Source organism: Terribacillus halophilus (genome assembly GCF_900162685.1).
Taxonomy (GTDB): domain Bacteria; phylum Bacillota; class Bacilli; order Bacillales; family Amphibacillaceae; genus Terribacillus; species Terribacillus halophilus_A.
This window is the reverse complement of sequence record NZ_LT727828.1, coordinates 1,397,774-1,455,444: the sequence shown is the minus strand read 5'-3', so window position 1 is coordinate 1,455,444 and position 57,671 is coordinate 1,397,774. Positions and strand designations below refer to the sequence as shown.

The 57,671-nt window shown below is 43.5% G+C and carries 59 protein-coding genes, 1 other RNA gene, 2 pseudogenes and 3 other annotated features (1 of these 65 cut by a window edge); of the genes and pseudogenes, 8 read left to right on the top strand and 54 right to left on the bottom strand.

Annotated elements, in window-relative coordinates; translation table 11 throughout:
- The 13 genes from B1K52_RS11870 to cymR form a co-directional block, all read right to left on the bottom strand.
- A protein-coding gene (locus tag B1K52_RS11870; protein ID WP_077308496.1) for an O-methyltransferase crosses the window boundary here: on the bottom strand, positions 1 to 496 show its 5' portion. The gene continues 143 nt to the left of window position 1, outside the view; the window shows 496 of its 639 coding nt (coding positions 1-496); its start codon is at positions 494 to 496; its stop codon lies beyond the left edge, outside the window.
- A 22-nt stretch (positions 497 to 518) separates the two neighbouring features.
- Entirely contained in the window at positions 519 to 1,646 is a 1,128-nt protein-coding gene (mltG, locus tag B1K52_RS11865) for an endolytic transglycosylase MltG (RefSeq protein ID WP_077308494.1), read from the bottom strand.
- 138 nt (positions 1,647 to 1,784) lie between these two features.
- The gene (locus tag B1K52_RS11860; protein ID WP_077308492.1) at positions 1,785 to 2,072 is read right to left on the bottom strand and encodes a DUF1292 domain-containing protein; all 288 of its coding nucleotides are present in this window, start codon (positions 2,070 to 2,072) and stop codon (positions 1,785 to 1,787) included.
- Between the two features lie 13 nt (positions 2,073 to 2,085).
- Positions 2,086 to 2,514, bottom strand: coding sequence for a Holliday junction resolvase RuvX (ruvX, locus tag B1K52_RS11855; protein ID WP_077308490.1), 429 nt, complete (start codon positions 2,512 to 2,514; stop codon positions 2,086 to 2,088).
- Positions 2,507 to 2,773 carry an IreB family regulatory phosphoprotein gene (locus B1K52_RS11850; RefSeq protein ID WP_077308488.1) on the bottom strand — a complete coding sequence of 89 codons (267 nt, stop codon included), beginning with the start codon at positions 2,771 to 2,773 and terminating at the stop codon, positions 2,507 to 2,509. Before B1K52_RS11850 ends, ruvX begins: the two co-directional genes overlap by 8 nt.
- A gap of 66 nt (positions 2,774 to 2,839) precedes the next feature.
- Positions 2,840 to 5,476: an alanine--tRNA ligase gene (gene alaS, locus B1K52_RS11845; protein WP_077308486.1), complete on the bottom strand. Its 2,637-nt coding sequence runs from the start codon at positions 5,474 to 5,476 to the stop codon at positions 2,840 to 2,842.
- Positions 5,477 to 5,526: 50 nt separating this feature from the next.
- Positions 5,527 to 5,738: a binding site (T-box leader), on the bottom strand.
- A gap of 42 nt (positions 5,739 to 5,780) precedes the next feature.
- Positions 5,781 to 6,881 (bottom strand): AI-2E family transporter, encoded by a 1,101-nt coding sequence (locus B1K52_RS11840; RefSeq protein WP_077308484.1) that lies wholly within the window; start codon positions 6,879 to 6,881, stop codon positions 5,781 to 5,783.
- Positions 6,847 to 7,047, bottom strand: coding sequence for a hypothetical protein (locus B1K52_RS11835; protein WP_077308482.1), 201 nt, complete (start codon positions 7,045 to 7,047; stop codon positions 6,847 to 6,849). Before B1K52_RS11835 ends, B1K52_RS11840 begins: the two co-directional genes overlap by 35 nt.
- Before the next feature lie 59 nt (positions 7,048 to 7,106).
- Complete coding sequence (gene recD2, locus B1K52_RS11830; protein ID WP_077308480.1) at positions 7,107 to 9,443, bottom strand: SF1B family DNA helicase RecD2; 2,337 nt, start codon at positions 9,441 to 9,443, stop codon at positions 7,107 to 7,109.
- Between the two features lie 13 nt (positions 9,444 to 9,456).
- On the bottom strand, positions 9,457 to 10,131 hold the full coding sequence (locus B1K52_RS11825) for a tetratricopeptide repeat protein (RefSeq protein WP_077308478.1): 675 nt from the start codon (positions 10,129 to 10,131) through the stop codon (positions 9,457 to 9,459).
- Positions 10,132 to 10,185: 54 nt separating this feature from the next.
- Entirely contained in the window at positions 10,186 to 11,298 is a 1,113-nt protein-coding gene (mnmA, locus tag B1K52_RS11820; RefSeq protein WP_077308476.1) for a tRNA 2-thiouridine(34) synthase MnmA, read from the bottom strand.
- A gap of 5 nt (positions 11,299 to 11,303) precedes the next feature.
- Positions 11,304 to 12,452 (bottom strand): cysteine desulfurase family protein, encoded by a 1,149-nt coding sequence (locus B1K52_RS11815; protein WP_077308474.1) that lies wholly within the window; start codon positions 12,450 to 12,452, stop codon positions 11,304 to 11,306.
- A gap of 15 nt (positions 12,453 to 12,467) precedes the next feature.
- Complete coding sequence (cymR, locus tag B1K52_RS11810) at positions 12,468 to 12,887, bottom strand: cysteine metabolism transcriptional regulator CymR (RefSeq protein WP_077308472.1); 420 nt, start codon at positions 12,885 to 12,887, stop codon at positions 12,468 to 12,470.
- A 158-nt stretch (positions 12,888 to 13,045) separates the two neighbouring features.
- On the opposite strand from cymR, the gene B1K52_RS11805 reads away from it, so the two are divergent.
- A complete protein-coding gene (locus B1K52_RS11805; protein WP_077308470.1) occupies positions 13,046 to 14,314 on the top strand; it encodes a replication-associated recombination protein A in 1,269 nt (422 codons plus the stop codon).
- A 106-nt stretch (positions 14,315 to 14,420) separates the two neighbouring features.
- Positions 14,421 to 15,182: an RsfA family transcriptional regulator gene (locus B1K52_RS11800; protein WP_077308468.1), complete on the top strand. Its 762-nt coding sequence runs from the start codon at positions 14,421 to 14,423 to the stop codon at positions 15,180 to 15,182.
- Between the two features lie 55 nt (positions 15,183 to 15,237).
- Here B1K52_RS11800 and ssrS read toward each other — a convergent pair.
- From ssrS to B1K52_RS11745, 12 genes are all read right to left on the bottom strand, one after another.
- Positions 15,238 to 15,416, bottom strand: a non-coding RNA gene (ssrS, locus tag B1K52_RS11795) — 6S RNA.
- Between the two features lie 55 nt (positions 15,417 to 15,471).
- On the bottom strand, positions 15,472 to 17,256 hold the full coding sequence (gene aspS, locus B1K52_RS11790; RefSeq protein WP_077308466.1) for an aspartate--tRNA ligase: 1,785 nt from the start codon (positions 17,254 to 17,256) through the stop codon (positions 15,472 to 15,474).
- On the bottom strand, positions 17,249 to 18,541 hold the full coding sequence (hisS, locus tag B1K52_RS11785) for a histidine--tRNA ligase (protein WP_143588879.1): 1,293 nt from the start codon (positions 18,539 to 18,541) through the stop codon (positions 17,249 to 17,251). Before hisS ends, aspS begins: the two co-directional genes overlap by 8 nt.
- A 74-nt stretch (positions 18,542 to 18,615) precedes the next feature.
- Positions 18,616 to 18,832: a binding site (T-box leader), on the bottom strand.
- Positions 18,833 to 18,878: 46 nt separating this feature from the next.
- Positions 18,879 to 19,049: a hypothetical protein gene (locus B1K52_RS17995; protein ID WP_179106538.1), complete on the bottom strand. Its 171-nt coding sequence runs from the start codon at positions 19,047 to 19,049 to the stop codon at positions 18,879 to 18,881.
- An 80-nt stretch (positions 19,050 to 19,129) separates the two neighbouring features.
- Positions 19,130 to 19,540 (bottom strand): D-aminoacyl-tRNA deacylase, encoded by a 411-nt coding sequence (gene dtd, locus B1K52_RS11780; protein ID WP_143588931.1) that lies wholly within the window; start codon positions 19,538 to 19,540, stop codon positions 19,130 to 19,132.
- Positions 19,541 to 19,607: 67 nt separating this feature from the next.
- Positions 19,608 to 20,867 (bottom strand): single-stranded-DNA-specific exonuclease C-terminal domain-containing protein, encoded by a 1,260-nt coding sequence (locus B1K52_RS11775; RefSeq protein ID WP_077308460.1) that lies wholly within the window; start codon positions 20,865 to 20,867, stop codon positions 19,608 to 19,610.
- A gap of 30 nt (positions 20,868 to 20,897) precedes the next feature.
- A complete protein-coding gene (locus tag B1K52_RS11770) occupies positions 20,898 to 23,114 on the bottom strand; it encodes a RelA/SpoT family protein (protein WP_077308458.1) in 2,217 nt (738 codons plus the stop codon).
- 169 nt (positions 23,115 to 23,283) lie between these two features.
- The gene (locus tag B1K52_RS11765; protein WP_077308456.1) at positions 23,284 to 23,799 is read right to left on the bottom strand and encodes an adenine phosphoribosyltransferase; all 516 of its coding nucleotides are present in this window, start codon (positions 23,797 to 23,799) and stop codon (positions 23,284 to 23,286) included.
- The gene (recJ, locus tag B1K52_RS11760) at positions 23,789 to 26,131 is read right to left on the bottom strand and encodes a single-stranded-DNA-specific exonuclease RecJ (protein ID WP_077308454.1); all 2,343 of its coding nucleotides are present in this window, start codon (positions 26,129 to 26,131) and stop codon (positions 23,789 to 23,791) included. The genes B1K52_RS11765 and recJ overlap by 11 nt, the downstream gene beginning before the upstream one ends.
- Positions 26,132 to 26,187: 56 nt before the next feature.
- Entirely contained in the window at positions 26,188 to 26,571 is a 384-nt protein-coding gene (locus B1K52_RS11755) for a LapA family protein (RefSeq protein ID WP_077308452.1), read from the bottom strand.
- 86 nt (positions 26,572 to 26,657) lie between these two features.
- Entirely contained in the window at positions 26,658 to 28,916 is a 2,259-nt protein-coding gene (gene secDF, locus B1K52_RS11750; RefSeq protein ID WP_077308450.1) for a protein translocase subunit SecDF, read from the bottom strand.
- Positions 28,917 to 29,071: 155 nt separating this feature from the next.
- Entirely contained in the window at positions 29,072 to 29,368 is a 297-nt protein-coding gene (locus tag B1K52_RS11745) for a post-transcriptional regulator (protein WP_143588878.1), read from the bottom strand.
- Positions 29,369 to 29,482: 114 nt separating this feature from the next.
- Between B1K52_RS11745 and spoVB the strand changes: the two genes are divergently transcribed.
- Positions 29,483 to 31,036, top strand: a complete 1,554-nt coding sequence (spoVB, locus tag B1K52_RS11740; RefSeq protein ID WP_306278125.1) for a stage V sporulation protein B — start codon at positions 29,483 to 29,485, stop codon at positions 31,034 to 31,036.
- Here the strand turns inward: spoVB and B1K52_RS11735 are convergent, their stop codons facing one another.
- The gene (locus tag B1K52_RS11735) at positions 31,037 to 31,696 is read right to left on the bottom strand and encodes a DUF421 domain-containing protein (protein WP_077308448.1); all 660 of its coding nucleotides are present in this window, start codon (positions 31,694 to 31,696) and stop codon (positions 31,037 to 31,039) included.
- Positions 31,697 to 31,808: 112 nt separating this feature from the next.
- Between B1K52_RS11735 and B1K52_RS11730 the strand changes: the two genes are divergently transcribed.
- Complete coding sequence (locus tag B1K52_RS11730; protein WP_077308446.1) at positions 31,809 to 32,183, top strand: TIGR04086 family membrane protein; 375 nt, start codon at positions 31,809 to 31,811, stop codon at positions 32,181 to 32,183.
- Positions 32,184 to 32,219: 36 nt separating this feature from the next.
- Here B1K52_RS11730 and yajC read toward each other — a convergent pair whose 3' ends face one another.
- The 7 genes from yajC to B1K52_RS11695 form a co-directional block, all read right to left on the bottom strand.
- Positions 32,220 to 32,483 (bottom strand): preprotein translocase subunit YajC, encoded by a 264-nt coding sequence (gene yajC, locus B1K52_RS11725; protein WP_077308444.1) that lies wholly within the window; start codon positions 32,481 to 32,483, stop codon positions 32,220 to 32,222.
- A gap of 16 nt (positions 32,484 to 32,499) precedes the next feature.
- Positions 32,500 to 33,636, bottom strand: coding sequence for a tRNA guanosine(34) transglycosylase Tgt (gene tgt, locus B1K52_RS11720; protein WP_077308442.1), 1,137 nt, complete (start codon positions 33,634 to 33,636; stop codon positions 32,500 to 32,502).
- A 29-nt stretch (positions 33,637 to 33,665) separates the two neighbouring features.
- Positions 33,666 to 34,694 carry a tRNA preQ1(34) S-adenosylmethionine ribosyltransferase-isomerase QueA gene (gene queA, locus B1K52_RS11715; protein ID WP_077308440.1) on the bottom strand — a complete coding sequence of 343 codons (1,029 nt, stop codon included), beginning with the start codon at positions 34,692 to 34,694 and terminating at the stop codon, positions 33,666 to 33,668.
- A gap of 22 nt (positions 34,695 to 34,716) precedes the next feature.
- Positions 34,717 to 34,917: a DUF2905 domain-containing protein gene (locus B1K52_RS11710; RefSeq protein ID WP_077308438.1), complete on the bottom strand. Its 201-nt coding sequence runs from the start codon at positions 34,915 to 34,917 to the stop codon at positions 34,717 to 34,719.
- The gene (ruvB, locus tag B1K52_RS11705) at positions 34,914 to 35,915 is read right to left on the bottom strand and encodes a Holliday junction branch migration DNA helicase RuvB (protein WP_077308436.1); all 1,002 of its coding nucleotides are present in this window, start codon (positions 35,913 to 35,915) and stop codon (positions 34,914 to 34,916) included. The genes B1K52_RS11710 and ruvB overlap by 4 nt, the downstream gene beginning before the upstream one ends.
- A 12-nt stretch (positions 35,916 to 35,927) precedes the next feature.
- Complete coding sequence (ruvA, locus tag B1K52_RS11700) at positions 35,928 to 36,542, bottom strand: Holliday junction branch migration protein RuvA (protein ID WP_077308434.1); 615 nt, start codon at positions 36,540 to 36,542, stop codon at positions 35,928 to 35,930.
- A gap of 334 nt (positions 36,543 to 36,876) precedes the next feature.
- Positions 36,877 to 37,362 carry a BofC C-terminal domain-containing protein gene (locus B1K52_RS11695; RefSeq protein WP_077308432.1) on the bottom strand — a complete coding sequence of 162 codons (486 nt, stop codon included), beginning with the start codon at positions 37,360 to 37,362 and terminating at the stop codon, positions 36,877 to 36,879.
- 163 nt (positions 37,363 to 37,525) lie between these two features.
- Here B1K52_RS11695 and B1K52_RS11690 point away from each other — a divergent pair, with 163 nt between their 5' ends.
- Positions 37,526 to 37,735 carry a hypothetical protein gene (locus B1K52_RS11690; RefSeq protein ID WP_143588877.1) on the top strand — a complete coding sequence of 70 codons (210 nt, stop codon included), beginning with the start codon at positions 37,526 to 37,528 and terminating at the stop codon, positions 37,733 to 37,735.
- 40 nt (positions 37,736 to 37,775) lie between these two features.
- On the opposite strand, the gene B1K52_RS11685 is transcribed toward B1K52_RS11690, so the two are convergent.
- The 19 genes and pseudogenes from B1K52_RS11685 to B1K52_RS11595 form a co-directional block, all read right to left on the bottom strand.
- Positions 37,776 to 38,954, bottom strand: coding sequence for a LysM peptidoglycan-binding domain-containing protein (locus B1K52_RS11685; RefSeq protein ID WP_077308428.1), 1,179 nt, complete (start codon positions 38,952 to 38,954; stop codon positions 37,776 to 37,778).
- A gap of 84 nt (positions 38,955 to 39,038) precedes the next feature.
- On the bottom strand, positions 39,039 to 39,905 hold the full coding sequence (gene pheA, locus B1K52_RS11680) for a prephenate dehydratase (protein WP_306278124.1): 867 nt from the start codon (positions 39,903 to 39,905) through the stop codon (positions 39,039 to 39,041).
- Positions 39,906 to 39,923: 18 nt separating this feature from the next.
- Positions 39,924 to 40,373 (bottom strand): ACT domain-containing protein, encoded by a 450-nt coding sequence (locus B1K52_RS11675; RefSeq protein WP_077308423.1) that lies wholly within the window; start codon positions 40,371 to 40,373, stop codon positions 39,924 to 39,926.
- A 29-nt stretch (positions 40,374 to 40,402) separates the two neighbouring features.
- Positions 40,403 to 41,683 (bottom strand): GTPase ObgE, encoded by a 1,281-nt coding sequence (gene obgE / locus B1K52_RS11670; RefSeq protein WP_077308421.1) that lies wholly within the window; start codon positions 41,681 to 41,683, stop codon positions 40,403 to 40,405.
- Between the two features lie 12 nt (positions 41,684 to 41,695).
- The gene (locus B1K52_RS11665) at positions 41,696 to 42,226 is read right to left on the bottom strand and encodes a Spo0B domain-containing protein (RefSeq protein ID WP_077308419.1); all 531 of its coding nucleotides are present in this window, start codon (positions 42,224 to 42,226) and stop codon (positions 41,696 to 41,698) included.
- A 129-nt stretch (positions 42,227 to 42,355) separates the two neighbouring features.
- Positions 42,356 to 42,646, bottom strand: a complete 291-nt coding sequence (rpmA, locus tag B1K52_RS11660; protein WP_077308417.1) for a 50S ribosomal protein L27 — start codon at positions 42,644 to 42,646, stop codon at positions 42,356 to 42,358.
- 14 nt (positions 42,647 to 42,660) lie between these two features.
- Entirely contained in the window at positions 42,661 to 42,990 is a 330-nt protein-coding gene (locus B1K52_RS11655) for a ribosomal-processing cysteine protease Prp (protein WP_077308415.1), read from the bottom strand.
- Positions 42,991 to 42,998: 8 nt separating this feature from the next.
- The gene (gene rplU / locus B1K52_RS11650) at positions 42,999 to 43,307 is read right to left on the bottom strand and encodes a 50S ribosomal protein L21 (RefSeq protein WP_077308413.1); all 309 of its coding nucleotides are present in this window, start codon (positions 43,305 to 43,307) and stop codon (positions 42,999 to 43,001) included.
- Positions 43,308 to 43,319: 12 nt separating this feature from the next.
- Positions 43,320 to 43,397, bottom strand: a sequence feature (ribosomal protein L21 leader region).
- A 35-nt stretch (positions 43,398 to 43,432) separates the two neighbouring features.
- The gene (locus B1K52_RS11645) at positions 43,433 to 44,845 is read right to left on the bottom strand and encodes a ribonuclease E/G (RefSeq protein ID WP_077308411.1); all 1,413 of its coding nucleotides are present in this window, start codon (positions 44,843 to 44,845) and stop codon (positions 43,433 to 43,435) included.
- 8 nt (positions 44,846 to 44,853) lie between these two features.
- Positions 44,854 to 45,708, bottom strand: coding sequence for a site-2 protease family protein (locus tag B1K52_RS11640; RefSeq protein ID WP_077308409.1), 855 nt, complete (start codon positions 45,706 to 45,708; stop codon positions 44,854 to 44,856).
- Entirely contained in the window at positions 45,695 to 46,459 is a 765-nt protein-coding gene (locus B1K52_RS11635; protein WP_077308407.1) for a M23 family metallopeptidase, read from the bottom strand. Before B1K52_RS11635 ends, B1K52_RS11640 begins: the two co-directional genes overlap by 14 nt.
- Before the next feature lie 97 nt (positions 46,460 to 46,556).
- Positions 46,557 to 47,306, bottom strand: a complete 750-nt coding sequence (locus B1K52_RS11630) for a class I SAM-dependent methyltransferase (protein ID WP_077308405.1) — start codon at positions 47,304 to 47,306, stop codon at positions 46,557 to 46,559.
- A 147-nt stretch (positions 47,307 to 47,453) separates the two neighbouring features.
- Positions 47,454 to 48,059, bottom strand: coding sequence for a trimeric intracellular cation channel family protein (locus B1K52_RS11625; protein WP_077308403.1), 606 nt, complete (start codon positions 48,057 to 48,059; stop codon positions 47,454 to 47,456).
- A gap of 76 nt (positions 48,060 to 48,135) precedes the next feature.
- The gene (gene minD, locus B1K52_RS11620) at positions 48,136 to 48,933 is read right to left on the bottom strand and encodes a septum site-determining protein MinD (protein WP_077308401.1); all 798 of its coding nucleotides are present in this window, start codon (positions 48,931 to 48,933) and stop codon (positions 48,136 to 48,138) included.
- Positions 48,926 to 49,612 (bottom strand): septum site-determining protein MinC, encoded by a 687-nt coding sequence (gene minC, locus B1K52_RS11615; protein WP_077308399.1) that lies wholly within the window; start codon positions 49,610 to 49,612, stop codon positions 48,926 to 48,928. Before minC ends, minD begins: the two co-directional genes overlap by 8 nt.
- Positions 49,613 to 49,647: 35 nt before the next feature.
- Positions 49,648 to 50,187, bottom strand: a complete 540-nt coding sequence (gene mreD / locus B1K52_RS11610) for a rod shape-determining protein MreD (protein WP_077308396.1) — start codon at positions 50,185 to 50,187, stop codon at positions 49,648 to 49,650.
- Positions 50,187 to 51,083, bottom strand: coding sequence for a rod shape-determining protein MreC (gene mreC, locus B1K52_RS11605; protein WP_077308394.1), 897 nt, complete (start codon positions 51,081 to 51,083; stop codon positions 50,187 to 50,189). The genes mreD and mreC overlap by 1 nt, the downstream gene beginning before the upstream one ends.
- Before the next feature lie 12 nt (positions 51,084 to 51,095).
- Positions 51,096 to 52,136: a rod shape-determining protein gene (locus B1K52_RS11600; protein ID WP_077308392.1), complete on the bottom strand. Its 1,041-nt coding sequence runs from the start codon at positions 52,134 to 52,136 to the stop codon at positions 51,096 to 51,098.
- Positions 52,137 to 52,382: 246 nt separating this feature from the next.
- A pseudogene (locus tag B1K52_RS11595) lies at positions 52,383 to 52,610 on the bottom strand (JAB domain-containing protein); the annotation flags it as partial.
- A 101-nt stretch (positions 52,611 to 52,711) separates the two neighbouring features.
- Here B1K52_RS11595 and B1K52_RS11590 point away from each other — a divergent pair.
- Together B1K52_RS11590 and B1K52_RS11585 are read left to right on the top strand one after the other, a co-directional pair.
- Positions 52,712 to 54,166 carry a recombinase family protein gene (locus B1K52_RS11590; RefSeq protein ID WP_077308390.1) on the top strand — a complete coding sequence of 485 codons (1,455 nt, stop codon included), beginning with the start codon at positions 52,712 to 52,714 and terminating at the stop codon, positions 54,164 to 54,166.
- A gap of 703 nt (positions 54,167 to 54,869) precedes the next feature.
- Positions 54,870 to 55,748 (top strand): helix-turn-helix domain-containing protein, encoded by an 879-nt coding sequence (locus tag B1K52_RS11585; RefSeq protein ID WP_077308388.1) that lies wholly within the window; start codon positions 54,870 to 54,872, stop codon positions 55,746 to 55,748.
- Here B1K52_RS11585 and B1K52_RS11580 read toward each other — a convergent pair.
- Both B1K52_RS11580 and B1K52_RS11575 read right to left on the bottom strand, forming a co-directional pair.
- Positions 55,745 to 56,497, bottom strand: a complete 753-nt coding sequence (locus B1K52_RS11580; protein ID WP_077308386.1) for an HNH endonuclease — start codon at positions 56,495 to 56,497, stop codon at positions 55,745 to 55,747. The two genes, B1K52_RS11585 and B1K52_RS11580, sit on opposite strands and share 4 nt — an antisense overlap.
- Before the next feature lie 556 nt (positions 56,498 to 57,053).
- Complete coding sequence (locus B1K52_RS11575) at positions 57,054 to 57,323, bottom strand: type II toxin-antitoxin system HicB family antitoxin (protein ID WP_077308384.1); 270 nt, start codon at positions 57,321 to 57,323, stop codon at positions 57,054 to 57,056.
- A gap of 139 nt (positions 57,324 to 57,462) precedes the next feature.
- On the opposite strand from B1K52_RS11575, the pseudogene B1K52_RS17990 reads away from it, so the two are divergent.
- A pseudogene (locus tag B1K52_RS17990) lies at positions 57,463 to 57,671 on the top strand (DUF4263 domain-containing protein); the annotation flags it as partial.

Genomic DNA, 57,671 nt, shown 5'->3' with positions numbered 1-57,671 from the left:
CAGCTACATAGCCTTTGAAAAGGACATTGTCGCTGACAATCACACCGCGATCACTTAGCATGCTACTATAAGCTTCGAAAAACCGCTGATACTGACCTTTGGCTGCATCGATAAATACAAAATCATATGGTCCGTGCGCCTTGATTGTTTCTTCTAAATCAAACGCATCCCCTTTAAGCGTCACGATATCATCCTGTGCACCTTGCTCTTGAATATGTGCGACCGCTTGATTGTAACGTATCTCATCTCTTTCAACAGTCACGATGCTGACATCCGGTTTGGCGTGCCGCATCATAAGTGCGGAATAACCGATAGCTGTTCCAATCTCCAAAATTCTTTTCGGCTGCTGCAGCCGGATGACTTGCATTAAGAACTGGATGCCAAGCGGCTCCATAATCGGCACTTGATCTGCTGCAGCCAACTCTTCCAATTTAACTGCCCACTCCGGAGAAGGCTCAACGTGCTCCTCCAGATATTCCATTATTGCTTGTAACATATCATTTCCTCACTTTGCCTGCTTACTCATTCACATGCATATGCTTCTCAATCAGCTCTTGGTGCTCATCGTAGGTTCTAGCGTAATAAATCTGTCCGTTGTCTCCCGCCAGGAAATATAAATAGTCGGAGGTCTTCGGATTCACGACTGATTGCAGCGAGCTCTCCGAGAAATTACTAATTGGCCCAACTGGCAGCCCATTAATTCTATATGTATTATAAGGAGAATCTACTTCCAGATCCTTGTAATACACGCGGGGCTTATGCTCGCCTAGCGCATATAAGACAGTCGGGTCCGTCTGCAGCCTCATATCATCAGCCAGTCGATTATAAAAAATACCGGCAATCATGTTACGTTCATCTTCATTCCTTGCTTCATTTTCAACGAGCGAGGCAAAAGTGACTGCTTCGTGAACGGTCAAATCTCTTTGCTTGAAGTCGTCCAAGTAAGGCGTGATAATGTCCTGTGACTTGTCGAGCATCATATGCACAATCTTATCTATAGATAAATTGTCTTCAGATATAAAGTTATACGTTGCCGCAAACAAATACCCTTCGAGCGGATAACGGATATCTTCTTGCAGAATGTCCTCTGTCAGTATATCTGGATATTCGTTGATTAATTGCCTGATATAAGCTTCATCCTTCATTTTATCCAGAAAATCCTGTTGGTTTATTCCTAGTGTTTCAGACAAGATGCTGCTAATTTCCTCGATATCAGAACCTTCCGGAACTGCAGCCGACGCAGAGGGGGTACTCCCCGCCTCTGGATCGTTCAGTTTGTCGACGATCTGCTGCATGGACATGGAAGGGGATAGCTCAAAGTTTCCCGCACGGAAATTGGCTTCACCAGAAATTTTTACATAAAGCCGGAAAATGAAAGCATTTTTTATCAGACCTTGTTCTTCCAGAGATGAAGCGATTGAAGATGCCGTCGCTCCCATAGGAACTTCAACTACCTGTGTAGTATCGTTATCTGAATCAACTGCTTTCATACTGGCATTCACGTAAATAAAGGTTCCTAGTGCTCCAATTAGCAGAAGTACAATTATTGCAGATATGGTCATTAGTACTATTTTCCGCACGATGCTTGCTTCCTCCATTCTTCTGTCCCGATTCTGTTGATAAATATCATCATTCGAGGCAGTCAAGCTATCTTTCCTCCTTTATCCGCCTTATTATACAATAAACGTCAAGCATATCTCCAGCGGCTTGACAATAAATACGGATAAAAGGCAAGAAAAAATCCTCTCTGCCTTATCGGAAAGAGAGGACTGCCTATTACAAGATTAGATGCCGTCTTCCTCATCAGTTAGTGTATTCAGCATTTCTTCGACCATTTCCCATTCTTCTTCTGATTCAATCTGGAATAATGTCAAATCTTTTTCATCGCCTGTTTCCTCGTAACGGAAAGCGAATACTTCTACTTCATCTTCTGACTCAGCTTGTTCAGCTGGGACAACTGCAATGTAGGAATGACCTGTTTCATCAACGTCAAAGTTGAATAATACTTCAAACAAATGCTCTTCACCGTTTTCATCCGGGATAACGATACGTTCTTTTTCTTCTAATGCCATGCGGCTTCACTCCTTATTGTTTTGAATCAAGATAACCTTGCAGAATCATGGACGCTGCCATCTTATCGATTACTTTTTTCCGTTTCTTCCGACTCACATCAGCTTCCAATAATACACGTTCTGCTGCCATCGTCGTCAGACGCTCGTCCCAAAGTACTGTCTCGATACCAAATTGTTCCTCAATCCATTGGGAGAAAGCAAGAGATGCTTCTCCCCTCGGACCAATTGTACCATTCATGTTCTTAGGCATGCCAATGACAGCTTTTGCGACTTCATGCGTCTTGATAATCTGTTCTAATTCCTGCCTTGCTGTTTCATAATCTTCTTCGTTCCATTTGATGGTAGTCAGACCTTGTGCAGTCCAGCCAAGTCCATCACTGACTGCTACGCCAATCGTCTTGGATCCGACATCCAAGCCAATTGTCTTTAGTATGTCAGTCATTGTGGTTCTGTTCCAAATAAAATTTTACCAGCTGTTCCACAATCTCATCACGTTCCATACGGCGGATGAGGTTGCGGGCATCATTATGCCGCGGGATATATGCCGGATCTCCTGACAAAAGATAGCCAACAATCTGATTGATCGGATTATATCCTTTTTCACGCAATGCCTCATAAACGGACATTAGCACTTCCCGGACATTTTCGTCCATCGGCTCTTCCGGGAAATTAAATTTCATTGTGTTATCCATCGAACTCAACGAAGCCACCTCACTTAATTTGCCAATCTTTTCTTCAGTATATACTTTTCTGTCGGATTTGAAAAATTAAAGCTGTTCTTCGACATATATTGTTGCATATGCGAGTGCTTCTGGTACTTGTTCGGGATTCTTACCGCCGGCCTGTGCCATATCAGGTCGACCGCCTCCGCCGCCTCCGCAGCGTTTTGCTGTTTCTTTGATTAAGTTGCCGGCATGCAGGCCTCGGCCAATGAGATCCTTCGATACACCTGCAGCCAACTGAACTTTTCCTTCAGCAGTAGCTGCCAGCAAGATTACTCCGCTGTCAAGCTTCTGTTTCAAGTCATCCACCATGCCGCGCAGCTGATTCATATCAGCTACATCTACCTGCTCTGCAAGTACGTGAACGCCTTTTACTTCTTTGACTTTGTCGAGAATGCTGCCAGCCTCCAGCTGTGACAATTTGGCACGCAAACTGTCGCGTTCTCGCTGTACTTCTTTTAGGTCTGCAAATACTGCTTCAATTCGAGCAGGAACTTGCTCATTCGTTGTCTTCAATTCAGCTGCTGCTTGCGCAAGCGTCTGCTGCTGTTCCTGTGTATAACGATAAGCTTCTTTAGATGTAACTGCTTCAATTCGTCGTGTGCCAGCACCGATTCCGCTTTCTGATACGATCTTAAACAAACCAATTTGGGAAGTGTTTTGAATATGTACACCACCGCAAAGTTCTAAACTATAATCGCCAACCTGCACAACACGTACAACGTCTCCGTATTTTTCACCGAATAAAGCCATTGCTCCCATTTCTTTCGCATCACTCAAGCTCTGGTAAGACGTGCTGACGGAAAGTTCATCCCAGATTTTCTGATTGACGATCTCTTCGATTTGTCCCATCTCTTCTTTTGTTACTGCATTGAAATGAGAGAAGTCAAATCGAAGTCTGTCTGGCGCTACCAAGGACCCAGCCTGGTTAACATGCGTCCCTAAAACATCTTTCAATGCTTGATGAAGCAAATGCGTTGCTGTATGGTTCTTAACGATATGCTGACGTCTCTTTGTATCTACTTTTGCATGGACATTTTCTTTTACTTGAATTTGTCCTTGCTTTACGATTCCTTGATGCAGGTTTTGGCCTTTTGGAGCTTTCTTGACCGCTTGAACAAACACAGTCGCTGTTTCCGTTGTTATCCAGCCTTCATCCGCTACTTGGCCGCCGCTTTCCGCATAGAAAGGTGTTTCATCCAAGATGAAGAAAATTTCGTCGCCCTCGACCGCTACATCAGCAAGCTGCTTATCTTTCACGATAGCGGCAATCACAGATTCCGTTTCGGTCCGATCATAGCCAACATACGTGCTCTCTGCTTCTACTTCTTGCAGTACACTATCTTGTACGTGCATGCTGTTCACTTTTTGACGAGCATCACGCGCACGTTCCCGCTGTTGTTTCATTTCTTGTTCGAAGCCTGCTTCATCAATGATGAACCCTTCTTCGCTAACATATTCCTCGGTCAGCTCTTTCGGGAATCCGTATGTATCATACAAACGGAATACTTCCGTACCAGGGAAGACGTTGCTGCCTTTTTCCTTTTCTTCTGCCACAATACGGTTCAAGATGGCAAGACCGTCAGCAAGTGTTTCATGGAAACGTTCTTCTTCTGTTTGAATAACTGTTTCAATGAAATCACGTTTCTCCATGATTTGCGGGTAAAAGGCATCCATGATTTCGCCTACAACGGGTACTAGCTCTTTCATAAATGGCTTTTCAATTCCAATATTTTTCGCATAACGCACAGCTCGGCGAATCAAACGGCGTAGCACATAACCACGACCTTCATTCGATGGAAGTGCACCATCGCTGATTGCGAACGAAACGGTACGAATATGGTCAGCAATTACTTTGAACGCTGTATCATCGGCAGTGTTTTTTCCGTACACTGCATTAGCGAATTGTGCTGTTTTTTCAATGATTGGCATAAATAAATCTGTTTCGAAGTTCGTCTTCGTATCTTGAATAACACAAACCATTCGCTCTAAACCCATACCTGTATCAATGTTCTGCTTCGGAAGCGGTGTATACGTGTGGTCCGGGTTATGGTTAAACTGACTGAATACTAAGTTCCAGATTTCTAAATAACGTTCATTTTCTCCGCCTGGGTACAGCTCAGGATCTTTAGGATCGTTGCCGAATTCCTCGCCGCGATCATAGAAAATCTCCGAGTTCGGGCCACTTGGGCCTTCTCCGATGTCCCAGAAGTTTTCTTCTGTGCGAATAATGCGTTCTTCTGGAAGACCGACAAGATCACGCCACATTTGGAATGCTTCTTCATCTTCTGGATGAACCGTAACAGATAGACGTTCGGGATTAAATCCGATCCACTTTTTGTCTGTTAGGAATTCCCAAGCCCATATAATGGCTTCTTTTTTGAAATAGTCACCGATTGAGAAGTTTCCGAGCATCTCGAAAAATGTATGGTGACGGGCAGTGAAGCCAACGTTCTCAATATCATTTGTTCGAATACTTTTCTGTGCATTTACAATGCGCGGATTTTCCGGTACAACTCGTCCATCAAAATACTTTTTCAATGTAGCTACACCGCTGTTGATCCATAATAGTGTTGGATCTTCTACTGGAACAAGCGACGCACTAGGCTCGACGCTATGCCCTTTCTCCTTGAAGAAATCAAGGAATTTCTGTCTTACTTGAGCAGACGTTAAATTTTCCATAAATAAGCCTCCTTTAGTATGTAAACACAAAAAACTCCCGTTCCTGCAACAGCAGGGACGAGAGTATGGTCGCGGTACCACCCTGATTATAGGCTGAAATCAGCCTATCACCTTTAAGCGCAGATAACGGTGCGCAGCCGATAAGGATTAACTCAGAGCTCCGGTATAGCTTTCCATCACACTTTTATGGAGACTCTTCCAGCCAAGGAATCTCCTCTCTTAATAAAAGGACGTCATGTACTTGTACCTTCATTGCTTTTTGTTATAAATCTAAGCGTTAGTATAGAGAAAAAAGCGGTTTTTGTCAAACATCCGTATCTTTTGCTGTATCCACACACGCTTTGATAATTGTCAGGACAGGTACAGCTGCAATCATCCCGATAATCCCCCCAAGCTCTCCTCCTACGAGTAAAGCAAAGATGATCAAAAGCGGGTGAATATGAATACTTTTGCCGACAATATAAGGAGACAAAAGATTCCCTTCAATCAGCTGAATGATGAAAACAGCAACCCCAGCAAGAATCGCTGTTTTGGGACTGATTGTAATGCCGACTAGTATAGCTGGAATGACCCCAATAATTGGACCAAAATAGGGAATGATATTGGTGCTTCCCACCACAAGTGCTAGCACTAAGGAATATGGCAGTCGAATGAGCGTAAATGCTGTCCATGTCAGCAAACTTACGATACAGCTGACGAGCAGCACACCGCGAATATAGCGACCGAGATTATCATCAATTCGCAACACAAGGCTTTTTACCTTGCTTCTGTACTTGCGCGGCAGCAACAGCAATCCGGCATGCCCAATTTTATCTGCATCTTTCAGCATATAAAATACGATCACAGGCGTCACGACGAGAAATATAATTAGCTGTGGCAGCTTATTCCACAAGTGAAGCAGTTTTGTAAGGAAGTTTTCAGCGCGATTTTCCAAGTTATGCAGTACTTGATCCATCTTGTCATGCACTGTCTCTGGCAAAAAAGCTGTTCTTTGATACATATATTGCACATAATGATCGTAGCGTTGTGTCAGCTCCGGAAGATTATGGCTGAAATCCTTTACCTGATTGATCAGGGCTGGGATACCTTTGTACAATAAGAAACCACTAAAACCAAAGAATAGCACATAAATGATCAGGATCGAAAGCCAGCGAGGCAGACGCCAAGCAGCGAGTCGGTCAATGACAGGATGCAGCAAATAGGCAATCAGGCCAGCGATAATGAAAGGGAGGAATAACCCGCCTAAAAATAGCAAAAACGAACGATAGAAAGGATAGAGTTTGATTAATAGAAAACAGAGCAGCAGCGCGACGACAACCGTCACCATCCATAAAAGCACACGATACAGACGGGATACCTCTTTCATGTGACTAGAATGATGCGCCGTCGCATTTCCGTTCTTCATCAGTGAACAAGTCGTCTAGCGAACTAAGTGAACCATCTTCTTCTACTTGATGCAGCGAAAGCATCTCATCCTTATACGACAATTCAATAAAACAGCTCCAGCAATAATACTGCTCGGGACCAATCTTTCCGATATCTTTGCTCGTGCAGTTTGGACATTTTAACATATTGGATCACTCCAAATCCTTTTTACATGTTAGAATGTCCAATTATTACCGGGTATATACTACATAAAGTCGTAAGGAGAGAGATCTTCCTGTTCTGCTTCCGCTTCCTTCAGCATTCGGTCGATGAGGTCACCTGCTTCTGAAACGCCAAGATGTTCCAACAAAGACGTGTAGCGCTGGTTCGTATCTTCCGTTTGAATGCCTTGCAGAAATGCCTGTTTTTCCCCGACTAGAATTAAAGACTTTTGCGCTCTCGTAATACCAGTATAAAGAAGGTTTTTCCGCAGCATACGCCGGTAGCCGGGTACAACTGGCAAAATGACGATTGGAAATTCACTTCCCTGTGATTTATGAATAGAAATACAGTAAGCATGCATCAAATTTGATAAATCCTTGCTTTCATAAACAACTTCTTTTTCCTCAAAAGCAACGACAAGCTGCTCTTTTTGCTCAACATTTTCTTCTTCACGGAATATCGCAACTACTTCCCCAATATCGCCATTGAAAACGCCCTCTTCCGGGTCATTAACTAGCTGGATCACTTTATCGCCTTTTCGGAAGACCGTATCTTTTGTTTTCATTTCCCGCTTTTGCCTATCTTTCGGATTGACGAGCTGCTGCAGCTGTTTGTTTAGTTCATGGATTCCTGCTTGTGAACGATACATAGGAGCAAGCAGCTGGACATCACGTAAATCCCAGCCCTTATCGACCGCTTTCCCGACAATCTGTGTTATCACATCGACCACTTGATGCTCTCGGCACGGAATGAAATTGAAGTCCTTGTCCTTCTCCAACTCACTCTCCGTAAGAGAAGCATTTTTAATCGCATGAGCGATGGTGATGATTTTCGACCCTTCTTTCTGCCGATACACATCCTTCAGCATGACACGCGGAACCGCCTCCGAACGAAGCAAATCAGATAAAACCTGGCCAGGTCCGACAGAAGGCAGCTGGTCTTCATCGCCAACGAGCAGCACTTGCATATCATCTGGAATTGCTTTGAACAAACGGTTTGCCAGCCAAATATCAACCATAGAAAACTCATCAACAATGAGAAGCTTCCCAGCAAGCGGATTATCTTCGTCACGTTCAAAAGATTCCGTACCATCCCAGCCTAGCAGCCGGTGAATTGTCTTGGCAGGCACTCCCGTTGATTCTTGCATTCGCTTTGCTGCCCTTCCCGTCGGAGCCGTCAAAACGAAAGGATAAGTTTCATCTTTATCTTTATAATCTTGTGGATCAAGCGAGAGTTCGTGCAGCTCTGCATACGATTTAATGAAGCCTTTGATGACGGTTGTTTTTCCCGTACCAGGTCCCCCGGTTAAAATCATCACTTTTGATTGGAGCGCTTGTTCAATTGCTTCGAACTGTTCCTTGCCATAGCTGATTGTTTCCGCTTCCTCCAGCTTTCCGATGATCTTGAGCAGTTCTGCTTGCACGATTTCTGTCTCAGTTTCTTTTTCTGCTATTCGCTGCAAAGAACTGCAGAAGCCTGTTTCAGCGTAGTAAAGCATGGGATGATAAATTCTGTCTTCTTGTTTGACAAGTTTCTTCTCCACATGCAGCACACCTAGCTGCTCCTCCACTTGTTCCGGGCTAATACCAAATTGGGGGCTGCGCAGCAAAACGCCGGCTTGCTTTAGTACTTCTTCATTTGGCAAGTACACATGGCCTGCTTGCATACTATCTTGCAGTACCATCATGCAAGCTGCCTGCAGCCGGCTGTCATGGTCCATTGGCAGGTTATTCTTACGGGCCGCTTCATCCGCCCGGTGAAAGCCGAAGCCATCAATATCAAATACATATTGATACGGATCATTTTCCAATACAGCAACTGCTTCGTCCCGGTATGCTTTGTAAATCTTTTGTGCGAGCTTCAAGCCAATTCCATACTTCGACAAATGCACCATTACGTGATCAAAGCCTTGGTGAGAGCGTAAATCATGGAGGAAACGTTCCTTTTTCTCGTCGTTCAATCCTTGGATGCCGTCCAATAAGTCAGGATTTGACAGGACATCAGCAATCGCGTTTTCTCCCAATTTCGTTACAATCCGTTCGGCTATTCGTTTGCCGATGCCATAAAACAGATCGCTGGAAAGGTATTGAATCAGACCATCCTTCGTCTCCGGAACATAACGTTTATATTCTGTGACTTCGTATTGGTCACCAAAACGCTTATGACTTACCATCGAGCCGAAAAACATGTATGGCTCACCTTGATCGAGCTCACCAATATATCCTTTGATCACAATATCCTTTTCCTCGATTTTTTCGTTCGTTTCCAATACCTTGATGCGCACGATAGAAAACTGTTCTTCTTCTTTCCTAAAAATCGTATGCAGCAATTCACCTTTGACGAAACCTTTTGGGCTTTCGGCTGTCTCCCCATATTCCATACGCCTGTGCTCCTTACTCTTCGTTCTCGATTTGCTCCTTAATCAGTTCAATCTGTGCTTTACCGTGAATCGCCATCTCATGATTCGGCTGTACTTCAATTGCCTTCTCCATGTACGCATGCGCTTTGTCGAGCTGCTGCTGATACAGATAAGCAACGCCAACATTATAAAGGGCATCACTATGCTGTGGACTCCATTCCAGTAAATCAAGCAGCACTTGCTGCGCCGTATCGACTTCTCCTGCATTCGCTAATGCTAAACCGTATTGAAATACAATTGCTGCATCCCTGTTTTCTAGTTCTGCCGCCCGCTGCAAGTAAGGCAGTGCCAGCTTTTCCTTGCCTGTCTGCTGTAGGGACATACCTAAAAGAAAATGCACATCGCCTTCTTCCAACCCAAGCTTTGCTGCTTCCATCAGCTGCTTAACCGCTTTTTCATACTGCTCAGCCGTATAATACAAGCTGCCCAACCCGTAGTAAGCAGTAGCTGCTTTGCTGTCCAGTTCAATGGCGCGTTGAAAGAAGCGCTCCGCTTTTTCCAAGTCATTCATACGCATTAGCAGATTACCAAAATTAACGTATCCAACAGGGTCATTTGGTTTTTCTTCAATAGCTGCATTAAAATGCTTTGCCGCTCCTTCTAAATCCTGCTTTTGCAGACAGTCTATTCCTTCTTTAATATGATCCATTGTTACACTCCTCTATGTAAGGGAAACCCTTGCCTAATGACAAGGGTTTCTAAATTAACCGACGTATTCTAATTGTTGTTCATTTTTTATAATTTCATCAATCGTTCCGCCGCCCAGGCAAACATCGCCATCATAAAAGACAACAGCTTGTCCTGGTGTAATTGCACGCTGCGCTTCGTGGAAGTCAACACGTACTTTGTTATCACTTAATGGGGTAACAGTTACGCCGCTGTCTTTTTGACGGTAACGGAATTTCGCTGTTACGGTGATTGGAGCAGTTAGTTCTGTTTCAGAAACCCAGCTCATATCACTGGCAATTAACGCCTCCGAATACAAGCTGTCGTGCTCGAAGCCTTGCTCTACGTACAGAATGTTTTCTTTCAAGTTCTTCCCAACAACAAACCATGGCTCGCCTTCTCCGCCGATTCGCAGACCTTGACGCTGTCCGATTGTATAATACATCAAGCCATCATGCTGGCCTTTTACGACGCCATCAAGTGTTGACATGACACCTGGCTGTGCAGGCAGATATTCGCTTAGGAAGCTCTTGAAGTTACGCTCTCCGATGAAACAAATTCCAGTCGAGTCTTTCTTTGTTGCTGTAGCAAGGTTGTGCTCTGCTGCAATGCGACGCACTTCTTTCTTGTCCATTCCGCCGAGCGGGAACATAACTTTGGAAAGCGTGGATTCAGTCAGCTGGTTCAAGAAGTACGTTTGGTCCTTATTCTCATCCAATCCGCGCAGCATAACAGTCTTGCCGTCGCGCTCCGCTACTTGTGCATAGTGACCTGTTGCCAAATAATCCGCTCCCAGGCTCATGGCATGATCCATGAAAGCTTTGAATTTGATTTCTTTATTACACATCACATCGGGGTTCGGTGTGCGTCCAGCTTTGTATTCATCCAAGAAATAAGTGAAAACTTTATCCCAATATTGCTTTTCGAAGTTCACCCCGTAATATGGAATGCCAATTTGGTTGGCGACTTTTTTCACATCTTCGTAATCTTCTGTAGCAGTACAGAAGCCATTTTCGTCCGTGTCATCCCAGTTTTTCATGAAGATGCCGACCACGTCGTAGCCTTGCTGTTTAAGCAATAGAGCTGCAACGGAAGAATCGACACCGCCGCTCATACCGACAACAACACGGATATCTTTATTTTCTTTCATTTCTGTCACTCCTTTCCTTTTGTCAGACGTTTTATAATAGCAGCGACTGTCTGTGCAGCCTCTGCGACAGCTTCTGCTGTATTGCCATATCCGAAACTAAAACGAATACTATTTGTGACGCGCTCATCTTCTCCATACATAGCTTTCAGTACATGTGATGGATCAACAGAACCTGCAGTACAGGCACTTCCGCTCGATACCGTAACACCTGATAAATCTAAATTCATCAACAAAGACTCCACATTCGTTCCTGGAAAACTAAGATTGACTATCCCAGCTGAACGATGACCTGTATCTCCATTAATGAAAAAGTTTGTACCTGCCGCTTCAAGCGCGGACACAAATGTATCTTGCAGCTGCTGATAAGCAGCTTTTCGTTCTGCCCGTTGGTGCATTGCTAATTCGGCCGCTTTGCCAAAGCCAGCTATGGACGCGACATTTTCTGTCCCAGCACGGCGTTTTCGCTCCTGCTCTCCGCCATAGGTTATCGGTTTAATACGGACACTATCTGCAACATACAACGCACCGATTCCTTTTGGTCCGTTGATTTTATGAGCAGAAACACTTAAAAGGTCCACGCCAAGGGAAACCACATCGATTTCCTCAGTCCCATAAGCCTGGACAGCATCTGTATGAAAATACGCAGCATGTGACTTCAGCAATTCGCCGATTGCTTGCACCGGCTGGATGATACCTGTTTCATTATTAATCATCATAATGGAAACAAGAATTGTATCCGGACGAAGCGCTGCTTGCAAATCTTCCAGTTTAACTGCACCAGTCGTATCTACAGGTAAATACGTAATTTCAAAGCCTTGGCTTTCCAAATAGTTGGCTGCATGTAGTGTAGCATGATGCTCAATGGCAGTCGTAATAATATGCTTACCTTGTTCCTTGCGAGCGATTGCTGTACCGATAAGCGCCATATTATCTGCTTCTGTTCCGCCGCTTGTGAATATAATTTGTTTATCTGATGCGCCGATACTTGCGGCAACTTTATCACGTGCAACATCGACGATATGACGCGCTTCTCTGCCATACGCGTGCACACTGGATGGATTGCCGAACGTGCCTTCCATTACTGGGATCATCGCTTGAATGACATCCGGGTGCATCGGTGACGTAGCCGCATGATCAAGATAAATTGATTTCATAACTGCTTGCCTCCATTAAATATAAAACATATAAGGATCTTTGCTTTCTTCATCACCATGCCGGCACAGATCCTCTAACGTTGTTGTATCCAAAACATCTCTAACCGCGTCACGAATACGAAGCCAAAGCTGCTGCTTCGCCGGCTCTTCTTCTTCGATTCCTTCAACAGGAGTGATTGGTCCTTCCAATGTTCGAATAATATCTCCCGCTGTAATGTCAGCAGGCGGTGACGCTAACATGTAGCCGCCTTTTGCTCCGCGGATACTTTTTACTAAACAGGCATTTCGAAGCGGAGCAGCAAGCTGCTCCAAATAATGCTCAGATAATTTATGTTCAGTCGCTATCGTCTTCAAGGAAACAGGTCCTTCTCCATACTGTTTTCCTAAAGCGATCATAATCGTTAAGCCATATCGTCCTTTAGTCGATATTTTCATCTCTAAAAACTCCTCATAACTGCTTCAATAATTCTTTAGTCCAAAAACAATACCGATTATTATACCAGAAAATATTATATCATGAATAGCAAGTGGCTTGCATTTTACCGAACTGGTGGATACGCTAAGACAAGCAGAAACAGGATGGAGGAATAAAATTGGCGAAGCAACCATTAGCATACCGTATGCGGCCGAAAGACATCAGTCAAATTATCGGACAAAAACATCTCGTTGCAGAGGGAAAAATGATTCGCCGAATGGTGGAAGCAGACCGGCTAAGCTCGATGATTCTTTATGGCCCGCCCGGCACGGGAAAAACCTCTATGGCAATCGCACTCGCTTCAAGTGTGCAGATTCGTTATAAATTATTAAATGCTGTTGTAGATAAGAAGAAAGATATGGAAATTGCTGTTGAAGAAGCAAAAATGAGCGGGCAGCTTGTGCTTATACTAGATGAAGTGCATCGGCTCGACAAAGCAAAGCAGGATTTTCTCCTGCCGCACATCGAAAGCAATTTGATTACCTTAATAGGCTGTACGACCAGCAATCCCTATCATTCTATAAATCCGGCAATCCGAAGCCGCTGTCATTTGTTTGAGTTGCATAGTCTGGAACCTAGCGATGTGAAAGAAGCTCTGCAACGGGCAGTTCATGACGGCACACAAGGATTAGGCGACATGCAGCTGGAAATAACCACAGATGCACTGGATCATTTTGCTGGGTCTTCAGGCGGCGATTTACGTTCAGCTTTGAATGGACTCGAACTAGCTGCTTATTCCACACCAGCGCATGATGGTATCGTCGAAATCGACCTGGAAGTAGCAGAAGCTTGTATGCAAAAAAAAAGCTTCTCTCACGACAAGGACGGAGATGCGCATTATGATGTGCTCAGCGCATTTCAAAAATCCATTCGGGGAAGTGATGTGGACGCAGCATTGCATTATTTGGCTCGCTTGATTGAAGCCGGTGATCTCGACAGCATCGCCCGCCGTATGATTGTATGTGCATATGAAGATATTGGTCTGGCTAACCCGCAAGCAGGGCCTCGGGCACTGGCTGCAGTGGAAGCAGCAGAACGCGTTGGTTTTCCAGAAGCTCGTATCCCTCTCGCAAATGCCCTCGTTGAGCTATGTTTGTCGCCTAAATCGAACAGTGCCTATAAAGGGATTAACGCAGCATTGTCTGACATCCGTTCCGGAAAAGTCGGCGAGGTACCTGCTCACTTAAAAGATGCACATTATGCAGGAGCCAAACAGATGGGGCGCGGTATCGGTTATCAATATCCGCATGACTATCCCGGCGCCTGGGTAGAACAGCAATACTTGCCAGATCTATTAAAGAAGCGACGCTATTACGAACCAGTCGACACTGGTAAATTTGAACAAGCACTCAAGCAAGTCTATGAACGTGTAACGAAAAGAAAATAACTTGCACATGTATAGGAGCAGCTGCTTACGGCAACAATGTGTCTAACAGTTTTTATTACTTTCTATGTTTGTAGATTAACAGATAAGAAATGGAGTGTTAGCTCATATGGTTAAAGTAAGACAGGATGCATGGAGTCATGAAGACGATTTGTTACTCGCCGAAACCGTGCTTCGGCATATAAGAGAAGGCAGCACCCAGCTGCGCGCCTTTGATGAAGTTGGAGATAAATTGAACCGTACCTCAGCTGCTTGCGGTTTCCGCTGGAATGCCGAGATTCGCAACCGCTACGAACAAGCGGTAGCAATTGCGAAACGCCAGCGCAAAGAGAAAAAGCGCGCTGAACAAAGAGCGCAGTCAAAAGCTGTTCCGGCAATGCGCACAGAACCAGTCGCACACGTTCCCGAAAGACAAGGGACTTTCCCAATTACAATGGACGAAGATACAGCTCGATTTGAAGCCGAGATAGCGCAAGAGACATTTATTGTCGGTGAACATACTGAGTATCCTAATAATGATACTGAAAAACAACCAGCTGTCAGCGAGCAGCATACTGACGAACTAAGTCTTCCCCAAGTTATTACGTTCTTACAAACATTGGAGCAAGGTTATCAAACTAGCGAAACGAACCAGCATACGATTCATCAGCTGGAGGCAGAAAATTATAATCTTCGACAAGAAAACCAACAGCTGGCTGACGAATGCGAGTCTTTAAAGAATCAGTTGAAAACGATGAAAGGGGATTATCAAGTACTCATCCAAATCATGGATCGTGCACGCAAGATGGTAATCTTCGACGATCAAGATGCATTCTCTCCAGCCGCTTTCCGGATGGACAAAAACGGCAACTTAGAACAAGTTGCCAAATAAAAAAGCAGCACATCCCATAGGGGTTGTGCTGCTTTGTTCGTTTTAAAAGGAAAATAGCAATCCCAATTGTGCCGTCCTATTGAAGTTTTGAACCCGCTCTCAGCAGGTGGGTGCCCTGATTCACACTTTATGCGTCCACTCGTTGGAGGCTTGCATGCCATGTAAAGACTTTCGGGCTCCCGTACTTCATTGTAATCGGTCAAAACATATGAAGAACGTACACATCAGGATTGCTATTTGTTTATGAACTTATCTTAGCATGGATAAATTCATATTTCAACTGGTAAGTCTATTCGTCTTTTCCAGCAGATTTCTTTTGAATATCTAAATAAAGTTCATCCAGCTGTTTCTTGCTCACAGGATCTGGAGCATCTGTTAAAGGATCGGCCGCAGAAGCTGTTTTCGGGAACAAAATTGTATCTCGAAGGTTTGTACTGCCAGACAGAAGCATAATAAAACGGTCATAACCGAGTGCAATACCGCCATGCGGAGGAGCACCAGATTCCAATGCATCCAATAAGAAACCGAATTGCTCTTGTGCTTCTTCATTCGAGAATCCTAATACTTCGAACATGCGGTTTTGCAGATCCATTTGGTAGATACGCTGAGAACCGCCGCCTAGCTCATAACCGTTAAGTACAATGTCGTAAGCTTCTGCTTTAACAGACGCAGGGTCCGTTTCAAGTTTATCGATATCTGCAGCTGCCGGCATTGTGAACGGATGGTGTGCTGCATAGTAACGACCCTCTTCTTCGTCGTATTCAAACAACGGCCAATCTGTTACCCAAAGGAAGTTGAACAGAGATTCATCGATTAAACCTAGCTCACGGCCAAGTTTGCTGCGCAGCGCACCTAAGCTGTCAAACACAACTTTCGTTTTATCCGCTACGAACACAAGCAAGTCTCCGGCTTCAGCAGAAAGAACGTCTTTCAGCTGACTTTGTGCTGTCTCGTCCAAGAATTTAGCAATTGGCCCTTTCAAAGCGCCGTCCTCTTCGACTTTTACCCATGCCAATCCTTTAGCTCCGTAAATTTTGACAAAGTCCGTTAGCGCATCAATATCTTTTCGGGAGAAGTTAGCTGCCTGTCCTTTGACATTGATGGCACTAACGCGGCCGTTATTCTGAATTGCATCCTGGAAGACTTTGAATTCTGCAGACTTCACTGCTTCTCTTACATCTACAAGTTCTAACCCAAAACGTGTATCCGGCTTATCGGATCCAAAACGTTCCATCGCTTCCGCATAAGGAAGGCGCGGGAATGGCACTTGTACGTCTACATCTTTTACTTCCTTCATCACACGCTTCATCATTCGCTCTGTCATGCTGATGATGTCTTCTGTTGTCATGAAAGAAGTCTCAATATCAATCTGTGTAAATTCCGGCTGACGGTCAGCACGTAAATCTTCGTCACGGAAACAACGAGCGATTTGATAATATTTTTCAAATCCAGAGATCATAAGCAGCTGTTTGAATAGCTGCGGTGACTGTGGAAGGGCATAAAATTCACCAGGGTGCACGCGGCTTGGCACGAGATAGTCACGAGCGCCTTCCGGTGTGCTCTTCGTCAGCATCGGTGTTTCCATTTCATAGAATTCTTCTTCGTTCAAGAAGTTGCGGATTGCTTGCGTCGCCTGATGGCGGAGACGGAATGTCTCTTGCAGCGGCTTTCTGCGCAAATCAAGGTAGCGGTATTTCAAGCGTACGTCTTCAGATGCATCAACATCATCTTCAATTTGGAACGCCGGGCTTTTCGCTTTGTTCAAGATGCTTATTTCTTCTGCTGCAATTTCAATAGCACCTGTAGCCATGTTGCCGTTTTTCGTTGCTTCTTCTCTTTCCAGCACTTTACCAGTGATACTTACAACGAATTCAGAACGGATTTGCTCAGCAGTTGCCAGTGCTTCCTTGGAAACATCCGGATTAAATACAACTTGCACAATACCTGAGCGGTCGCGAATGTCTGCAAAAATTAATCCGCCTAAGTCACGGCGCTTCTGCACCCATCCTTTAATTGTTACGATTTCACCTGCATGACTCGTTCGCAGCAAACCTGCCTTTTGTCTTTCACTCATCCGCTTTTCCTCCATCCAACTGCTGCTTAATTGTCTCTACAGCTTCCTTGATTGCCACTTCATTTTGCTGTCCGTCCTGCATGTTACGAAGAGAGATAACACCTTTTTCCAGCTCATCTTCTCCTAATACAACAACAAATTTCGCTTGCTGACGATCAGCTGATTTAAATTGGCCCTTCATCTTCTTGCCAAGATAATCCTTATCTGCTGTCACTCCTGCCAGACGCAGCTGGAATGTAAGCTTTGCAGCCTCTTTTTGAACAGCATCATCACCTAGTGCAACAACATAAACATCGGTACCTGTGTTAACAGGCAGTTCGATACCTTCTGCTTCGAGGGCAAACAAGAGTCGTTCAATACTTAATGCATAACCGATACCAGGAGTAGATGGTCCGCCCACTTCTTCGACCAAACCATTGTAGCGCCCGCCGCCTGTTAATGTTGTCAACGCGCCGAAACCTTCTGCATCGCTCATAATCTCAAATGCTGTGTGATTATAGTAATCCAATCCTCTTACTAGATTAGGATCCACTACATAAGGAATCTCCATCGCATCCAGATTCGCTTTTACTTCGTCAAAATAAGATTTTGATTCCACATTTAAATAATCGTGGATAGATGGTGCACTTTTCACTTTCGGGTGCTCCCGGTCCTTTTTACAGTCAAGGATGCGCAGCGGGTTCTTTTCCAAACGGTTTTGACAGTCACTGCACAGCTCGTCTTTTACAGGTGTGAAGTGTTCAATCAAAGCTGTCCGGTGTGCTTCACGGCTCTCTTTATCACCAAGTGTGTTAATAATCAGCTTCAACGATTTCAAGCCAAATTGCTGATAACCGCTCATCGCTAAAGAAATTACTTCCGCATCGATGGACGGATCTTCACTTCCTAAAGCTTCAACACCAAATTGTACGAATTGACGCATACGGCCTTGCTGCGGACGTTCATAGCGGAACATTGGCCCATGATAGAAAAGTTTAGTTGGCTGTTCTGGCTGACCGTAAAGCTTGTTTTGCACATACGCACGGACTACGGAAGCAGTTCCTTCCGGTCTAAGCGTTAAGCTGCGGTCGCCTTTATCTTTGAATGTGTACATTTCTTTCTGTACAATATCTGTTGTTTCTCCAACTCCGCGCAGAAATAATTCTGTGTGCTCAAAAATTGGCACCCGAATTTCTTTGTAATTGAATTTGCTTGCCAAATCCGTCAGCACTTTTTCTGCGTACTGCCATTTCTCTGATGTACCAGGTAAAATATCCTGCGTACCTCTTGGCGCTTTCATGTCCATACGATTACCTCCTCGACTAGTGACCCAATCTCCGGAAATCCCAAATAACGACAAAAAACCCCCGTCCCTTTGCATCAAGGGACGGGAGTTTTTCCCGCGTTGCCACCCTAGTTGGATACAGCTGTATCCCACTTTGGGCAGTTAACGCCTGCTACGTCATTGTCTACTGTTAGTTCGACAATGCTCCTAAGGAATGTCTTTCAGTCGAAGCTGTGCCGGGCGCTTCCAGCCTATGGCGCCTAGTCTCTGTTCACAGGGAGTTCGACTTACTGTTTCCCTCATTGGATTTCCGGATTCTTTAGATTGTAATAATAGTACCTGTTTGTAAGAAAGATTGTCAAGATTGTTTTAGTTGTTCTTGTAATTTTTTTCGTTCCAGTGCATCTGCTTCTCCGCAAAATGCAGGGATATAAGAATCACTTGTTAGAGATGCCGGATCTCTTCTCTGCTGCATACCTTCTAATCCAACTGTGCCAAATACACGATTTTGTGCTTCGCTGCTGCGCATGCTGTTCACACCTTTATCGTTTTATTCTGCTACTATCATTTCCCTATTTCCGATTCACTATACAAAAAAACAAGAAAGCATTACGCTTCCTTGTTTGGTCTATCAGCACTATCAAGCACAATGGTGACAGGTCCTTCATTAATAAGCTGGACATCCATATGCGCACCAAATTCGCCCGTTTCGACAGTAACTCCCGCTTCGGTCAGTTTTTTATTGAATTTTTCATATAACTTTTTGGCAACTTCCGGCTTAGCGGCGTCAGTGAAGCTGGGACGGCGCCCTTTCCGAGTATCTGCGTATAAAGTGAATTGCGAAACAGACAGAACTTCCCCGCCTACTTGAAGAAGTGAGTCGTTCATTTTACCGTCAGCATCTTCAAAAACACGAAGATGGATTAATTTATTCACAATATAATCCAAGTCCGCTTCTGTATCTTCATGCGTAATGCCGACTAGCAGCATAAAACCCTTGCCAATCATGCCAATAANCATCAAAGTTGTAATATCTTTGAACTTAATCCCCGGTTTTGGCCAGTCCTCTACGACTGTAATATATTTTTTATAATCCATTTACTGCTTCCTCCTCGATAACTTCCCCGCGCTCCAGCGCATGTTCCAGCCATTGTTTCAAATCGTTGTAGCCGGAATAATATAAGATCTTCTCGACTTCTATCGCTTCCTTCAATCCCTGGTAGACTTGTGAGTCCGCCAGATCTCGTTTGGAAGGACTTGGGTTGATTGAAATTTGATCCTTATCTAGTTTAACAAATTCGAGCTCAAAAAACACGTCGGAAATAAACTTGGTCCGCTGCGCACTCCAGCCACGGCTATTTTTAAGGTGATTCTCCAGCTGCTGATAAGAAATCGTCTTCTGTTTCAGCAGAATAGCGTAGAAGATCTTAAACTGTTCCCGATCCGGAAATCCTTGTAAATAAGCGTTCTCTTTCACATCATAACAAGCATAAATAAGATCTGGCTGTATATGACGTAAAGCAAACGTAAGGTCTTCCAGCCGGTGCGGCAGATCTGCGAGAACAACAGCAGTTATATTGCCTGCCGCATTCGCCAAACCTTCCGTTTCGTAATCAAGCACGCGTACCTGATCTGACAACCAGTTTAGATCCGTATCTGGTCGGAAACGAATAACAGCTGTTTCTTCTTCCTGTTTCAGCTGTACTGTTTTTTGAAGCTGCTTGCTGCCTCGGTGATCGAACAGCTGCCAAGAATGGACTGCTACATCTTCAATTAAAATTTGGGCCTTCTGCCTGCCATTCCACTCGTTAATAGACAGTTCTCCGACAGCTTCCAGTTCGTCTGCTGGCGCTAAAAACGGATAAAGGTCTCCTTTTCCGAAACAAACCCCATCAAGCTGTACATTTTCCTCCGCAAAAACAAACTTCAAGTGATTTTTATTCGCCCCGATCAGCTTCACTTCCCGCATTGGCGCAGAAAGTTTTACGAGCGGCTTCGGATTTTGCATACCGAATGGCGCCAGCTGTGACATATCTTTGATTAAATCAATCGAGACATCTTGTACGCTCACTTCTAAATCTATGGCCAATGACTGCTTAAAGTCTTCTGGACGCAGCGCATCACTGGCAGCCTTATTTAAAGCTTTTCGAAGCTGGTCTACTTGCTCAAGTTCTAATGTCATTCCCGCTGCTTGGGCATGTCCCCCAAAAGCAACAAAGTGATCCCGAACTTGCATGCAGTGGTGGAATAAATCAAAAGCATCGATGCTTCTGGCCGAGCCTTTCGCTGTACCTTTTTCAGGATGAGCTGCCAGTACTATAGCAGGGCGATCAAAAGTGCGCACCAATTTTGACGCAACGNCTTACCAGCCTCTCTTCTATTGCAGCATTCTCGTTACGGTATAAATATCTTTAATCTGCTTAATCCGCTCGACAATTTTCCGCAGATGGCCGACATTATGAATCAGTATCGTCAAATGGATGGTTGCGATCTTATTGCGATCAGACTTTCCATCAACTGCCGTAATCTGTGTACGCGTTTCATTGACAGCTTGCAAGACTTCGTTCATCAATCCATGTCTGTCAAACGCGTTAACCTCTAAGTCAACATGATATTGTTTGGCACTTGTTGCACTGTTTTCCCAGTCGACTTGCAGCTTACGTGTCTGTGCTTCTTCCGTCTGCATATTCGGACAGTCGTTACGATGAACAGAAACGCCTCTGCCTTTCGTTATATAGCCGATAATTTCATCACCAGGTACCGGATTGCAGCATTTAGACAAGCGGACCAGCATATTATCTACGCCTTCTACCCGAACGCCCGAATCACGTTTGCGGCTCGAAGCTGCGGATTTGGACGCATTCGCCATCTTGACTGTTTCGATTGTTTTGTCTATTGCTTCTTGTTTCTCGCTTTGGCGTCTGAGCGTTTCTGTCAGACGGGTCGTAATCTGTGCAGCGGTTATTCCTTGGTATCCGACTGCAGCGTACATATCTTCTTCTGAGGTAAAATTAAACTTTTCAACCGCTTTGCGTATGTTCTCTGCTGTAAACACGAGCTTTGGATCGAAGCCAGACTGCTTTACTTCTTCCTCCACGAGCTCTTTTCCTTTTGCAACATTCTCTTCTCGGCGCTGCTTTTTGAAGAATTGCTTAATCTTATTTCGCGCATGCGTTGTCTGCGCAAGCTTGACCCAGTCTTGAGAAGGGCCGTAAGAATGCTTCGATGTCATCATTTCCACGATGTCACCGTTCTTTAATTTATACTCCAGCGGCTCCATCTTTCCGTTTATCTTCGCACCGACAGTGTGGTTGCCCACTTCGGTATGCACACGGTATGCAAAATCGATCGGTACTGAGCCAGACGGAAGCTCTACGACGTCTCCTTTAGGCGTGAATACATATACCATGTCACTAAACAAATCAAGCTTGAGCGACTCCATAAACTCTTCCGCATTTTCCGACTCATTTTGGAAATCAAGAATTTCACGGAACCACGTCAGCTTTTCTTCGAATGATTTCTTCGGATTATTGGCTTGCATCTGCTTGCCTTCTTTGTATGCCCAATGCGCTGCAATTCCGTATTCTGCAATTTCATGCATTTCTTCTGTTCGTATTTGCACCTCAAGCGGATCGCCTTTTGGTCCAATCACAGTTGTATGCAGCGATTGATAAAGATTCAGCTTTGGCATCGCAATATAGTCCTTAAAGCGGCCCGGCATCGGTTTCCAGCACGTATGAATGACACCTAACACGGCATAACAGTCTTTAATGCTTTTCACAATCACACGTACTGCCAGCAGATCATAGATTTCATTGAACTGCTTATGCTGATGTTCCATTTTACGGTAAATACTATACAGATGCTTCGGCCGGCCGAATATATCTGCGTCAATATGAATATCATGAAGCTGACTGCGAATTTCGCCCATTACGTCTCCGATGTAGCTTTCCCGTTCCTCGCGCTTTTGCTTCATCAAATGGACAATCCGATAATATTGCTGCGGATTCATATAGCGGAGTGCAGTATCCTCCAGCTCCCATTTAATCGTGCTAATACCAAGTCGATGTGCCAGCGGTGCGAATATCTCTAATGTCTCATTAGAAATACGTCGCTGCTTTTCAGGAGACAGATGCTTGAGTGTCCGCATATTATGCAAACGATCCGCCAGTTTGATTAGAATGACACGCATATCCTTCGCCATTGCTACAAACATTTTCCGGTGATTCTCTGCCTGCTGGACTTGCTTCGATTTATATTTGATTTTGCCTAGCTTGGTAACCCCGTCGACAAGCATTGCCACTTCGGCATTAAACGCGGCTTCCAGTTCTTCAATAGTAACTGGTGTGTCTTCCACAACATCATGCAGAAATCCGCCAGCTATTGTTTCCGCATCTAATTCCAAATGAACGAGTATGCCCGCTACTTGTATTGGGTGGATAATATACGCTTCCCCAGAACGGCGGTATTGGCCTTCATGCGCTTTCTCAGCGAACTCATACGCTTTCCGGATAAAAGCGACATGCTCGTCCGACAGATATCCAGTTGCTTCTTGAATGACCTCTTCGGCCGTTAGAATTTTATCCTTTGGCATTCTATTTCCATAAACTCCTTCTCATCGTCCGCGAATGCGACGAGGATTATAAACTGTCACATCTCATTTTTATTAGCTTAACAAATATCCAATCAATTCGACAAGTATCTCTATCCTTCAGATGCAAGAAAGAGTGCCCCAAATGGAGCACTCTTGATTGTGATTGCTATTATTCGTAAGTAGTTAGCGTAAGAACTTCGTAACCATTCAGCTTTTCTCTGCCGTCAAGATAACCCAATTCTACGAAGAATGCACATCCGACAACGATACCGCCAAGTTGTTCAACAAGTTTGATTGTTGCTTCGATTGTACCGCCAGTCGCAAGCAAGTCATCTGTAATCAGAACACGCTGACCAGGTTTAATTGCATCTTTATGGATTGTCAGAACGTTTTCGCCGTATTCAAGACCGTAAGATACTTTGATTACTTCTCTCGGCAGCTTGCCTTCTTTCCGTACAGGTGCAAAGCCAATATCCAAAGCATAAGATACCGGACAGCCTACAATAAATCCGCGTGCTTCCGGACCGACGATCAAGTCTACATTTTTGTCTTTCGCGAATTCAACAATTTCATTAACTGCTGATTTATATGCCGGGCCATTATCCATCAAAGTTGTAATATCTTTGAACTTAATCCCCGGTTTTGGCCAGTCCTCTACGACTGTAATATATTTTTTATAATCCATTTACTGCTTCCTCCTCGATAACTTCCCCGCGCTCCAGCGCATGTTCCAGCCATTGTTTCAAATCGTTGTAGCCGGAATAATATAAGATCTTCTCGACTTCTATCGCTTCCTTCAATCCCTGGTAGACTTGTGAGTCCGCCAGATCTCGTTTGGAAGGACTTGGGTTGATTGAAATTTGATCCTTATCTAGTTTAACAAATTCGAGCTCAAAAAACACGTCGGAAATAAACTTGGTCCGCTGCGCACTCCAGCCACGGCTATTTTTAAGGTGATTCTCCAGCTGCTGATAAGAAATCGTCTTCTGTTTCAGCAGAATAGCGTAGAAGATCTTAAACTGTTCCCGATCCGGAAATCCTTGTAAATAAGCGTTCTCTTTCACATCATAACAAGCATAAATAAGATCTGGCTGTATATGACGTAAAGCAAACGTAAGGTCTTCCAGCCGGTGCGGCAGATCTGCGAGAACAACAGCAGTTATATTGCCTGCCGCATTCGCCAAACCTTCCGTTTCGTAATCAAGCACGCGTACCTGATCTGACAACCAGTTTAGATCCGTATCTGGTCGGAAACGAATAACAGCTGTTTCTTCTTCCTGTTTCAGCTGTACTGTTTTTTGAAGCTGCTTGCTGCCTCGGTGATCGAACAGCTGCCAAGAATGGACTGCTACATCTTCAATTAAAATTTGGGCCTTCTGCCTGCCATTCCACTCGTTAATAGACAGTTCTCCGACAGCTTCCAGTTCGTCTGCTGGCGCTAAAAACGGATAAAGGTCTCCTTTTCCGAAACAAACCCCATCAAGCTGTACATTTTCCTCCGCAAAAACAAACTTCAAGTGATTTTTATTCGCCCCGATCAGCTTCACTTCCCGCATTGGCGCAGAAAGTTTTACGAGCGGCTTCGGATTTTGCATACCGAATGGCGCCAGCTGTGACATATCTTTGATTAAATCAATCGAGACATCTTGTACGCTCACTTCTAAATCTATGGCCAATGACTGCTTAAAGTCTTCTGGACGCAGCGCATCACTGGCAGCCTTATTTAAAGCTTTTCGAAGCTGGTCTACTTGCTCAAGTTCTAATGTCATTCCCGCTGCTTGGGCATGTCCCCCAAAAGCAACAAAGTGATCCCGAACTTGCATGCAGTGGTGGAATAAATCAAAAGCATCGATGCTTCTGGCCGAGCCTTTCGCTGTACCTTTTTCAGGATGAGCTGCCAGTACTATAGCAGGGCGATCAAAAGTGCGCACCAATTTTGACGCAACGATTCCTAAGACGCCCTCGTTCCAGCCTTCTTTCGCCACAATAATAACGTGGCTGCTGTCTTCTGCCGGCTGTTCTCTGACCATTGCTTCGGCTTCTTTGGCAATCTTTGCAACGATATTCTGCCGTTCGGTGTTCAGTGACTGAATCTCTTCTGCCATTTCGGCTGCCTCTTCATAAGTGGCCGCCAGCAATAATTCTACAGCCAAGTCAGCCTCCTGTAAGCGACCGACTGCATTAATTCGCGGTCCAATCTTGAAGCCGATATCTTCTTCTGTTACGACCCCGTCCAAGCCACAACTGTCCTTTAAGGCACGTATTCCTGGTCTTTGGGAGGAAGAAATTGCCTTTAATCCCTCTGCAGCTAATACTCTGTTTTCATCAACAAGCGGCACCAAATCCGCAATCGTTCCAATGACAACCAAATCAAGCAGCTGTTTTGGAAAGTATCCGAGCAAGTACTCTGCAAGTTTAAATGCCACTCCTACGCCGGCAAGTTCATGGAACGGATAATCGGGTGAGCATTTCGGATGCACGACCGCTACAGCAGCCGGAACAGATTCTTGTACCTCATGGTGATCTGTAATAATCAAATCAATTCCAATCTGCTTCGCAACCTCAGCCTCGTGATTAGCAGCAATTCCTGTATCGACAGTTATAATTAACCCATAGCCATTGTCTTTTGCGGCACGGAAAGCTTCCTCATTCGGTCCGTAGCCTTCCGTAAAACGGTTCGGTATATAATAATCGCAATCGGCGCCAAGCTCCCGAAGTGCTTCTAGCAGGACAACAGTGGAAGAAACACCATCTGCATCGTAATCGCCGAATACGAGTATTTTTTCTTCTTGCGCTATTGCAGCATGGATTCGTTCCGCTGCAACATCTATATCACGTAAATATTCCGGGCGATGTAGGTCCTCAAGAGACGGACGAAGGAACCGCTGTGCATCCTCTGCCGATGTTATCCCCCGCTGCAGAAGCAATTGCTCGACTAGCGGTGAAACACCGAAACCCAGTGCTGTATGAGCAGAAGGGCCGCTATTTTCCTTCCATCTCATTGTGCTTTTCAACATAAAAAAGACCCCCTAACCAAGCTATTATACTAGAGCCTGGCCAGCGGGGCAATGTGTTATCTGTTGTATTCGTCTCTCATTCGTTCAGAAGTAGGATACGTGTTAGTTGTCGGATCGGAAATATTTGTAGTCGCTCTTTCCGTTTCCTCGTGTCCATACTCTGCCCGTTTTTCTTGTATTTCTGTTATTTCAGCTGCTTTCTTATCATTATCTTTTCGTAAAGTGCGTACTTCTCGGTTCAATTTAAACATACGCAACCCTCCTACAGATGCTGTAATTAAGACGCCCATCAAAACGGAGAACAAAATGATTAATATCAGGGGAGCAGACCCAACTCCAAATAGGTAGTCCACCTGTACACTGTCAACGTTGATAACTGCGAATATTGCAATAAGTACTGCAAAGATAACTGCTAGAATGATATACCATTGTGCTTTCATATGCTGACTCCTTTCGAATGCGTCTATTACTTACATTCCCTAAATTTCAAAAAAATAACCCCCGTACTGCTACGGGAGTTATTTTATCAAACTTGCGGTCCTTCTACTTTCTTCTTCTCTTCGTGAATAATCGGCTGTTTGTCAATATTCTTGCCGCGCCATACGAGCCATAACTGGGCTGCGATGAATAGCGAAGAGTATGTTCCCGCTGCTAATCCGATAACAAGTGCAATCGAGAAGTTTGTAATCGGGGCAGCTCCGAAAATCCAGAGAATAATTGCTGCCACAATGACAGTTGCCACCGTGTTTACACTTCGTACTAGTGTTTGCAGTAAGCTGTCATTCACAATCTTCGCCAGCTCATCGAACGTTTTCACTTTCCGTTTCAGGCGTATATTCTCCTTAATTCGGTCAAACGTTACGATTGTATCATTGATGGAATAACCAATGATGGTCAAAATGGCCGCGATAATTGTGATATCAAATTCTAATCTGGTAATACTGAATATCGCCAAGATAAAGAAAGCGTCATGCACGAGTGCCACAATTGCCGCCATCGCAAATTTAAACTCAAATCGGATCGTTGCATACAACACAATACCAATTGATGCAAAAATGACGGCGTACACTGCATTTTTTGCCAGTTCCTTGCCTATAACAGGCGAAACGGTACTAATGCTAGGTGCACTGCCATAAGCATCTGTAATATTGCTTTTCACGTCATCTTCCTCGTTTTTGGAGAGCGTGTCATCCAAGCGGACGGAAGCATGCGTCCCATCTGCAGATAACTGCGTTTCTTTAGACGTATACCCAATATCCTCGAATTGCTGCTCAATCTGCTCCGTTGTCAACGTCTCATTCGAATCAAACTCAACACGTGAACCGCTCGTAAAATCAATACCTAGGTTAAGCTTGAAAATACTCAAGCAAATAATACCCGCAATTGTGAGCGCAATAGAAAATGCAAAATACGCTTTGCGGTGTTTTACGAGATTCAGTTTCATTCCATAGAAGGTGGCGCTTCGTTCTTCTTTGTCACTCAGTTTACGGATATTTTTCTTGGAGACGCCGAACCATGCTGGTTTTTTATCAAATGCACGGCTCTTCACCATCAAACCAAGCAAAGCACGTGAACCTACTACAGCCGTGATAAAGCTAAGCAGGATACTGATAATAAGTGTGGTTGCAAATCCTTTTACTGAACTAGTACCGAAAATAAACAGCACAATACCAGCTATTAAAGTTGTAATGTTCGCATCTGTAATAGTTGCCAAGGAATTCTTATTACCAGCTTTATAGGCTGCTTTCAGCGACTTGCCGGTTTTCAGCTCATCCTTAATTCGTTCATAAGTGATAATATTTGCATCTACTGCCATTCCGACACCGAGAATCAAAGCAGCGATTCCTGGCAATGTCAGTACTACATTGAGAAAATCAAAGACAACAAGATTTAAATAAGCAAACACAGCAAGTGTAATTGACGCTATCAAACCTGGAAGTCGGTAATAAACAATCATAAACAGCAGGATAAGGGCAAATGCAATATAACCTGCCAACATCGTTTCATCCAGCGCTTGTTGTCCAAATTGGGCACCAACAGAGTTTGAATACACTTCTTCCATTTTCACGGGCAGAGAACCGGCATTCAAAAGATCAGCAAGTTCTTGAGCACTTTCAACCGTGAAATTCCCTTCAATCTGTACAGACTTACTATTAATTGTCTGTGAAACTGACGGTGCAGAGATGAATTTTTGTTCATCTTCCGGCTTTTGCGCTTCTTCTTCATATGAATTTTCTTCTTCATAGTCCAGCCAGATGACTAGTCTGTTTTCGGGAAAAGGAAGCTGCGCGATTTCGCTCGTCACTTCTGCAAATTTTGAAGCATCTTTCATATCTACTGTAACAAGCGGCTGATTTGTTTGCGGGTCAAACGCCTGCTTGGCACTGCCGGCTTCAATATCTGTTCCGTTTAAGTATTCTTTGTCGTTCGTATCCCGGAAAGATAGATTCGCAGTTGTAGACAGCATCTCGCGCGCTTGATCCTGATCTTCTACACCAGCAAGCTGAACACGTATTCGGTTCGGCTGCTCTATATCAATATTTGTTTCGCTGACACCAAGTGAATTGACACGCTCATTCAGCGCCTGTGCTGTTGCGTTTAGCGTAGCCGTATCCACCTCGTCGCCTTCCTCAAGCGGCTCTACTTCATAAAGCACCTCAAATCCGCCCTGCAGATCAAGTCCTAAATTCAAATCTTTCGCAATACCCTGAATTGTCGTTCCCATCGCTCCCAAAAGTAAAAGGACGATCAAGAAGAAGGCAACAATTCTGCCTCTTTTCACCATGATGCAACTGCCTCCCATATCCGCTAAAACGGAAACCTAATATACTGCAAGCAAAGCCTGCATTGTTTACTGCATGTATGTACACGCTGCACTCGTTCGTCAAATACTTCCATAGTATAGAAAAGCCGAGCCAACACTGTCAACGATACCTTTCATCAGGATTGACCGTTGATTGCTGCAATTGAAGCCATTAAATCTTCATCTTCCTCATATACAGACATGGTCAGATAGCCCATATAAACCGATATATTGAGCTGCATAATATCTGCAACCACTTCATATAAACGCTTCGGTTTCTCTGTATCTTTTTTCCACACTTTTTTTTCCATACAGCTCCAAATATCTGCAGCCGATGCTTTTTCATATCCGAGCAAGTGAAATTCATCCTTCTTGCTGATGATAGCAGGCATCACTTCTGCCTTCCATTCGTTTACTGTTTTCAATTCGTACACGCTTTTACCTCCTGTAACAACTTGCCTTGCTTTTGTGCAGGCCAGTCATGCTTGGACACATCTTCTGCATACACTTAATTGTAGCCGAAAAACTATTATTTGAGAAGGCAGGTTGTGGATGTGACAAAGCAGACTTTTCTACAAGGCGCTCTCATTTTGATTGCTGCCAGCTTAATCACCCGCTTCCTAGGATTCGTGAATCGGATTGTCGTGGCACGTGTCATGGGAGAAGAGGGGGTCGGACTATACATGATGGCGATGCCAACGTTGTTCTTGGCCATTGCCATCACTCAATTCGGTTTGCCTATAGCCATTTCGAAACGGGTAGCTGAAGCGGATGTCCGCGGAGATACAGTACAGATTAAAAAAATTGTTGTCGTTTCCTTATCCATCACCTTGAGTATCAGCATAGTATTTGTCGGTTTCCTTTACTTTATCGCGCCGTTCCTAGCGGACAAGCTGCTTAAAGATGCCCGCGTCATCTATCCGCTGTTCGCAATAGGACCAATCATTCCCATCTTGGCGGTAGCGGCAGTACTGCGAGGGTATTTCCAAGGGAAGCAGAATATGAAGCCGCAAAGCTTCTCCCAAGTTATTGAACAAGTTGTCCGAATTAGCTGTACTGTTTTTCTTGTAAAGCTATTGCTGCCTTATGGAGTAGAATTCGCTGCTTTAGGAGCTATGATTTCTGTCATTATCGGAGAGTTCGTTTCACTGCTTTATATGCTGTATCAGTTTAAACGAAAAAAGACCGTAAAAATACGATCTCAATTTCTTACAGCATTAAAGGGCGGTAAAGAAACGCTGGAGCGTTTATTTTCAATTGCACTTCCGGCAACAGGCAGCAGGCTAATCGCAAGCGGTACACATTTCCTGGAACCAATTCTAACTGCCCAAAGCTTAGCGCTGGCAGGTGTCGGAACCGCATTAGCGACACGACAGTACGGTGAGCTGACAGGCTATGCGCTGCCGCTGCTGTTCCTGCCAACTTTCATTACTCATTCCTTAGCGACTGCGTTATTACCATCTATCAGCGAAGCAAATGAACAGAATCGCCATCAATTTGTCCATTATCGAATTCACCAAGCAATTCGGCTCAGCTTCGCTTCCGGTGCGATTGCGACCGTAACACTGACCATATTTGCCGGACCAATTTTGCATTATATGTATGGAAGCGAAAGCGCAGAGCGATTTATCCTGCTGATGGCACCGTTCTATATTATGATGTACATTCAGATGCCGCTTAGTACTGCTCTGCAAGCACTGGATGCTGCCAAATCAGCGATGTGGAATACTGTTATAGGTGCTGGCGCAAAAATCATTATACTCGTCTCTTTAGGCTCCAACGCCAAATTTGGTATTATTGGTATTGCCATCAGTCTCATTGTCACCGTCGTACTGATCACACTCTTGCATTTGATTTCACTTGCACGTGTAGCGGGCTTCAAGCTGTCATGGAAGGAACTAGGTCGAATGTTTAGTCTACTAGCGTTGACATTTGTTACCGCCTATATGCTGAAAGGAATATTTGCAGGCTCACTATACGAGCTGCCTTCTTTCCTTTTGCTGCTGCTTTGCTTACTCTTCCTTTATTGCCTATTTTTACTCTGTTTCGGATTTATTACCAAAGCTGAATTCGAACAATTTCTCTCAAGAAACAAACGATAATCATCGCTCATCTTTTCGGTCAATATACCAATGATGATTCTTATCCACCGTGCAGTAAGAGATTGTATCGAGTGTAGGATGACCATGCCGTTTCATCTCACCGCGGAGCCAAGATGGAGATTTATCAATCTTCTCTAGGGCTTCCTGCTGAATTTCTCCATCGACAATTAGCGGCGTGACATAACCACTGCTTCCATCAGCAGTATCTTTTTTTTCGAATACAGATAATTCACCGGACGTTTCCAAAATGGCAAAGTCAACATCCTGTATACTTTTTGCCCCCTTCTCACGCAGCTGCTGCTGCAAATCAGAGAAGCTGTAGCGTTGTTTTCGCATTTCATGTTCATCTATTTTGCCTCTGCTAATAATAATGGATGGTTTTCCCTCCATAAAGTCACGCATTTTAGGAAACTTTAAGGAGAGGAATGCAGTAACCCTTTGAATGATTAAAAGAACGACCATCGGTACAATAAAATGAAGCAAATGGCTGCTCGGATCTTCTATAGAAAAGACAGCTATTTCGGCTAACATTAAAAATACAACTAAGTCAATTATGCTCAGTTCACCAATTTCACGTTTTCCCATTAAGCGGAAAATAATTACGATAACAACATAGGATAGAATTGTTCTGCCTATAATTGCCCATTCCAACGTATCCAACGAACACTCGCCTCCCTTTTCACCTATTTTGTGCAAGAGGAAAGGTTATATACGTTCTCAAATTGTATTAACAGACATACAGTAGTCATATAGACATGCTGGAGGGATTTTTGTGAAAAAAAATGTACAAGCGATCTTGTATGGGTGGATTACGGTTTTTTCGCTGCTACTGTTTATTAGCTTCACATTAGCTTTACTGCTTCGCTTCACAAAGATGGGGGAGGGAATGCTCGACTGGACAACTCTGGGAGCGGGTATACTGAGCCTCTTTATTGGCGGATTTATTGCTGGTGTAAAGGGAGAAGACAAAGGATGGATGCTAGGCGGCATGACTGCAATTGGCTTTACGCTATTCGTTCTTCTCTATCAATACCTTGGTTATCAGGTTGGCTTTTCCGGAGCACAGCTGCTAACACATGGCGGGTTCCTGCTAGCTTCCCTTGTCGGCGGTATGATTGGCGTTAATATTAAAACGAGCACCACATAAAAAAGACAGGAGAGCACCTCTCCTGTCTTTTATCTTTTATACTTCTGCTGGTTTTACGTCACGAATCGAGTTACGATCGAACGTAAGCTTGCTGCCGTCTTCCGTAGTCAATACTACAGAAGCCTCGTCTATCGCATGTACCTTACCATGTAAACCACCAATAGTAACGATGCTGTCTCCCTTTTTCAGGCTAGACTGCATTTCTCTAACCTGTTTTTGACGCTTCTGCTGCGGACGAATCAACAGGAAGTAGAAAATAACAAACATTAATACAATAAGTATTATACTTTGTACATTCATTTACTGCTCCCCCTTTCTAAAAATTCTTCGCATTCGGCTTGTTAAAACCATAACTTTCGAAGAATTCATCTCGAAAATCGCCAAGTCGATCCTCTTTAATCGCCTCTCTGACCTTCCTCATCAATTCTATCAGAAAATGCAAGTTATGGTAAGTAGTAAGACGGAATCCGAAAGTTTCATTACATTTGATGAGATGGCGAATGTAAGCGCGAGAATAATTTTTGCATACCTTACAATCACAATTTTCATCAATCGGACCAAAATCACGCGCGTACTGCGCATTGCGGACAACCAAACGGCCGTTGGACGTCATGCATGTTCCATTGCGGGCAATCCGAGTCGGAAGCACACAATCAAACATATCAATTCCGCGAATAGCTCCGTCAATCAACGAGTCCGGCGAACCGACACCCATTAAGTACCGCGGTTTATCTTGCGGCAGCCAAGGCGTTGTATACTCCAATACTCGATTCATGACATCTTTCGGTTCTCCTACTGAAAGTCCTCCGACAGCGTAGCCTGGAAAGTCAAGGCTGACAAGATCCTGCGCACTCTGTTTACGCAGATCTTCATACTCGCCCCCTTGTACAATACCAAATAGGCCTTGCACATCAGGTCGTGCATGTGCAGTCAGGCATCGTTCTGCCCAGCGGCTTGTCCGCTCCACAGAGGCTTTCATATAATCATATGACGCAGGGTACGGCGGACATTCATCAAACGCCATCATAATGTCACTGCCAAGTGCATTCTGAATATCCATTGCTTTCTCTGGAGATAGAAACAGTTTTTCTCCGCTAATGTGATTGCGGAAGTGAACGCCTTCCTCTTGAATATCACGCAGATCGCTTAAGCTGAACACTTGGAAACCGCCCGAATCTGTCAGAATCGCACCATCCCAGTTCATGAATTTGTGCAACCCGCCAGCTTCACGGATAATCTCATGTCCTGGACGCAGCCATAGATGATAGGTGTTTGATAGAATAATCTTCGCGTTAAGCTCGGTTAAATCCTCCGGGCTCATCGTTTTTACTGTTGCTAATGTGCCTACTGGCATAAATGTGGGCGTCTCAAAGCTGCCGTGCGGCGTATGTACAATACCGAGCCTCGCGCCTGTTTGTTTATCTTGTTTGATGAATTCATAACGAATTGCCATATTATAGTAATTCCCTTTCTATTCTCATTCTATACGAGCAGCATCGCATCGCCAAAACTGAAGAAACGATAGCGTTCTTCAACAGCTGTGCGATAGGCTTCGAGTACAAAGTCCCGGCCTGCAAAGGCACTGACAAGCATAATCAACGTTGATTTTGGTAAATGGAAATTCGTGATTAAGCCATCGATGGCGCGATACGTAAAGCCTGGATAGATGAAAATGTCTGTCCAGCCGCTTGCCGCTGCGAATTTACCGTCATTATCTCTTGTAATTGTTTCCAGCGTACGTGTAGAGGTTGTCCCAACGGAGATGATTCGACCGCCGTTCTCACGGATTCTTGTCAGCTGGTCTGCTGTTTCCTGTGACATCTGATAGAATTCCGCATGCATTTCATGCTCTTCTATCGACTCTACACTCACAGGGCGGAAAGTACCCAACCCAACGTGAAGCGTGATAAAAGCAATCTCTACGCCTTTCTCCTGCAGACTGGCCAGCAGTTCATTTGTGAAATGCAAGCCTGCTGTCGGTGCCGCAGCTGAACCTTGCTCCTTTGCATAAACCGTTTGGTAACGTTCTTGGTCAGGGAGCTGTTCTTTAATATAAGGCGGAAGCGGCATTTCTCCTAATTGATCTAGTACTTCATAAAAAATACCTTCATAGTGAAACTCCACAATCCTTCCGCCATGCTCTAGTAATTCCTTACACACAGCAGTCAGCTTGCCATCCCCAAAGGAAAGCTCCGTTCCTACTTTTACTTTCTTAGCTGGTTTGACAAGCACTTCCCAGCTGTCGCCTTCCACTTGTTTCAGCAGCAGTATCTCACACTTAGCTCCTGTGTCCGACTTGATACCATACAGCCTTGCTGGCAGCACACGTGTATCATTCAGGACAAGACAGTCACCAGGATGCAGATAGTCACCAATATTTGCGAAATGACGGTGCTCCATCGATTGCGCTTCCTTATTCAGCACGAGCAGCCTTGACGACGTACGATCCTGAAGCGGTGTTTGAGCAATTAGTTCTTCTGGTAAATGAAAATCATAATCCTGTATATCCATACCTGTTAACTCCTAGTCTGTATCAGCGAAATTTGTTAAATAGGAACAAAATGAGCGACAGTACAATACTAATTACAATCGACGTGACGATTGGAAAGTATACTGTCGTGTTCCCTTTCTTGAAAACGATATCTCCCGGCAGCTTGCCGATAAACGACATAACGAGGCCGATTAAAATACACACAACGCCTATAAGAATAAAGATTTTTCCAATGCCGGTCAAGCCTTTGGCACCTCTCGGTTGAAGTGGGCATAGGCAAGCGGCGTGACGATCCGCCCGCGCGGCGTACGCTGTATGAAACCAATCTGCAGCAAATACGGCTCATAGACGTCTTCAATGGTCTGTGATTCTTCTCCAATCGTCGCACTAATTGTATCTAATCCGACTGGTCCGCCGCGGAAGTGATCGATAATAGTTGTCAGCAGCTTGTGATCAATATGATCAAGCCCTTTCGCGTCCACCTGCAGCTGATTTAAAGCTAAATGCGTCGTTTCCTGCGTGATATAGTCCTCTCCCTTTACTTGAGAGATATCGCGCACCCGTTTCAGCAGGCGGTTTGCAATACGAGGTGTCCCTCTTGATCGTAATGCCACTTCAAGTGCAGCGGAAGGCTCAATTTCAACATCAAAAATGATGGCAGTCCGCTCCACAATACTAGCTAAATCTTCTGTATGATAAAATTCCAGACGGCTTAACACGCCAAAACGGTCTCGTAATGGTGCTGATAAAAGCCCTGCACGCGTTGTTGCCCCAACCAATGTAAATGGCGGAAGATCGAGACGGACACTGCGTGCACTCGGACCCGTCCCAATAACGATATCCAAGCAGAAGTCTTCCATAGCCGGATAAAGAATTTCCTCGACAGCGCGCGGCAGCCGGTGGATCTCATCAATAAACAACACATCACCAGCTTCAAGTGAGCTTAGTATCGCTGCAAGGTCCCCCGCCTTTTCGATGGCTGGTCCGCTTGTCGTTCGAAACGACACCCCCATCTCATTCGCAATAATCGATGCCATCGTCGTTTTACCCAAACCTGGCGGCCCGTACAGCAGCACGTGATCCAACGGTTCGTCACGCATCTTGGCAGCTTCAATAAAAATGGCTAGATTTTCTTTTGCCTTATGCTGCCCAATATATTGTTTGAGTGTAGTCGGGCGCAAGCTCAACTCGATTACTTCGTCTTCTTGTTTCAATTCGTTCGTAATCATGCGATCTTCCATCTTCGCACTCCTTTATTTCTTTTGACTTAATAAAGCCAAACCTTTCTTTATTAAATAATCTGCACTATCGCTGTCTTCCTTCTTAAGCTGCGGCAAGACCGCTTTAATCTCGCGCTCCTGATAACCGAGTGCGCGCATGGCGTCTTCAGCATCTTCTAGTGCAACCCGTTTCTTCGATGTATTGCTCTCGGTTCCTGCTGATGCTTCAATCGCAGTGAGCGAGACCATGTAGACAAGCTTGCCTTTCAGATCCAGCACCATTTGACGGGCCGTCTTCTTTCCTACACCAGGGAAACTTGTCAGGAATTTATCGTCTTCCCGTTCAATGGCTGCCACAAATTCCTCGACATTTACACCGGCGAGAATTTGCAACGCATTTTTCGGACCTATTCCGGATACGCCAAGCAATTTTTGAAATAAAAACTTGTCTTCTGTATTTTTAAATCCGAACAAAGTTTGCGCATCTTCCCGTACATAGTGATATGTATGAACAAGTGCCTCCTTGCCCTCTTCCATTTGAAATTGGAAAGGATTCGGACATATAATTTCATAACCGACACCGTGGGCTTCCACGAGTACTGCTTCCTCTGTAATTCCTGTAATATTACCTTTTACATACGCTATCATACTGCTTCTCTCCTACCTGCTACAATAACTTGTTACTAGTTTACCACACAAGCGTATGTTCGTATAAGGCTTAAAGCGAAAAACAGGACTGGACAGTTAATAATAACTGTTTTATGCTGCATCCAATTCTCCTTCACTGATTTGGCAGACATTTTCTGCAGATCGAGAAAGATTCACATCCGATCGGAAGCTCGGTTCAAGCTGTAATCGAATTCTTTACCAGCGGCAGAGTTACAGAAAAAAACGCAATGTATAAAAAATAACCCGAACTAATGCAATTCTTTTTTAAGAATTTTCATAGTTCGGATTTTGTTTGAGTTATTCTATTCTTCTTTTAACTCGGCAAAGCTTCTAACTCATTTTTTGATCGGAAAGCTTCTAGAACTTCTTCGTAAACTTCCTTCGATTGAATTTTTATTCCTTCTTCCAGTTGTTTCGCTTGATGGCTTTCCAGTTTTCCTTTATTGATCTGATAGAACGATTGGATAGCTTGCTGATCCATTGGACGGCCCTCAAAAATGGTTAACTTGCCTTTGTATATACCAAAGTAGCCATCCTTTTTAAGTGAAGGAGAAATATCCATGACATCCTGTTTTAATACAACTTGTCCCTCTTTCTGGGTAACAAGCTGCCAATCATGGTAGGTCGACCAGAAATCCTCCATTGCATAAATCTTCTCCTGATGAGTGACGACAGTCTCGTTGCCGTCAATATAATGCCGCTTTAAAACTACCTCTACTTCTACCGGATCCGCAGCTTCAGCTGTCAAACTCGGAAAAATAAGTAAGAAAAGCCCGCAAATCGCAAGCACACGTCTCATTATCTTTCACCCCTATTCCGCTTCTTTTTCTCTATTTTTAGCTGAAAGCAGCATATTATCCGACTTATTTCAAAAAAATTCACAAAGACCCACACTTTTTTGGTTTACCTTACGATTATATGTGGTATAGGAAAAGCAGATAATCATGAAGGCGGGGATAGATTTGAGAAACACTGCGCAGCAAAAGTACCTTCACTACGTGGAAGCGAAGAGCGAGGCGAACATGGCGAGCATTTTCTCAGAAGAAAAAGCGACCCTGATACTTAGGAATCATATTCAGCATGCCGGACTGTCAAAAGCGGAAGTATCCGCATTGGAAGATAAGTACCGTCAGGATATGCACCGCATTTTCGAGGAACATGGTATATTATAAATTGAAAGCCCCTTCAGGAAATGAAGGGGCTTTTTTGATATCATTTATCTTCTTGCTCATCTCCCGGTAAATCTTGTGCCGGGGATGGTTCATAGAAATCGTTACGCGCCGGCTCAACACCATACGGATTTCGGTAATCAGGTTGCGCGAATTGAGATACTTCAGGAAATGGGATTGCCGGTCCACAACAGGAACGAATCGGCGCATTAGGGTAAGGCAGCGCCATATGTTGAGGCGGAATTGGCTGCTGACCTTGCATATTCCAGTTTCCCTGCATCGGCTGCTGACCTGGCTGCATTCCTTGCATGTTCCAGTCTCCTTGCATCGGCTGCTGGCCTGGCTGCATTCCTTGCATGTTCCCATTCCCTTGCATTGGCTGCTGACTTGGCTGCATTCCTTGCATGTTCCCATTCCCTTGCATCGGCTGCTGGCCTGGCTGCATTCCTTGCATGTTCCAATCTCCTTGCATCGGCTGCTGGCCTGGCTGCATTCCTTGCATATTCCAATCTCCGTGCATCGGCTGCTGACCTGGCTGCATTCCTTGCATATTCCAGTCTCCATGCATTGGCTGCTGGCCTGGCTGCATTCCTTGCATATTCCAATCTCCGTGCATCGGCTGCTGGCCTGGCTGCATTCCTTGCATGTTCCAATCTCCTTGCATCGGCTGCTGGCCTGGCTGCATTCCTTGCATATTCCAATCTCCGTGCATCGGCTGCTGACCTGGCTGCATTCCTTGCATGTTCCCATTCCCTTGCATCGGCCATGGCCCGTTCTCTTGCTGATAAAATGGATAGCCTTGCATATGCTGGTCTTGTGTCATATTCATTGGCTGCTGTGGCGGTACATCTACATAATCCTGCTGCTGTGGAGTTGGATAAACACCTGTACCTTGATCTGACCCAGTAATCTGCGGCATTTGCGGTACAAATGGATATGGAGCAGCGGACATGTCGTCTTCCTGGATTGCCGGTGTGTTGTGGAATGTCGGAGCTGGCGCTTGCTGCCCCGTATTACTGTTCTCTGCAGATGCCTCCGAACGATATACCGGTTCTTTTGAAACCGTTTTGGCTGCGGAAGGTATTTTAAGCTTCATGCCTGGTACTGCGAGCTCTGGTTCACGGATATGTCCGTTGATTTCCCGCAAAGCATCGAAGCTGACCCCATATTTTCTAGCGATACTCCACATGGTGTCATCTTTTTGTACGATATGAATCTTCAATTCTGAAACTCCCCTTTCATGAACTGACGCATTACTTCACCATCTTATGCAGCAAGTTCGGAAAGGTTGAAAAAAGCCGGCACGTTATGAACGCGCGCCGGCTTTTTTCTCATATTGATGAATCGGATAACTGCCAAGTACAGTAAGGCTGCAGCCCAGAGCCTCAAGCTCTTGCTGGACACCTTGAAATAGGATATTTTCCGCTTCACAAGATACATCCATAATAAAGAAATAGTTTCCAAGACCAGTCTTCATCGGCCTGGATTCAATCTTTGACATATTAATCTTACGCCAAGCAAAGGCTGCTAATACTTGATGCAGTGCGCCGGCATAATCAGATGGAAGTGTTACATACAAAGATGTTTTTCTTTCCGCGCCAGCATCATGCATTATCGAATTGCTTGCTGTGTTACTGGACAGAACAAAAAAACGCGTATGATTATTCGCATAATCATGGATATCTTTTTGCAAAATCGTCAGTCCAAACTCTTTCGCTGCAAGTTCATTCCCAATTGCTGCAGCATAGCCATCTTCCATATCTGCCACCATCTTTGCAGCTGTTCCAGTAGAGGAGGCGGCATGTGTGACAGCATGCGGAAGCTTGGTATGTAAGTAATGGTGACACTGTGCAATCGCATGACTGTGTGAATAGACGTCTTTTACTTCCGCGAGCTCCAGCGTCCCTTTGGTTAACAGATGCTGCCTTATTGGAATGACAACTTCCCCCACAATCGGAAGCTTTGCTTGATGAATTAAATAATCCATCGTAATAGGTACCGTGCCTTCAATCGTATTTTCGACGGGAACGACACAATAATCCATTTCTCCATTCACAACAGCATCCATGCATTGCGGAATTGTTGCATAGCTATAAGCTTCTTCTCCTGGAAATAAGACATCCACTGCCATTTTTGTGAATGTTCCTTTTGGTCCTAGATAACTAATCTTCACACTTATCTGCTCCCTTGCCTAAGCTTCCGAACTCAATACCTCTACTTTATCCACATATGCTAAAGCACGAAGGTCATCCAGTAAAGACTGGATGTCCGTGTGCATGCCTGCTGTATTTAAAGAGATTGTCACATTGGCTCTTCCTTGCAAAGGAATCGTCTGATGTATCGTCAAGATATTGCCGCCTGAACCAGCAACAATTGCCAATAGCTCAGACAGCGTACCAGTTCGGTCCTCCAGATGGAAGAACAATGTAATCATTCGCTGCTTTACCATTGCGCGGAATGGAAATACCGCATCCCGATATTTGTAAAACACACTACGGGAAAGATCTACCTGCTGCACGGCATCAAAAACCGAAGCCACTTTATTGCGCTCCAGCAGTTCTTTCGCCTGCAGCGTTTTTTTCATTGATTCTGGCAGCACATCACTTCGCACAAGATAAAATTGTTCTTCCTTTTCAGCCATTTGCTCTCCCCACCTTGATTCCAACAGAATCAGTCAACAAATTCGAATTCATGTTCCAACAAACGAATGATATCGCCGTCTTTCGCTCCGCGCTTGCGCAAGGCCTCATCGACACCCATACCACGCATCTGTCTTGCAAAGCGTCTCGCAGCTTCGTCACGGTTAAAGTCAGTCATCTTGAACAGCTTCTCAATTGGTTCACCATATAACACATACGCACCATCAGGATCACGTCTGATTTCGAACTGTTTCTCTGATTCTTCAAAACGGTATACAACACGTTCTGTCTGATCCTCAACCGGTTTCTCGATTTTCGGAATTTGATCAAGCTTGTCAGCAATCGCGTACAGTACATCCTGTAAACCATCACGTGTGATAGCCGAAATCGGGAAAATGTCAATTTCTTCTGGTATTTTCTCTTTGAAGATAACCAAATTCTCTTCCGCTTCTGGTATGTCCATTTTGTTCGCAATAATAATTTGCGGACGGGATGGCAGATCTTCATTGTATTCTTTTAATTCTTCATTAATTGTTACGTAATCATCATAAGGATCTCTGCCTTCTGTTGCAGCCATATCAATCACATGCACAATAACACGCGTCCGCTCTACATGACGCAAAAATTGGTGACCAAGCCCGATTCCTTCATGTGCACCCTCAATCAATCCTGGCAAGTCTGCCAGAACAAAGCCGCGCTGATCTTTTGTTTCGACAACGCCAAGATTAGGCGCCAATGTCGTAAAGTGATAATCAGCAATTTTCGGCTTAGCCGCACTAACAACTGACAGGAATGTTGATTTTCCTACACTTGGGAAACCGACCAGCCCTACATCAGCAATAAGCTTCAACTCAATCTGCAAATTGCGTTCTACACCAGGTTCGCCATTTTCAGCAAAATCCGGAGCTGGGTTACGCGGTGTTGCAAAACGAGAGTTACCACGTCCACCGCGGCCGCCTTTTGCAATAACAGCTTGTTGTTCATGTTTTGTCAAATCCGCAATCACTTCTCCAGTTTCTTCATCACGTACAAGTGTACCCGGCGGTACTGGCAGAATTAGCGGTTCTGAATTTTTGCCATGCTGTCCCTTACTCATACCATTATCACCGCGCTGCGCTTTAAAGTGGCGCTGATAACGGAAATCCATCAATGTGTTAAGTCCTTCATCAACTTTGAAAATGACATCCCCGCCATTTCCTCCATCTCCGCCTGCCGGACCACCTAACGGAACATACTTTTCTCTACGATAAGCAACTAAGCCATTCCCGCCGTCGCCTGCTTTTACATATACCTTGACCTGATCTACAAACATCGTTTCACCTCATTAATTACACGCAAGTACAATTGTACAGCGAGATTTTTCCTCTGGTAATGATTCAATCTTCACTTCTTGCACACAATCCTTCTGTCCAACCATCTGCAAATTGCCCCAGCCCGCGAACTTTCCACCAAATGCAAGTTCGATGATTGGCTTGTCCTGCTTGGTTTTCACATGCAGCACGCCTTCGTACAGCTCCATCTCCTGCGTACTATCAATCAGCTCATCCATTACTGCTTCTAAGTTTCCGCGGATTTTTCGATCGTATTCCCAAATACTTGGTATCTGCTCGTCCACTTGGAACTTTATCCGAAACTGACTGTACGTCCAATTGAAGGCCAGGATCCACACCGAAGTCTCTGGTATATTCAAATTGGATAACTTTCGCTCTTCATCAGCCAAGCGAATCGCTTCCTCGATTTTCTCTTGTACCTTTTCATCCTTACCTAATTTGGAATAGCTATGTAGGAGTTGAAGCCGATTCATCCATTCATGCCGAGTATAGCCTAACAGCGTCATAACTTCATGGTATTCCAACTATATTCCTCCTTTACGGAAAAGCAGTCGAGAGGGCAGCTTCTTTTCCATTCTAGCATTATGTGGTGCAATTAGATGTGGGTTAGAAAAAAAGACCCTAACCCGAAGGCTAGAGTCTCTCTGCAAACATTAAGCTTCTTGAGCTACAGGATATACGCTGACCTTTTTACGGTTACGGCCATAGCGTTCGAATTTGACAACACCGTCGATTTTAGAGAACAATGTGTCGTCGCCTCCGCGTCCAACGTTTGTACCTGGGTAGATTTTTGTACCGCGTTGACGGTAAAGGATAGACCCGCCAGTAACAAACTGACCGTCAGCACGTTTCGCGCCTAGGCGTTTGGATTCGGAGTCACGTCCGTTTTTAGAACTACCAACACCCTTTTTGGATGCGAAAAACTGCAAATCTAGACGTAGCATAGTGGTGCACCTCCTTATTGTTCGATAATTCTTATATGCTTCCCATAGTCCTGTTCAATTGTTTGGAGCGATACGAGCATGCCTTCCAGCAGAAGCGACGCTTTATCAAGCTGCTCCTCGGACAAGTGAGCGGGAAGTACCACACGAAGATACCCACCGTCACCACCCTGCTCTACCTCTGGTTCAAACTCACCGAGAACGAAAAGACCGTTCACGGCTCCAAAACTTACTGCCGAAACAGCTGCGCACACAAGATCGTAGCCATAAGGGCCGCTTTCTGCATGTCCGCTAAGTTCAAAGCTATGAATATCTTCGTCAGCACGGTTGATTGTAACAGTAATCATGGTCTGCCTTACGCGTTAATTTTGCCGATTGTCAATTTAGTATATGGCTGACGATGGCCTTGTTTGCGTTTGTAGTTTTTCTTCGCTTTGAATTTGATCACGTTGATCTTCTTCGCGCGGCCTTGTTTCTCAACAGTTGCAGTAACTGTCGCACCGTCTACGAATGGAGCACCGATTTTAACATCGTCGCCTCCAACTACCAATACTTTGTCAAAAGTAACTTCCGCACCATTCTCCACTTCCAATTTCTCAACGAAGATAGTTTGTCCTTCTGTTACTTTAACTTGTTTACCACCAGTTTCAATAATTGCGTACATAACGCACCTCCTCTATTCACTCAGACTCGCCATCACAGGCGCCTTGTGGCTTATGGTATACCCACCTGATCTGTGCGGTTGTAGCACGGGTGCTACTTCGTGTAACATACTGATGTTATCATACATCAAAAAAGATTGTCAAGACTCTCTAAGCCATCTCTTTTAACAGTCTCTTCATCTATCTCTTCTAATTTAAATACCGCTTTGTCCTGATAACGTACATAAACAGATGCAGAAACAGCCATTCTTTTCGTTAACTCTACAAAACGCCTAATCTCCGCTTTTTTGCCGGATAAGACATAACTGCGGTCCGTCTCTGCTTTCAGGAGGTCCCGTTCCAGTTGGAAGCATCTCGATTCAAGTGAAAGTTCGGGTTTTACGGCTTTTTGCAATTGATTTAGTATGGAGGGCCGTTCTCGTTTTCGGGATACTTCTAAAATACCAAGCTTGGTAAATCCATATACTTCTGTTCGCTGATTGTCTTGATGAAGCGCCTGGCGGAAAGTCTGAAGAACAGCACGCTGCTGATCAGAACGGTTCATCGAAACAAAATCGATTAGTATGATACCGGAAAGATTTCGCAGTCTCATTTCCCGGGCAATTGCTTTTGCTGCAAGCTGATTGACCATGACAGCAGTCTGCTGCTTATCCGAATGTCCTTTATAACCCGCACTATTCACATCAATTACCGTCAATGCCTCTGTTTGTTCAATATGTAACGTAATACCTCTATCAATATGGACAACGGGCGAAATCAGCTGCTCCCAAAGCACAGCTAAAGGTTGCGGCAGCAGCATTTCTGCTTCTTTTTCCCATTTAATTTTCTCTTGAAACGATGGAAACTGCTGTCGCAGCTGGCGTGCTGCAAAACCATCATCTACAATAATCTCCTCAATCACCCCTGCTGGGATTCGCCGGAGCAGTTGATCCGGTATAAGTGCATCATGGAAAATCGGTGCCGGCGGCGTGCTGTCATTGGCTGCAATCTCTTTCCACCTATTCCGAAGCAGCTGCAATTCTTCCGATAATGCAGTTTCTGATTGCTGATCTGCTTCTGTCCGGACAATGACACCTTCTTCTGGATCCAGCAGTTCGGTAAAATGTGTTTTCCACTGTTCTGCTCTTTCTTCCGGCAATTTCTTAGACACTGCCACATACTGTCCATTCGGCAAATAAACAAGTACTTGCCCTGGAAGCGTAATAATGGCAGAAAGTTTAGCACCTTTTGTGCCATGTGCATCTTTTTGCACTTGTACAAGAAGGGTTTGTCCTTCCTGTATTGCCTGTTCAATACGTAGTGAGGCATTCTGTTTACATGCAGGAATTTCCTGGCGCTGCAAGAAGCCTTGCCGTTCATCTCCAAAATCGACAAAGGCAGCTTGCAACCCTTTATCCACATAGCGCACAATTCCTTTATACATATTGCCCACTTTTGACGTTTTACCAGGCCGATCAAGAAATACTTCCATCACTTGCCCACGTTCCACTGCGAGCGCTACTTTTTCTGTACCTTTAAAAAACAAATATAATGATAGCATGAATTTCCTCACTGTCTGTTTTGCAGAATATCCGCTACTGTGCAATGTGCCTGCTTGTTTTTAAAATACATATCACTGCATTGCTGTTCATCCAATACTGCATTGTTCCCTTTTACCACAATCATATGCCGCCTGTTCCTCCTGAATTGTGAAAGGATATCCAGAAGCGTTGTATCAAGGCTGGCAAAAATGGGGGTGCAAATTACGCCGGTTGGTCCAAATGTGGCTCGCTGCAGCAGAAAACGCAGAAACACATAATAGCGTCGTTTCCATTCTAGCCGATTTTCCCACAATAGAAAACAGAGAAGACTAACGGTGCTTAATGTAAATGGCAATGCGATACATACATAAAGAAGGATAGCTGCTCCAACAAAACAACTAAAACCAATTAGTACAGCGTGCGCTTTACGATAAGGAAGCTGCATCGAGAGGATGAGACCTACCAGCTTTCCGCCGTCTAACGGCCAAATCGGCAATAAATTGAATAAAAGAATCGTCGTGTTATACATATAGGCTGTCTCCAAGACACCTTCCGGAACAGCTGTTGTTTCTCTTAAAAAAAACAGCACCGCGTATAGAATGATATGAACAGCAGGTCCTGCCAGTACGACAACTGCTTCTTCCCGGATGCGTCTGTTTCCATGCTCTTCTGTTTCCATCACACCACCAAACACCCACAGCATAACCCGGCGAATACGCCAGCGATAATGCCGTGCAGCAAGAAAATGACCCATTTCATGGAGAAGTACAATTCCGAACAAAATCATCACTTCCATCAGCATCCCCGTCAGTATTGCTGCCAGCAGGAATGCCCAAAAGATGGGATGCAAATGAATCGGCGGCAGCCAGTTATGGTGCGTCAACTGGTGCCTCTTGAATTGGATTTAGAAACTTATTCCCTTGCTGAAGGGCAAAGTAGATTGATTGGGCATTCTCTTCATTTGGAACAAATTCTCCGATTTTATCATTTGAGCCGATACGCTGGTATTGGTTTACTTCAATAGCTTGCAAATGGCCATAAATACTTTTGCTTTTATCCGCATGCTGAAGAATAATTGTTTTTCCTGTATCTCTGTCGTTTCCAGCAAATATAACGATTCCTTCCTCAACCGCTACCACATCTGATTTTTGTTCAGATTCAATGAGAATGCCTTCTTTTGATTCATCAAACGGCTGCACCACGGTTCCATTAACAGGCATTGCCTGCGCTTCTATTGCTTCTGCCGCCTCTTCCCCTGGCTTTAATGCCACTGGGTCTCCGAATCTCTCCTGGTACCAGCTATTCACCGTTGCAAAAGGGAATTCCTCCGTCAACGCCGTTAACACGGTTGCTTTCGTTTTTTCCACAAATGGATGATCAGCCTGCAAATAAAGCGCTGTTCCGAAAAACAAACTCGCAGATACAATTAACCGAAACATAAAACGAGAAGCAAACTTAGATGTATTTTCTGTACGCGGCGGTTCATATTTTGGAGTCGGTCCAAACCCGTGCGACTCCTCTTCCTCAATCGTAAAAGGCGTAACTGTTTCAGCTATTCCTTTTTGTATCTGTTCTCCTTTAAGTCGTTTACGATCTGCAATTCCTTTTCGTACCGAATGTAAATTCTTCCCCATAACGAACCCTCCCTCTAGGCCTTTGTACAAGTCTATGAGCAAGAGAGACAAGTTATTAAAAGAAGCGAAAAAAGCCTCCTGTTAGGGAGACTTTGTGTTACTTACGTGCAGCAGCAAGCAAAAAACGATGCTGCTTCACATCGAGAAAGCCTTTCTTCTCGATAAAGTGATGCAATTCAACTAAACAATCCCGATAGGCTTCGATTGTAAAGTGAGGTATTTGCCAAGGTATTGCTTTCAAATAAAAGACAACCGCTCCTACGTCGTAAAACCGCATAGAAGGAAAGGCTTCTTTTTGTTCAAGCAAGACTAGTTGATCCTCTAGCTCTTCTGCTGCTGTTTGAAGCTTCCAGTTTTGATAAGTTGTATTTACAGGAGCTCCAAGTAATTCATTCAGTGCGGTGCAATCTGTCCCGCCCACCTGCTGAGTGAGAAAGATTCCACCCGGCCTTACTATTCGTTTCACCTCAGAAACAGAATAAGACTCATGTTTGTTCAAAATCAGATCGAACGTCTGTGCAGCAAATGGCAGTTCATCATCCTTTTCGATTTGAAAAACTTCCACCCCTAGCGGCTTTAGCGTTTCCTTGGCGATTGGCACGTTCGGCAGATATCCTTCTGTTGCTGCTGTATAATGGGGCAGCGGCAGCAGCTTGGACAGAAACTCTCCTCCGCCAGTTCCCATATCCAACAGGCTGTTCGCTTCCAAAAGATACTTTCTCGCTTTACTTCCATACGACCATGGTAAAAGCTCATATTGGATACGCCCGGTATCTTCTATAAAAGAAAAATCCCAACCGGAAAAGGATTTGTGTGTATCTTGTAAAAGCTGATCAACTAAATTCATTCGTTTCTCCTCCTCTTTTGTACAGGTATTCGTATACAGGCAGAGCAGGAGGGACCGCGTATCCGTTGTTATAGAGGGTGCTCCTTATGCATGGCATTTTTCTCCTTTTTCCTAATTATAACAAAAAGACCAGCAGATTGCTGATCTTTACTGATAATGCATCTTTGGAACTGGCAGCTGCCATTTGCGGTGGAAAGAATAAATACGCAAGAAAATAATGCTCGCAAACAAAGCATATAACAAGACAGGATGATTGGCAGCCCCAAGCCCGATAATAAGGCCTGCCAACGCCGCCCAGCTGCCGTAAATCTCCGCCTTGAACACATATGGTTTTCGTCCGGCAAGCAAGTCGCGCAGAATTCCGCCGCCGCTACCTGTCAGAAAGGCAGCTACCATAATTGCCAGCAGACTATGATCAAGACTAGCAGCGTGCAACGCCCCTTGGATAGCGAATGCGGCTAAGCCAATTGCATCTGCATACAAACCAGTCTTTTTCCAAGGATGACTAATCCATTTAGGAAAAATGAGAATAATAGTTATCGATATAAAAGCTATGTAGAATAAACTCGTTTGTGACCACAAATAAGAAACCGGCAAACCAATCAGAAGGTTTCGGATAGCGCCGCCGCCAAATGCCGTTACAAATCCCAGAATAAAGATGCCAAAAACATCATATTTTGCTGCCATCGCTACCAGCGCACCGCTAATAGCAAACGCCGCTGTGCCAATTATGCTAAAAATCTCCCATGTCATGTTGAACATTCCCCTTGCTCTTATTGGACATAAAAAAACTCGTAACTCTCTCCAGAGCTACGAGTTTAACATAAGTTCATTTGCTTTTGGAAAAAAGTTTTTTCAATCGGCTAAACATGCCTTTTTGATCTTCAAAACTCATAAGCGGCACTGACTCCCCCAGTATACGGCGGGCAATATTACGATAAGCAATACTCGCCTTCGTATTCGGCTGGAAAGCGACGGGCTCTCCATGGTTGGAAGCTTTGATAACTTGTTCATCATCCGCAACGATACCAAGCAAGTCGATTGATAGCACTTGGACGATTTCATCTACTTCCAGCATGTCTCCATCTTCTACCATGTGATTACGAATTCGGTTAACGATCAATTTAGGCGGTTCAATATCTTCCTGCTCAAGCAAGCCGATAATCCGGTCTGCATCACGTACACTCGGTTTTTCCGGTGTGGTGACGACAATCGCTTTATCTGCTCCTGCCACAGCATTCTTATAGCCCTGCTCAATACCGGCAGGACAATCAATAATAATATAGTCAAATTCCGGCTTCAGCTCAGCCACAATCTTTTCCATACCTTCTGTTGTCAAATCAGACTTGTCACTCGTTTGCGCAGCTGGCAGCAAGTACAAATGATCAAAGCGCTTATCTTTAATCAGTGCCTGCTTCAGTGCGCATCTGCCGATGATAACATCAATAATGTCATAAATGATACGGTTCTCTAACCCCATCACAACATCTAAATTACGAAGACCAATATCTGTATCAATTAAACAGACCTTTTTCTCCATTAGAGCAAGCGCTGTTCCCAGATTGGCAGAAGTAGTCGTCTTACCTACTCCTCCTTTACCGGATGTAATAACGATTGCTTCACCCATTTAACATTCTCCTCTCGAAACTGCTGATGCCCGGACGTTTGCGAACTACTGCCTGCAAACGGTCGATGATGATTTTTTGCTGTTCGTCATCGATATGCCCGCATTCCATATAAACACCATCTGTCTCATGATCGGGCGCGCGGCTGATATAACTCGCGATTCGAAGCTGTGTCGGATTCATATACGAGGCAGCGATAACAGCATCCGTGTTACCGTCTTTCCCCGCATGCGCAATTCCGAGTAAATTTCCCATAACAAATATATTACCCGTAGCGGTAACACAGCCGCCAGGATTCACATCCCCAAGCAACAGTAAGTCACCTTTCACCTCCAGCACTTGGCCAGAACGGACGACGCGGCTGACTGCCTTTACCTCTGCTTCTTCCTTCCACTCTATTGCCGCTTGCTTCGTGATAACTTCAGAGTGAACGGACTCAATCCGCAGACGCTGCTTGCTCGTAATCATTCGACAAAGAAGCTCCTCTTGCTCCTTTTCTAAATAACGGTTGCCTAATTGTATATGTACACCAACAATTTGGTCAGCCGAATCAATCCGATTAGCAGCAAGCTTCTCTTCTAATTCCTTTAACAATTCTTCAAAAGAGCAGGCATCATCCATGTGCAAAGACAGCCCTTCCCGGGTACCTTTAATTGTGATAATCTGTTTGTTTCCAATCAAGATGGTCACCTCCGTTCGTCGTCTGATTTTCTTATTTATAAGCTAGTCGTTCTTCTAAGCTGCGAATCGGACCATTTCTGCAGAGGCTTTTGGAAAATCAGATACAAGATTACTAGCATGATAAGGTTGGCACCGAGCGTTGGCAAAAGCCGATGCAGCAGATAGGTAACAAAGCCCATTGGCGCAATGCCGATTACATAATAAATCACATAACCGATAGTATCTGCAAATATAATCGACAAAAGACCAAGCAATGCAGCTACAAAAATATTGCCATGCAGCACTCTGCGCAATTCCAGAATTAAATAAATACTGAAACCATATGTGAACATATACACGCCTAAAATATCCGTATAGACGATATCTTTCAGCAGTCCGAAAATAAGCGCATACGGTAAGCTGTAGTACGAATTATCCAAATCATAAAGCATTGCAATCAGCACTAAGAATAAAAGGCTCCAGTGCGGAATCAGCCACGTATCACCGCCAATAAACTGCTTAGGAAGCATGGCGGTGGCTACTCCTTCTAAACTAACAATTAAGAGCAAGATTAGCGGCAAATAAAGCTTTTTCATCACAGCCCCTCATCTCCATTGCTTGTGGAAGCATCTTTAGAGGCAGCGTCAATAACTAAAACTTTATCGATATTATACAAATCAGCAGTAGGTTTGACATGTACGGTTTGAGATAAGCCGTACTCATCCAAGTCTACTGAATCAACTTCGCCGATAGGAAGTTTATTCGGAAATACGCCTCCAAGTCCCGATGATGTAACCAAAGAGCCTTTTTTCACTTCTAAATCAGGTTTAACACCAGTAAATAGAAGCATGCCCTCTTTTTCATCATATCCTTCGATCAAACCAAAGATAGGATCCTGTTGCTTACCATCTTTATTTTTTTTACTGTCTATTACTGCTGAAATACGGTTTGTCTCATTAAATCCGCTCAGCAATTGGACCGAGGCTGTCCCGCGGCTCACATCTTCTACCTTGCCGACTAATCCGCTAGCTGTCATGACAGCCATGTTTGTTTCCACACCATCATCTGACCCTTTATCAATTGTCAGCTGATCAAACCAGCCTTCTGGACTGCGGACAATCACATCAGCTGGAATAGGGTTGTAGTCCATGGATGTGTAATCATTAAATTTATCATTGGTTTGCTGTAACTCATCATACTGCTGTTCCAATTCTTGATAGCGGGAAAGCAAGCCTTTATAGTCGTCCACTTTCGCTTTAAGTACTTGGTTCTCTTCATATGTGTTCTTCAAGTCTTTTATGTTTGTGACAACTGTGGAAGTAAACTGCGCAGGAACAGAAAAGATATTCTGCACAAATCCAACTGTATCACTTACGATCTGTTCTGGTAATGTCTGGCTGCTCCGATCCCTGGTTGAGAAACCGATCAAACCTACTAAGATGATGATCGCAATCAGAAAAAGGAACATCCGTTTTTTCTTAAAGAAATTCATAACTCACCCAACTCATTTTTTGGTTGCTTTGGAAAATACATGCGGATGTGCACGGAAATGTTCGATAAATTCAAGCGATTTTCCCGTACCAATAGCGACACTGTCCAGCGGGTTTTCTGCTACAAAGACAGGCATTTTCGTTTCTTCACTAATAACACTGTCCAAGTTGCGCAGCATAGCGCCGCCGCCAGAAAGAACAATACCGCGGTCCATAATGTCAGCTGCCAATTCAGGCGGCGTTTTCTCCAATGTAAGCTTCACAGCATCCACAATGGCGCTTACTGTATCTGCCAACGCTCCAGAAATTTCTTTCGCATTAACACTAATTGTTTTCGGCAAACCTGTCAGAAGGTCGCGTCCGCGAATCTCTGTTTCTTCGTCTCCTTCCGGTACACCCGCGTGACCAAGATCCATCTTCAGCTGTTCCGCAGAACGTTCGCCAATCATAAGGTTGTACGTCTTCCGGATATATTGCGTGATTGCTTCGTCCATGTCGTCACCAGCAGTACGGATCGACTGGCTCGTTACAATACCGCCCAAACTAATAATCGCAACTTCTGTCGTACCGCCGCCGATATCGACAATCATGCTGCCTGTTGGTTCCCAAACTGGCAGTCCGGCACCAATTGCAGCTGCAAATGGTTCAGCGATTGGAAAAGCTTCTTTTGCTCCAGCTTGTTTCGTTGCATCGATAACTGCACGCTCTTCTACCATTGTAATACCAGATGGAACGCACACCATGACGTTTGGCTTTTTCGCAAAAGAAGAACGGTTGCGCTGCGCTTGCTTAATATAATATTTCATCATCGTTGCTGTTGTATCGTAATCCGCAATTACGCCATCCTTCATTGGACGGATTACACGGATATTTCCAGGAGTTCTGCCAATCATATTACGAGCGTCACTTCCGACTGCTTCTACCTGACCTGTTTCTACGTTTGTTGCCACTACAGATGGTTCACGGACAACTACGCCTTTCCCTTTTACAAAAACCAATGTATTTGCTGTACCTAGGTCAATTCCTAAGTCTTGTGATAAACTGAATTTCGCCACAATTAATTCTCCTTTTCCGAGTCCGTTCCTGTTTCAGCATAGCTGCAAACAGCCGTGCAAACTTCTTCATATCTTGTCTCATTTTGTCGTACTTTATCATAGCAGATTTTTATCAGCCAGACATAGTTTATCAGGTAAGAAAATATACCATCAGAAGAAGCGCCAGCTAGTAAGAACTACCATGCTAGGCGCTTATCTTCAAAGCTAGTTATAATTATACGAGAAAACTAAAAAAATAGATAGTAATTACAAGTATCCTTTTTCCTTCAGTGAAATAAACTTCCGATCCCCGATAACTAGATGGTCCAGAAGCTCTATACCAATCATCTTGCCGCACTCCTGCAGACGTTTGGTAACGTGGATATCTTCTTGTGACGGGGAAGGATCTCCTGATGGATGATTGTGCGCACAAATGATAGAAGCCGCAGACCGCCGGACAGCTTCGCGGAATACTTCCCGAGGATGTACGATAGAAACAGTCTTTTCTTAATCCTATATATATCTAAAGTGTCACACTTCATATCCTACTTTCTAACTAATGGAGTGAAGTGTAAATAGGAAAGGAAGACATTATAATGAAGAGAGTCGCAATATATGTGAGGAAGTCCAGAAAAGATGAAAATAGCTCAGAGGATAAATCACTTGAGTTACAAATTGATACCTTGATTAGGATTGCAGAGAAGCACAATTATTCCTACACAATATATAAAGAGATTGGCTCATCAGTTGATAGCAATAGGACTGAGTATCAAAAATTAAAAGATAATATCCAATTAGGCATTTATGACAATAGTTATATTTTAGCAAAGCACACAGATAGACTATCTAGAGATTTATTAGAAGCATTAACATTTAAAAACCTACTTGAAAAACATCATATTAAACTGCACACTCCTGATGGAATATTTGACTTCTCCTTAGATGATGTGGATTTTGCTAATAACATACAGCTTATGTTAAATCAGCAAGAGTATAAGAAGACAAGGAGAAAGTTGTTAAAAGGAAAAGTTGAAGCAGCTAAATCAGGAAACTATATGAGCTCTGTTATAGCTTTTGGTTATAAAAGAGATCCTTATACCAAACAGCTGCTGATTGATGAATCTAAAGCACCTATAGTAAGGTCTATTTTTAAACTAGCAGTTGGTGGTATTCCTATAAATGAAATAACTAGGATAATTAATCAGAAAGGTTACAGAAACCAATACAACAGACCTTTTTCATCAACAGCCATGAAATACATTGTTAAGAATCAAATTTACATTGGGAGGATTGTATACTGTAGCACTTCCTTAGGTGAAGAAGTGATCAAAGATGAGGCACATGAAGCTTTAGTATCTCAAGAAGACTTTTATAAAGTGCAAGAGCTTATAAAGACTAGGATCACAGGCTATGGTAGGAGAAGTAAATTAGGTCTCAAGAGCCCTTTAAATTCATTAATAGTATGTGGTAAATGTCATTACCCTCTGATCTTAGACAAAGACTACCAATACAAAGAACCTACCTACTATACAAAGAAGTGTCATAAATGTGGTGGGACAGTAGGTCAAAAAGTGTCTATAGTAGAGAAAGCAGTTTTTAATGCTCTAGATGAATACAATGATCAAATCTTAAATGAGATAAATAGTCTGGATAGTTTTACTATAGATGATGTCAAAGAAAAACTGACATATGACCTAGCGCATCTTCAGAAACAGTTGAGAAAAGTAAAGGTGAAGGATGACAACCTACTTGATCTGTATCTAAATGGTGAAATAGAAAAATCAAGATATCGCAGCAGAAAAGATGATCTAGATGAAGAAGCTGCTTCCCTTAATCAATCCATTGCTGATATAAAGACAGAAATAGAGCAGCAATCTGTGGAATCAAAGAAAGAGCAAATGCTGAAACTTTACAACCAATCTAAAATGATATCCTCTTTATCATTACATGAGCAAAATCATTTATTTTCATTACTGATAGAAAGAGTGCTTCTAACTAAAACAGAAAAGTATAGTGTTCCTGAAATAACAATAGTTTGGAGAGAGCTTTAATAGGCTCTCTTTTTATGTACAAAAAAAACACCAGCAGATCTACTGGTGTCAAATTACCTTGTATACAAATGATACTAACTTTTTGACATTACACCTTCCAACCTGTCTAACAACAATCTCTTTTTCATTACTCTTTTCAAGCTTTTTGCCTTTAATAGCTTTCTTCATTTACATAAACCTCACTCAAGTGTATTTTATACTACACTCCATAGTTATATGTTTTAAGACAAACTGTGACACTTGAGCTCTTTTAATGCTTTTTCATCAAACACTTGAGCATAATTCACTTTTACAAAAACCCAAAACCCTTAGAGCCCCAAGGACTATAGCCTTTTTTATTAATTGCTATCCCTCTTTATCTTGTAGATTATTAGGCTGAAGACTAGCCCTTCCTTTCAGTCAGTCCTCAACAATAAACAAACAATCAATTAGAGCTTAAATACCTAATGTAAAGCTTTAAGTACTATTCTCACTTTGTACTATTAATAGTTACTCTGTTTTCTCTTCTTTTGTATGATGGGGCACTTGTGCCCAAGCCTCTAGGCTTAGTCTTTTAATTTTTATAACCTGTGTAGCTACATTATGAAAAAATAAAACAAAATCTGATAGTTATTTTCATTAACTACTTTATTCCTTTACTAGTAGCTGGACTTAAAGGAAAGGAGATTACTCCTTATTACTAATGTTAAGGGGATTAAGATAAATGACTAGGTTAATGAATTTAGAGACTAATGAAATTATTGAGGTAGCATCATACAGAACAGAGAAACAGCAGGCTGCTTACATAGCAAGTAAACAAGCAAAGGCATCTAGAGATCATTTAGATACAGTGAGAAAGAGATCAATTAGTCATTTTGTCTTTACAGAAATGGGATGCTTTGAGGGCAGCTTAACTTTGTTGAATAACAAGGAGTTGGGTTACTTTCTACTATTGCAGGTATATGTAGATTACAAGAATATGGTTAAAGCCAATGCAGATGCTAAGACTCCCATGACTACAAAACAAATAGCTGAAGTTTTGGGAGTTACAGAACAGACAGCAAATAGGATATTAAAGAAACTAGAGAAGCTAAGTCTTATTTTTAGAGACAAAGTTGTAATTGCAGGGAGATCTTATAAAGCTGTATTTATTAACTCTGATTATTGTTTTAGGAAGTCTAAGCTTGGGGAGTTTAGCGATAAAAAGACTGATAATACTGTGAAGGTCTTTATTGAAAGCTTACAAACTGCTTATGAGGAAGGTTTACAACCTGCTGAAATTGGCTTCATATATAAGACCTTACAATTTATTCACTATGATACTAACCTATTGGTTATTAATCCATCTGAAAAGGACTTGGATAAAGTACAAACATTGTCACTTGATGCATTGGCTACTGTTGTAGGCTTATCAGTAGAAGAAACATCTAGGAAAGTGGGAAACCTTCAGTGGAATGGTATGTATGTATATGGCAAAATCAAAGTAGGTAGGGAATTGATGATAAAGGCTAACCCTCACCTACTATATAGAAAAGCAGGAGAGTTTGATAAAGCCTTAGGAGCTGAGTTTATAGTTAATGGTAAACACAACAGTATAAGTTAATAGTAGCTGTACAGCTGCTCTAGAGAGATGTTGATACCACTTTTAATGAGCCTCTCTCTCCTACTATTGAATAACTTATCTAGAATATCTTTCTTATCCTCAAACAGCCCATAATGAATTTTCTTGTGACAGACTAAACATAATGAAACTATATTTGCATGGTTATCTAAGCTACAGTCAAACTGGTCTTGGTGTTTAAGAGATATGAGGTGATGTGCCTCTACATAATTCCTTTTACTGTATTTAGAAACAAAGTACTGATGCTGATTGTCATACTCACATAGATAGTCAGCATTAGACACTGTTTCAGCAGCAAAACTTGAATTTCTTTTCCATACCTTTTGATTGTTTACTTTTCTAAAAGTAGGCTTAGGTCTAGGCTTGTCTTCTACACTGTCAATAATAACAGCAGGATCTTCTGTTAAGTACCTCTCAAATTCCTTTTCTTCTCTTAACAGCTCTGCTTCTAATACTGATTGGCTAATGTGCTTCTCAGCATACTTCTTGTAGTGTTTAAGAGCTGTACTATACATTCTGTTTCCTTTATCATCCTTTTCCCTAAAAGCAGCATTGTTAAGAATTACATCTATGTAACTTGCATCATCTATGTCATATAAGTTGATACTATCTAACCCATAGCTCTCTAGCTCTAATGACACTGTTTCTATAGCTCCAGTATATCTACCAACAGAGTAAGACTTTAGATTAGTATTAGCTTCAAGCCATTGTTTAAATGATCCCTTATTCATTCTTTACCTCTTTCTTTCTATACCAAAAAGACATGATACTGTTAATGGTCTTGGATATTCACTTTTACTAAAAGGTTGCTATATCAGCCTTATAGACATCAAGCATCCCATTTTTTCCAACATGAATAATTTTAAAAAACACTATCCTCAAAAACTGTAGGAGTTAATAATCAGAGCAGCTTAGCTCTGTCTGTTTCTTTATATTTATTTTGATACATACTTTTGAGACTCTGAAAGCATTGATAATACATTGTTTAATTAAGTGTCTCATAATCATCTGTTATTGAGACTGTGATGATGCTGCAATATCTCAGATCAATTTATTGTATCAATCATCTGTAACAATTCTCAGCTTTACCCTCCCCACAGGGGGGAGCATAGGTAGCAGGTGGTGGGGTCAAGTGCCTGTAACATTTACACAATGGAAAAATACCTTTTGAGAGTAATATACTGTTGTAGATGTTTTTCACACTAACTTTTCTGTATTAGAGATGGGGTTAGATCACTATTTTTGCTTGAGCTATAACTGCCTTTTGGGCAACCATTAAAATTACTCTCACTTCCTATGTAGACCATCAGTATTTACTTGGATATTCATTAAACTAGCTCCATTGGGGATTATTACTGCATTCGCTGGACAAGCATAAGGAATTCTCTCACCATTCTTTTCAAGCTTGAATAAGTGACACCTTAATGTGTCCTCAGCCCCATCTAGGGCATCTAACAGATCCTTTCCATATGTAAAACAACCTACTAAATCAGGGAAACTTACAAATATTTTTTCTTGATTAGGTGATAGTATTGCATAGAATTCATAAAGAGGCATGAAAGGATCTCCTTCCCTTTAAAAGGTAGTCATCATTAAACTAATAGTACCATAATTTATTCCAATAAATACAATAAAATGAATCTATGTACCTAATATTGTGGTATGCTTTTATTAATAGTATGACAGGAGGAATATTATGGAGAATTATTTTGTTAATTCAACATCAAAAGACTCTGCTGTTGGTAAGGACATTATATTAAGAGAAACAACAACAACTAAACTAGTATTTAGACCTCTAATAATTAACAATAAACACAATAAGGAAGAGTCAGTTAAAGGATCATTTATATTTCAGAAGAAAAAAAGAAATGATTTCTGGGAAGATCATAAAGAGCTTGAATTAAG

Coding starts and splice junctions, on each gene's coding strand:
- B1K52_RS11860 (WP_077308492.1), bottom strand. CDS start 2,072: ATGGCATTAGAAGAAAAAGAACGTATCGTTATCCCGGATGAAAACGGT.
- ruvX (WP_077308490.1), bottom strand. CDS start 2,514: ATGACTGACATACTAAAGACAATTGGCTTGGATGTCGGATCCAAGACG.
- alaS (WP_077308486.1), bottom strand. CDS start 5,476: ATGGAAAATTTAACGTCTGCTCAAGTAAGACAGAAATTCCTTGATTTC.
- B1K52_RS11840 (WP_077308484.1), bottom strand. CDS start 6,881: ATGAAGAACGGAAATGCGACGGCGCATCATTCTAGTCACATGAAAGAG.
- B1K52_RS11835 (WP_077308482.1), bottom strand. CDS start 7,047: ATGTTAAAATGTCCAAACTGCACGAGCAAAGATATCGGAAAGATTGGT.
- recD2 (WP_077308480.1), bottom strand. CDS start 9,443: ATGGAATATGGGGAGACAGCCGAAAGCCCAAAAGGTTTCGTCAAAGGT.
- B1K52_RS11825 (WP_077308478.1), bottom strand. CDS start 10,131: ATGGATCATATTAAAGAAGGAATAGACTGTCTGCAAAAGCAGGATTTA.
- mnmA (WP_077308476.1), bottom strand. CDS start 11,298: ATGAAAGAAAATAAAGATATCCGTGTTGTTGTCGGTATGAGCGGCGGT.
- B1K52_RS11815 (WP_077308474.1), bottom strand. CDS start 12,452: ATGAAATCAATTTATCTTGATCATGCGGCTACGTCACCGATGCACCCG.
- cymR (WP_077308472.1), bottom strand. CDS start 12,887: ATGAAAATATCGACTAAAGGACGATATGGCTTAACGATTATGATCGCT.
- B1K52_RS11800 (WP_077308468.1), top strand. CDS start 14,421: ATGGTTAAAGTAAGACAGGATGCATGGAGTCATGAAGACGATTTGTTA.
- aspS (WP_077308466.1), bottom strand. CDS start 17,256: ATGAGTGAAAGACAAAAGGCAGGTTTGCTGCGAACGAGTCATGCAGGT.
- hisS (WP_143588879.1), bottom strand. CDS start 18,541: ATGGACATGAAAGCGCCAAGAGGTACGCAGGATATTTTACCTGGTACA.
- B1K52_RS17995 (WP_179106538.1), bottom strand. CDS start 19,049: ATGCGCAGCAGCGAAGCACAAAATCGTGTATTTGGCACAGTTGGATTA.
- B1K52_RS11770 (WP_077308458.1), bottom strand. CDS start 23,114: ATGCCAAAGGATAAAATTCTAACGGCCGAAGAGGTCATTCAAGAAGCA.
- B1K52_RS11765 (WP_077308456.1), bottom strand. CDS start 23,799: ATGGATTATAAAAAATATATTACAGTCGTAGAGGACTGGCCAAAACCG.
- recJ (WP_077308454.1), bottom strand. CDS start 26,131: ATGTTGAAAAGCACAATGAGATGGAAGGAAAATAGCGGCCCTTCTGCT.
- B1K52_RS11755 (WP_077308452.1), bottom strand. CDS start 26,571: ATGAAAGCACAATGGTATATCATTCTAGCAGTTATCTTTGCAGTACTT.
- secDF (WP_077308450.1), bottom strand. CDS start 28,916: ATGGTGAAAAGAGGCAGAATTGTTGCCTTCTTCTTGATCGTCCTTTTA.
- yajC (WP_077308444.1), bottom strand. CDS start 32,483: ATGAATGTACAAAGTATAATACTTATTGTATTAATGTTTGTTATTTTC.
- tgt (WP_077308442.1), bottom strand. CDS start 33,636: ATGGCAATTCGTTATGAATTCATCAAACAAGATAAACAAACAGGCGCG.
- queA (WP_077308440.1), bottom strand. CDS start 34,694: ATGGATATACAGGATTATGATTTTCATTTACCAGAAGAACTAATTGCT.
- ruvB (WP_077308436.1), bottom strand. CDS start 35,915: ATGGAAGATCGCATGATTACGAACGAATTGAAACAAGAAGACGAAGTA.
- ruvA (WP_077308434.1), bottom strand. CDS start 36,542: ATGATAGCGTATGTAAAAGGTAATATTACAGGAATTACAGAGGAAGCA.
- B1K52_RS11695 (WP_077308432.1), bottom strand. CDS start 37,362: ATGAGACGTGTGCTTGCGATTTGCGGGCTTTTCTTACTTATTTTTCCG.
- B1K52_RS11675 (WP_077308423.1), bottom strand. CDS start 40,373: ATGGCTGAAAAGGAAGAACAATTTTATCTTGTGCGAAGTGATGTGCTG.
- obgE (WP_077308421.1), bottom strand. CDS start 41,683: ATGTTTGTAGATCAGGTCAAGGTATATGTAAAAGCAGGCGACGGCGGG.
- rpmA (WP_077308417.1), bottom strand. CDS start 42,646: ATGCTACGTCTAGATTTGCAGTTTTTCGCATCCAAAAAGGGTGTTGGT.
- B1K52_RS11655 (WP_077308415.1), bottom strand. CDS start 42,990: ATGATTACTGTTACAATCAACCGTGCTGACGAAGATATTCATAGCTTT.
- rplU (WP_077308413.1), bottom strand. CDS start 43,307: ATGTACGCAATTATTGAAACTGGTGGTAAACAAGTTAAAGTAACAGAA.
- B1K52_RS11645 (WP_077308411.1), bottom strand. CDS start 44,845: ATGCTATCATTATATTTGTTTTTTAAAGGTACAGAAAAAGTAGCGCTC.
- B1K52_RS11635 (WP_077308407.1), bottom strand. CDS start 46,459: ATGGGGAAGAATTTACATTCGGTACGAAAAGGAATTGCAGATCGTAAA.
- B1K52_RS11630 (WP_077308405.1), bottom strand. CDS start 47,306: ATGAATTTAGTTGATCAGCTTTTACAAGATACACACAAATCCTTTTCC.
- B1K52_RS11625 (WP_077308403.1), bottom strand. CDS start 48,059: ATGACATGGGAGATTTTTAGCATAATTGGCACAGCGGCGTTTGCTATT.
- minD (WP_077308401.1), bottom strand. CDS start 48,933: ATGGGTGAAGCAATCGTTATTACATCCGGTAAAGGAGGAGTAGGTAAG.
- mreD (WP_077308396.1), bottom strand. CDS start 50,187: ATGAAAAAGCTTTATTTGCCGCTAATCTTGCTCTTAATTGTTAGTTTA.
- mreC (WP_077308394.1), bottom strand. CDS start 51,083: ATGAATTTCTTTAAGAAAAAACGGATGTTCCTTTTTCTGATTGCGATC.
- B1K52_RS11590 (WP_077308390.1), top strand. CDS start 52,712: ATGAAGAGAGTCGCAATATATGTGAGGAAGTCCAGAAAAGATGAAAAT.
- B1K52_RS11585 (WP_077308388.1), top strand. CDS start 54,870: ATGACTAGGTTAATGAATTTAGAGACTAATGAAATTATTGAGGTAGCA.
- B1K52_RS11580 (WP_077308386.1), bottom strand. CDS start 56,497: ATGAATAAGGGATCATTTAAACAATGGCTTGAAGCTAATACTAATCTA.
- B1K52_RS11575 (WP_077308384.1), bottom strand. CDS start 57,323: ATGCCTCTTTATGAATTCTATGCAATACTATCACCTAATCAAGAAAAA.